The following is a 56,982-nucleotide window of genomic DNA, read 5'->3' as shown; positions in this document are numbered from 1 at the left end:
GGGAGCGGAGGGGACATCCACCGTGGTAGCTGGCGCCGGTCGACTATTCTCTTCCGCTGTCGGCGGACAACTGCAGTGGCTTGTTTTTAATCGCTGACCGACCAGCGCCACGGGTGCTTCCGACATGTTATTGAATTCCTTGAAGCGCTCGGTAGTGTAGCCGTAGCGTCTGGCAAGACTGGCGAATGTTTCCCCTGCTTTTACAACGTGATATTCGGAAGTGTTTTCGCTACCGTACACGGGCTGTGGTGTGGACGAAGACGGGTTTAAAGGTGGCTGCGCGTCGGCCGCGGGGGGGACGACCACCTGCACTTGGGAGGATTGGGCAGGAGTAGGCATCGGATCCGCGGACGGAGGAATATTTACTTGCGAAGTTGCCGGTGCCGGTGCCGTGGCTCTGCTGCCGGCTATCACCAGCTGCTGCCCGATATTAATCGTACTGCCGCTGAGCTGATTGGCTTGTTGAATTTCCATGACGGTAACCCCGTAGCGACGGGAAATGGCATAAAGGGTTTCACCGGCGGAGACGGTGTGTATCGTTGCCGGTTCGGCGGTAATGGATGGCGTGGTAGTGTACGCCGCTCCGCTCGAAGCGGTAGTCGGCGTAGGTTCGACGGTTTTGGTCTCCGCCTCGGCGATTTGTGGGCCGGCTGGATTTGCGGCGGTTACGGGGTCGGGCTCGATGTAGAGGGGAACGAAGGTGGTCGCCGGGGTGGACTTTTCGCAGTTGCCCTGTAAATACTCCGAAAGCCCTTGCTGATTTACATGGACCGCAACAATGGACTCACCCTTGCTAAAGCGGCCGTCGCCGGTCAGGTGACGTTCGACCACACCCAGATCGGGAGCGATGCGGTACGTCATATACGGATAGGCGGTTCCCGGCTTATGCTGCCGGAGGAGGTAGGTTCGTTCGCAGCCGCTACCCTGCTGTCCTTCGAATTGAACATCCGCGCCTTCTTCTCCCGTATCCAAATTGACACCAATGACGCTGTTTTCCCGGTCGAATGAATAGGAAGCCAGGGGCGACCGATAGCTGATGCGACCGTCCATCTCATGCAGGATGGCCGCCATAAGTACGGGTTCCTGGCGGTAACCACCGTCTGGTAAAGCTGTCAGCATAAATAGGTGATCCACCCCGTCGTTAATGCGTGCCGCCTGATCTTCCGTTATGGTAAAACTGGCACAGGAAAGCGCCTCCTCGGGGCGGCGGTTACGGACCGTTGCGCCGGCGGCGTCGGTTTCCAGTAGCATCCGCATACCGAAGCCGGCCGGCAAACTATAGGAAAAGTAGTCCATCTGGGCGACATCCTCCACCGTGCGTTCGTAGCGAATACGTTCCCCGCATTCTTGGCTGAAAAGAAGATAGACCTGTGCGGCGTAGCCTTGCCCCCACCACAGGCTGGCAAGTATTACGAAAAGTGATCTCATCTACTAAGTGGTTTGGCGTCGTAAGTTGTACAGTGACTCTAACAAAAACGGAATAGGAGGAAGCGAACGTGTCCGTCCGCTTTTCTTCCTTACCCGGTCAATAGCAAGCCTCCGGGTGGAAGCCACACAACAAGGTAGGCAGAATCCGGATTTTGGCTGGCCTATCCGGCATACAGGGTGGGAAGTCCCCATATTATATGGACAAATACGTAACGGGTAACGGTAGTTCGGCCGGGGATGGCGTTTAACATCTTTGCGGGGCAAACATTAAGCATGCTTCGCGTGATCTTATGACCATGACGCCTCCTATCCCTTACCTGCTCCTTTCCATTCTGCTGTGCCTATTTTCATGCGGGAACGAAGACCGGCAGAACATCGACCTAAGCGACCAGGTCGTGACCAAGCCGGTCGACGGAGTGGGCCACTACGTGTATGCCCTCACCATCCCTAAAACCGTTGCCCCCGGTGAAAAATTCGATGTGCAGATGGAGTGGCGCACGGTAGGCAGCGTAGATCCAAATGCGCGCTATACGATGGAGGCGATCCTGACCGGTCCGAAAGCCAAGGTTTATTCCCTGCCCTCGGGGGCGAATACCGTTGGTGAACTGCACCTGGCGAATTGGCTCAGTTACGATTTCCTGGTTCCCGAGGATTTTCCCGCGGGAGAATACGCATTCGGTGTGCGCCTGCTGGACGAGGTGGGCGACGGCGGAGACGTTCCGCTGGGCTTTGTGCCTGAAATGGAGATTACCGACGGCTACTACCGGCTGGCCAACATCGCGGTCGGGCCGGCTACCGACTAGCGTTCGGATAATAGTCGTCCAGCTGCCGCTCTCGGGGTTCCCCAAGCTTACCAACGGATTTGGCAACCAGCATAGCCACCGTGGCATCACCCGTGACGTTGGCCACGGTACGACACATATCCAGCGGACGGTCGACGGCGAAGATCAGGGCCAGCCCCACTTCGGGGATCCCCACCTGGCCGAGCACAATGACGAGCATAACCATGCCGGCCCCGGGCACAGCAGCCGAACCGATGCTGGCCGCCAGGGCGGTAACGACGATCGTGATCTGGTCGCCCAGGTCCAATCCCATGCCGTACGCCTGTGCGATGAACACCGCCGCGACAGCCTGGTAAAGACTGGTTCCGTCCATATTGATGGTAGCGCCGATGGGTAACACGAAGCTGGTCACCTCCTCGTCAACACCTAAATGCTCTTCCACCCGCTCCATGGTGACCGGTAAGGTGGCCGCGCTCGAACTCGTACTGAAGGCGAGTAGTTGCGCGGGACTCATGCCGGCAAAGAAATTGCGGTAGCTCCGACCGGTGAATACCTTGACGAGCATCGGGTATACCCCAAAGATCATAATACCCAGGCCGAGCAATACGCAAAGGCTGTACATGATGAGCGCCACGAATAAGTCTTTGCTAGGTGCTTCCACCACGAGGGACGCCAAGAGCGCGAAAACCCCAATGGGTGCGGCGAGCATAATGAGATCGATCAGCTTGAGCACTACCTCGTTGACGCCATCGAAAAAGTCCTTTACCGGCTGGGCCCGCTTTGGATCGATCAGGATAAGCCCCACGGCGAAGAAAATGACAAACACGATCACCTGAAGCATATTCCCGTTGCTGCTGGCGGCGGCGACGATGTTATCCGGTACGAGGTCCACCAGCGGTTGTAGCGGACCAGACTCGGCCTGCGCGCTGGCGGCGGTGATCTGGTTACCGGCGTCCTGCGCGAAATCGTTAAGCAGGTTATCGCGGGTGGTTTCGTTGATGCTGCGACCCGGAGCCACGATATTCACGATCAGCAGGCCTACGACGATCGCCACTACGGTCGTACCGATGTAGAGACCGATGGTACGAACGCCCATCGTACTGAGCTTGGAAATATCCTTTAAATCGGTGATCCCCTTGATGAGGGAAGCAACGATCAGGGGTATTGCGATCAGCTTCAGGCTGTTGATGAAGATCGTGCCGAAGGGTTTGACCCAATCGCTAACGAAGTCGCCCCAGCCCAAACTGGCCGCGAGGACGCCAAAGCCCACCCCCAGGGCCATGCCGATTAAGATTTGCCAATGGAGTGCCAGCTTGCTCATAGGTTTCATTTGGTTGGGTCAAAATAGCCCGGGCGGCGGCACATAACAAAACGCCTTCGGCTAGCCGAGCAGATTGGGGAACTCGTCCTCCGGTGGCTTGGGGACCGGGTGGAGCATGGGAAGTTCCATCACCTTAGCCTCTTTCGGCCCCACCGTAATGAAGCGAAGGAAGCCGCCGTGGCACTCCGCGATATGCCGCGCGAAAGTGCGGAAATTGTGGTAATACAGGTAGCCGTAGGGTTCGCGTAGCTTAGGCAGGATCGTATTGAGCTTGCTCAGTTGCTTGACAATGTACTTTTCCCGGGCTTCGACGCCATTCGTCATGCCGTTGTACAGCTCCTGGATGCGGTCAGTCAGGCCTTCATCGATCTGCTCGTAGTAGGCATTCAGACGACCACGATTATTGTAGCTGCGGATGTCGGCCAGTCGCTGCGCTTCGGTCAGCTCGACTTCGTCGAGCTGATTATCGGCGGCGCCCACCAGAATGGTGATCAGGGGGATGGCATCGAACATTACCTGCTGCTCTTCGGCGGTCAGGGTATTAAACTCTCTCAGCATTAGTTTCTACTTTGCGGCGACAAACATACGTAGTACCACCGAGGCCCATGCAGCAATTCCTCCTTTTTTTGATGGCCGTCGTAGCCGGAGCCATGCTGGCGGTACAGGCCGGCCTCAATAGCGGCATGGGGAAAGCCGTGGGCAGCGCCGTCTACGGAGCCCTGATTTCCTTTGTTACCGGAGGGATCGCGCTCCTCGCCTATTGCCTCCTCACGGGGGTCCAGTTGGGGAGTGTCCGCCGGGCTTTCGAAATCCCTTGGTATTACTGGATGGGGGGCGTCCTCGGCGGCTTCTATGTTTTCGCCATTATCGTGCTGGCCCCTCGATTGGGGGTGGCGGTAACCATCGGCCTGACGGTGGCCGGGCAGATGATCTTCAGCCTGGTAATCGATCACTACGGTTTACTCGGAATCCCGCAGAATCCGGTCAATTGGCTACGCATCCTGGGAATCGCGGCCGTAATCGGGGGCGTGGTCCTGCTCAGAACGAACTAAATCCGATTGGCCAGGTCCGGCGGTCAACGTACCTTTGCGCCCTATGGGATGGTTTAAACGACTCAAGGACGGTATCCAGACCGCAACGCGGAACAAAAAAGAAGCGCCGGAAGGACTATGGTATAAGTGCCCGCGGTGCAGTGAAACGGTCACCCGCAAGGAACTGCGGGAGAACGATTTCAAATGCCCGAGCTGCAACTACCACGAGCGCATCGGATCGGAAGAATACTTTAACCTCATTTTCGACGGTAATTTCGAGGAATACGAAGCGGATATGGAAGCCGTGGATGTCCTGCAGTTTAAGGACCTCAAATCCTACAAAGACCGCCTGAAGGCGGCCAAGAAAAAAACTGGCCTGGCTGATGCGATTCGTGTCGCCCGCGGGAAACTCAACCGCCGCCCCCTCCTGATTGCCTGCATGGACTTCAGCTTTATCGGCGGCAGCATGGGCAGCGTAGTGGGTGAAAAGATTGCTTTCGCCATCGACGAGGCCCTCAAAACCCGCACTCCCCTGCTGATCATCAGCAAGACGGGCGGAGCCCGCATGATGGAAGCGGCCTTCAGCCTGATGCAGATGGCCAAAACCAGTGCCAAGCTGAGTCAACTGGCCCGTGCGGGTGTCCCCTATTTCAGCCTGATGACTGATCCGACCACCGGGGGCGTCACCGCCAGCTACGCCATGCTCGGTGACATCAACCTGGCCGAGCCGGAAGCCCTGATCGCCTTCGCGGGCCCACGTGTCGTGAAGGAAACCATCAAGAAAGAATTGCCGGAAGGTTTCCAGACGTCAGAATTCCTGCTCGAGCACGGTTTCCTGGATTTCATCGTCGACCGCTCCGAACTTAAAGGTCGACTGGGCGATCTGCTCCATCTCTTCGAAGCAGCCCAGAAACCGGCCTAATCCGCTAAGTCAGGCAACCGCTCTCGCGGGCCGGGTATCGTCCCGTAGAAAACCATGTACGACCCGCGCCAGAAGAACGGCCAGCCGCAACCAGCCCAGGGGGGGTTGTAGCAGGGCTACCGTTTGCAAGCAGGTGGCCACGACATCGAGAAAGTACGTCGCGCCCGCTCTCGTTCTTTGCAAGTATGCCATATGCCGGGCTACGTCCTCCGTACCCGCCCCGCGATCGATGAAGGAAACCACATCGAAATCAATACGAAAGCGGGTAAATAGTACAGGGTGCTGCCCGGCCTCTCCTTCCGCCCCCAAGGATATGAACGGTCTACCCAGCAGGTAGTGAGCAAAAAACCGAAAGCCGGCCAGAAACATGCCGATGCCCTCTTGCAGTCGCTTCGCCAGAGATTTGACAAAGTCAAATACCGCGCCGAGTACTTCCTCCACTACCCCACCGACCCATTTGATGATGCGCCCGACCGCCCGGAAGGCTCCCCGGATCAGGCCCCGAATCCCGTAGTACACCCGCCGCGCGGGGTGCCGGGCAAGCTCCCCGTAGTAGGGCTTCACTTCGCGCTGCCGGCTGACGAAAGCTTCGTCAAGCTGCTCTTCCTGCCCCGACGCGCGGATTCGCTCCCATATTTCGTCTTCCTCCCGTTTAGCCTCCTCGAGCGGCGGCGGGATGTAGCGTTCGAGTAGGCGAGCCAGTAATTTGAAGTCGACTACCCAGTCGGTCCCTTCAGTCACCGGAAGGAGCACGCGATCCAGTCGGCGGTCCCGAATGTTGCCGTATTCCCGCTCCTGCTCGATGAGTCCAATTAAAGCCAGGTGGGTGAGCAGGCCAACATCGCCGTCCAGCCGGCCGGTGTAGAAACCTGCCCGCCACAGGCTCAACTGCATCAGCCGCACCCCAAAATGATTGCTGCCGGTATCTAGTCGGTCGTCGTTCCGCCGCACCCAGCGTTCCGCCCGACGGCGCAGGCGACCTTCCCGACGATCCGCTGCCTCGTCCACGGGCGGACTATCCGCCCGGAGCCGGTACTGAAGGTACATTCGACCGGATCCATCCGGACCGACCCGATTTTGCGCGCGATAGGCATCGAAGAGGTGGTCCCCGTCGAGTAGCAGTCGTTGCAATTCCGGGTCCACGCCCTCATCGCCGGCCGAAGGGGCCAGGGTCGATGCACCGGCAATGAATGACGTGAGTGCAACCAACTGAGGAAGTAAAGAAGCGTCGAAATAGATCTTTCGTCGGGTGGTATGGCGGGCGCTCCGGTAATCAAAGAACAGCGCCCGCATCCGAAAAGCCAGCGAGCGTCCGTAGGCCGTTGGCTCCCCAACGCGATAGTCCGTCCGGACCGGGAGCTCATTGTCGAAGCTTGTTAGCTGCGAGAGGCGAAATACGACCGTAGACAGATAGCGCTCCGTCCATTCTATTTGCTCCCTAAGCGACAAGGCAGGCGGTGGCGGAAGCATCCGAAGGGGGGCGTAATCGTCTTCTGTGACAAAATTTATCACACCTCCAACTACCGCCCGCAGTAATTCTTCCGTTGGCGGATTGCTCGCTTCCCGGTGTTCGTGCCAAGCCTGTAGTTCCGTAGGCCGCAGATACGCCAGGTCGGTCAGGTGCTGAACGAGTTCGTGCCACTGCCCGCGTCGGGTTCGCGTCGGCTGGCCCCGGCGATGGAATGTAGTCTCCACCTCCGGAGGCAGGGGCATCGCGTAGCGTAAGGGCATCTCCTCTTCGACGGCCGTACGTACCTGGGCCGCTCCCCTTTCGCGTTGTTTCCCGTCCTGCAGACGGCGGGCACCCTCGATGAGCTCGGTAACCCGCACTATCGGCTACTTTTTGTTTCCGACGAAGAGCTTGGCAATACCGTCGGCCATGGCCGCCCGCGCAATGCCCGCCGCCTTGACGGTCTCGTTGTGGAAGTCCAGATAAACGGCCTCCTCCGGGGAAAGATTTTCCTTGACGAAGGTCACGGTATCCTTGTCGATGGATACGTGGGTAGCAGCGAGGGCACTGATTTTGGCGTCCTTCTTCAGGATGTTTCCTTCCAGTTGCTGCATGATGCCGGCAAACTTGATCGGCTTGTCCGTTCCGTCGATGGATCCCTCCGTCTGCAGATCATTGACCTTTACGGTCAGGTTGCCGGTGAGGGTGACGACGTCCAGCGTTGCCATGTCCTCGATGAAGTCCCACAGTGATTTGTTCTCCGCCATGGTTGGGGATTATGATTTGTGTTTAGAAGAAGCCTTCGGAGCGTAGCCTTTGCACCGTATCGGAAAGCTCGGACCGACGAATGCCGTCCACCTCGTCAAAGGCCTCTTCCGGTATGAGTGTGTACAGAAAGGTAGGCTTTTCCGCTAAATTTTGCTGCCGGGTATAGCATAGCACCAGATCGCTTAGCACGGTATAGGCGCCCATCGTTAGTCGGGGTCCCTGCTCGCTGCGCCGCTCCCCGCGCTCCCGATCGGTCCGGGCTACGTAGTCCGCGCAACTGATCAGGTCACCGGAATCGTTGCGGTAATTCTTTCCGCTGATCACCTGACAGCCGGCACTCCAGTTGCTGATGCCCATACCGCTCCAGTGAATATTGAAGGTCGGGTTGGGCTGCACGTCAAATCCGTCACGACGGTTGGCATCCGTCAGGGCGTCGTGGCCGTGCACGTCGCGGATGACCATCACCCCCTCCCCTGCCGGGCGGGCCGCTTTGTAGATCTTTTCGCGCCGCTGTTGGCCGATGTTGTGCCAGTTGAGCCGGTAACGGTGTTGCCCCTCCACGAGGAAGCCTTCCCGACCCGGGCTGGGATTCGGATCGGTCGACCCCCAGAAATAGAAGGTCTGTCCGGCGAGAAGCAGGATGAAGAGATCATCCGGGGGGCGGCGGTCCGATGCCATCCGTTCCCCGGCATTGCGACGAACACCGATCAGGTGGGTATCATCGGGTGCGAACGTCCACGCCGCGGGGGGCAAGCTATCGCCGCGCCGCGTAGTCTGCCCCAACCGCTTCATCGAAGGGGTCGGATGGCTGCGGTAATGGGCGGTGGCAGCCTTAAGCCAGCCAATCCACCGTTTATGATCCGGCGACTGTTCTCCATTCGACCAACGGCATCGCAGTCCGCGTCGCTTCCAGTCGTCGATATAGGATCGCGTATCCTGTCCTACGACCCCATCGGGCCAGCACGGTGGGGAGCGACGAGCGTGTTGATCCGCGTGGCTGACGGTACGAACGTACTCCTGAAACAGCCGCACCGCCGCCTGGGTCACGTAGCCGAAGATGCCGTCGTGGCTTGCGTAGGGCATGAATCCCGCCTGCTGCAGAAATGAGGTCAGATCACGGATAGGTCCGCCGGCCAGGTTTTCCCAGTAATACCAGCAGTTGCGGCTATCGTCGCGAAAGCGGATCTCGCCGTTTGCAAAGCCGTGCCGGTGGTGGTATCGATCCAGGAAAGCGGCTTTTTCCGCTTCCAAAAACCGAACATCCTCATCTACCCTCCCCAGCCGCAGTACCTTTCTCACGGTGCTTTATTCCCCGTAATTGCCGTTGGTCACAAGCTCGGGCCAATCCATATCCAAATTTTCCAGCGCTTCCACCACGATCTGGCTCATCCGGTAGTTGCGATACCATCGCTGATCGGTCCCGACGATATGCCAGCGGATATCGCTGTGGGAGATCGCGTCCTGGTAAGCTTCCCGGTATTCGTCCCAGTTCTCGCGTTCCCGCCAGTCACCGTCCTTGTGCTTGTAGTATTTCTCTTCCTCCTCTACGCGTTCCATCAGTTCCTCCTTTTGCTGATCCTTGCTGATGTGGAGGTAAAATTTAAGGATGAGGGTGCTGTTATCGTACTGCAGCAACTTCTCGAAGGCGTTGATGCTTTCCATGCGGCGCTTGACCTGCTCCTCGTCAATCCACCCGTAGACGCGTTGAATGAGGACGTCTTCGTAGTGGCTGCGGTTAAAGATCACCATCTCGCCCTTCGCCGGGACGTGCTGGTGTATCCGCCACAGAAAATCGTGATCGAACTCCTCGTCGGTCGGTTTTCCAAAGGCTACCGTACGCAGTGCATAAGGCGGTACTTGCCCGAATACGTGCCGCATGGCCCCGTCCTTTCCGGCGGCGTCCATACCCTGTAGAACGATCAGGACGGCATGCTCCCCATTGGCCTTGACCTTTTCCATAAGTTCCCCGATCCGTTTCACCCGCTTTTCGGTTTCTTTTTCTGCCTCGTCGCGATCCAGGTCGTCCGGGGCACGGGTAGCATATTTAGATAGGTCGACGGGCTGGGGCATGGATACGGTGATTTAGTGAGTGGGTTCGGACACAGGATACGAAACCTGAAGCATTCGGGCGGCGGAGCGCAGGTAAAAAACGAATTACCGGACGGGAGCTACCGGTATACTGTGAGCCTGAAATAGGAGTAAACCGGGTATAAGGCGAAAAATCAGGGATCGCCTTTACTACAGACGGTTCCTGCCGACCGGCCAAAAGTCTTCTACCCCCTTAATCATAACCCAGAATCCTGGCCGTTCCGGCTGGCAATGATCGATGGTGAAAAAGTCATTTCGAAAACCACGGACGCTATACCTGCGCACGCCGCCCAAATTCCCTAGTTTTGCGGCATGCGTTACCTCCCCCTGGTCATAGCGTTGTTTTCCTTTCTCGGATGCCGATCCAAACCGCTGCCCGAACAACCTCCGGAAGGACCGGAGACCGGCCTACGCCTGGAGGTACACGACGAGGAGTTGGCCGGCCAGTTATTCGGCGATCGGCTTCATGCGGAGTTTCTCTTTGGAGGGATGGATTGGTCGGAAGGTCCGCTCGTGTTGCCGAGCGGGGTAGTTATCTGTTCCGACGTTCCGCGGAACCAAATTATGCGCTGGACCGGCAGCGGTAGCGAGGTTTGGCTTAGCAACAGCGGCGCGGCCGCGGATGACTACAGCAAGGAACCGGGAAGCAACGGACTGACCCTCAACGAAGCGGGGGAACTGCTGCTGGCCCAACACGGTAGTCGCCGCATTGCCCGTATGCTTACCTCCACCGAACGACCGGAGGCCCGCTACGAAGTGGTGGCGGACCATTTTGAGGGCAAGGCCTTCAATAGCCCGAACGATCTGGTCGTAGCGGATGACGGCAGCATCCTATTCACCGACCCACCCTACGGCTTGCCGGCCGGCGTAGAAAGCGAGATGGGCTTCTTTGGGGTTTACCGCGTCGATCCCCGTGGCCAGGTTAGCCTCCTGACAAAAGCGTACGAGCGGCCGAACGGGATCGGGCTGAGTCCGGACGAAAAGACGCTTTATATCAGCAACTCCTACGGCGAGCGTCCCATCGTGACCGCTACCCCCGTTAAGGCGGACTGGACGCTGGGGCAGCCCTCCATTCTCATCGACGGATCCGAACTGGTTAACAAGGAACCGGGTTACCCGGACGGAATGGCGGTCTCCCGCAGCGGAAACGTCTTCGCGACTGCTCCCGGCGGCGTGTGGGTAGTCCGGCCGGACGGCAGGTTGATTGCCAAATTAAAAAGTACGGGTCCCGTATCCAACGTGACCCTTTCGCCGGAAGAAGACTGGCTTTACCTCACGAATGACGACCGCCTTTTGCGCGTACAACTTATACCTTAATGATTCAGCTTAACGACAACGACATCAACGAAGCGGCCACCGCCATACGGCGAGGCATGGAAGTGTACGTGCACCGCGAACACGGACGCATGCTGGTCGCCGACGATCCCGAGCGGAACGTACGTGCCGATCCGGAAATTTTCGAGGCCATTATGCAGGATGTCAGCACGGACCCCGACGCGTACATACACATCGAACGCCTGCCCGCCGCGGACGCGATCAAAATCATGGCCGCCTTCACCGATCGGGTACGCAACCAGGAACTGTGGCAAGCCCTGACCTACGCCCTCAAGCGCCCCAACCCCTTCCAGAATTTTAAGTCTGAGCTGCGTCGCTTTCCTAAAAACTACGAGCGGTGGCGGCAATTTCGCCAGGAGCGGTACACGGAATACGTGCGGGAAAGTTTGGTGGAAGATCGCGAATAAAGTATGCGGATCAGCCGGTTACGAAGAAGAGATATTGATGAGGACCGGTGGAACGCCTTGGTTGGCGAGGATGCACGCCCCCTGCCCTACGGACTGACGTGGTGGTTGGACACGGTAACCGACGGACATTGGGATGCGCTGGTCGTTGATGATTACCGGCTGGTGTTGCCGCTGCCTGATTTGCGCCGGGCGCGAATCGTTCCCGCCATTATTTCTCCCGCCTACACCCAACAATTGGGACCATACGGCACAGTTACCGACGAAGCCATCACTTCCTTACTGCGGGCGGTTCCCCAACGGGTCCAAATCGCCCTGCCGATTCGTCCCGACGTCAACCCGGCGGCCATTCCGGCACGATACCGGTACCGCCGGCGGATTAACTACGTCGTTGATTTGTCCGTCCCCATGCCGCAGGTCGTCAAAGGCTTTCCTAAAACGCTACAGTCTCTTCTACGGAAAAGCGGTAGCGACAGCCTGGAGCGCTTTTCGCCCGAGCATCATGCGGACCTGAACCGGAAATTACTGGGCGGAAGAAAGGGCATCAACGTAAAGCATTTCTCCGTCCTGGAACGGCTGATGCTCGAGGTAGAACGACGGGGCTTCGGGGCTTGCTACCAATTACGCGAGGATGGAGAACTGCTGGCCGCCGGTTTCTTTCCCCGTTTCGGGGGCCGCACCATTAACCTGGCTCCCGTGTCCACCGAACTAGGCCGTAAGCGAAGAGGCATGAGCCGTCTACTGGCGTTGGTGATGGCGCGGGATGCCGGCTGTCCGGGATCGCGATTCGATTTCGAAGGGTCCGAATTACCCGGAGTGAAAGAATACTTTGCCAAATTCGGCGGAGAGGACGAAGGATACCTGCTCGTGGAGCAGAAGGCATTCGGACTGCTGTAAGGCCGCAACCCTCCCGGCCGATAATCGTTAGGCAAGAAAAAGGATCCATGCCGGAACTTCCCGAAGTTCACAATTTCAAGCTCTACTTCGATGCCGCCGCTACCGGACAGACCATCGCGTCGGTGACGGTTCACGATGATTTCATTATACGGAATATGCCCGGCGCGGTCTTCATCGACAGCCTGACCGGTCGGACCATCGTCGACACCCTCCGACGGGGAAAATATCTATTCGCGAATCTCGACAACGGTCACGCCCTCCTGCTGCACTTCGGCATGACGGGAGATCTCAATTTGTACCAGGAACCGGAAGACCGCCACAAGTTCGAGCGCTTTGCGCTGCACTTCGCCGACGGCAATACCCTGGGCTTCAACGACCCGCGGAAATTCGCGCGCATTCTTTACCTGGAAGACCGCGACGCGTACATCGACGAGATCAAGCTCGGTCCGGACGCCCTGGACCTGGATCTGGACACCTGGCTGGAGACCGTAAGCAATCGCAAATCCACCATCAAGGGGCTGCTACTCAACCAGTCCATTCTGGCCGGAGTAGGCAATCTGTACGCGGATGAAATTTGCTACCGTACCCGGATCCACCCGGCGGCCCGGGCCTGTGACCTGAGCCGCGAACAATTGACCGCGATCCACGCAGAGACCATGGCGGTCATGCAGTACGGGGTTGACAACGCACCCTATTATAAAGACTATCCGGAAGACTGGTTCTGGCACGTATGGCGCGAAGAAGGCAAGCCTGGCCCCGAAGGCATCGGCGAGGTGAAGATCACCAAAGTAGCCGGCCGGACCACCTACTACGTAGCGGGTTGGCAAAGCGGCCACGAGTAACCGCCTACATGCGCTCCGGCATGTCTATACCAAGTATGCCCATCCCCGAACGTAGGACATTTCCGACGGCCTGGCAAAGTTGCAGGCGGAAGGCGACCGCCGCTTCGGTCTCCGCATTGAGGATACTGACGTCGTGCCAGAATTTGTGCAGGTTCTTAGCCAGCTCGTAACAGAACATGGCTACGACCGAGGGATCGTAGTTAGCCGCCGCATCCTGCAGTAGCGTAGGATAGGCATAAAGCTGACTGATCAGTTCCCGCTCGGCGGGCTGCAATTCCCGGTACTGATCGGCGGCGGAGAGGTCGCGGTCACCCGCTTTGCGCCAGACCGCCCGGGTGCGTACGTAGGCGTTCTGCACGTAAGGCCCGGTTTGCCCCTGCAGGTCGACGCTCTCTTTGGGGTCGAAAGTCATGCGCTTCTGCGGACCGACTTTGATGATCTGGAACTTGAGGGCCGCCATACCGATCTTCCGGATGATTTCGCGACGTTCGGTGTCGTTGAGCTCACTCGTCGCGTCGCGCTCGAGGCTCGATTGGTAGGCTTCCTGGATGACTTCGTCCATCAAATCATCGGCGTCGACGACCGTGCCCTCCCGGCTCTTCATCTTTCCGGTAGGTAGGTCGACCATGCCGTAGCTGAGGTGGAAGAGGCCATTGGCGTAGGGCTCCTCGAGGCGCTTCAGTAATTCGAAGAGCACCTGAAAGTGGTAGTTCTGCTCGTCGCCCACGGTGTAGACCATACGCTTGGCCTGGAAGTCGTCGTAACGGAGTCGGGCCGTACCGAGGTCCTGGGTGATGTACAGGCTGGTCCCGTCGCCGCGCAGCAGTGCCTTTTGATCGAGTTTGGTGTCGGAAAGATCGGCGAAGACGGAGCCATCGTCCTTGCGGTAGAAAACCCCCTTGTCCAGGCCGGCTTCGACCATATCCTTACCCAGCAGATAGGTCTGGCTTTCGTAGTATACCTTATCGAAGGTGACGCCGAGACGCTCGTAAGTTTCGTCAAAGCCTTCGTAGACCCAGCCATTCATGCGGTTCCAGAGCGCGACCGTCTCCGGATCACCCTTTTCCCAGCGGAGCAGCATTTCCTTCGCGGCGCGGCCCAGATCGCTGTACTCGTTGAAGTAGGTATTCTTAAAGCTTTTCCAGAACGCCTCCGGGGAAAGGTCTTTCGTATTCTTTTCGGCCAGCACCGATGCGGCTTCATCGCTTTGTTGCCATTCCGCGTATTCCTGCTGGAAGCGCTGCTCGAACAGGACGTAATAGCCGCCCACGAAATGGTCGGCTTTCGTACCCTTTGACTTCGGGGTTGCTCCGTCGCCGAAACGCTCCCAGGCGAGCATGGACTTGCAGATCGCAATACCGCGATCGTTGATAATTTGTACGCGTACGACATCGTGACCGGCCGCCTGGAGCAATTGACTGGTAGCCCAACCGAGCAAGATATTGCGTACGTGGCCGAGGTGGAGGGGTTTGTTGGTGTTGGGACTGGCGAATTCAACGACTACGCGCTCCTTGCCCCCGTCTACATGACCGAAACCTTCGGCTACCGCGCTATCGAGGAGGAATTTCGTCCAGTAGCGGTCGGCAATGACCAGGTTCAAGAAGCCCTTGATCACGTTGTAACCGGTCACTTCGTCGACGTTCCCCTGCAGGTAAGCGCCGATCTCTTCGGCGATGACTTCCGGCTTTTTCCGGGCCAGCCGCGTAAGGGGGAAGGTGACTACGGTGAATTCTCCTTCGAATTCCTTGCGGGTGGATTGCAGGGTGATTTCCTGGTTGGCACCGTCAGCGTCGTATAGTACTCGCAGGGCATCGCGGACGCCGGACTCCAGTAGTTCGGGTAATGTCTTCATAAGGCCGGCAAAGATAGATCAAACTTCTACCGAACTCAAACTGACACGTAACTCTTCGAGCGCTTCCTGCGCGACCATTCGTACCTGGTTATTGTCCGTATCGGAAGCAATAAAGTAATCCAGTACGGGAATGAATTCCGGATCGTCGAGGGTAGAAATAACACGCAGTGCCGCTATTTTCAACCGATCGTCACGGCCCCGGAGAATCCGCTTCAGATATTTGAATTCCTGTCGCCGCAGATCGATCAAATCGACCTCGGTTTCCAGCAGTTCGCCATTTCCCTGTAGCTGCCGCTGACGACGGTCCAACAAGGGAATAATGAGCCGCTTGAGGCTTAGTTCGAGTAAGTTGTCCAGGAACTCGATTCCGCTGATTTGAATGGATACCAGGTCGTCATTAAGCGCCAGGTGAACGGGAATGATGTCGGCCGGCGGATAGCGAAGGCCCAGCAATCGGAATAACCGGTTGAAGGTTGCCCGCATCCGCTGCCGGATAAGGCTGGCGAAGGCTTCGCGGTAAACCAATTCCTCCTCGCTACGGCCGAACTGGAGGAGAATCAGCTGTCCGCTCAGCTGCTCCTGCATGCTCTCGTAGTTGCGGGCTTCCGTGACGATTTGCCGGTAGATGGTTTTCGTCGGCATGTTCCGCTTGGGAAAATCACGCTTAACGGCATTGAGCGCCCGGATCACCTCCATACGCAATGCCAGATCGTTGGGGTAAAAGCGCTCGGTCAGGGATAGCAAGATGTCAATTGATTGCTGACGGTCGATCTTCTCGATCACCGTGGGAAGCCGGCGGACCTCGGTGATGGACAATTCACCCGAGGCAATGAGCCCCGGAATTAGTGCGAGTAGTCCTCCCTGGTACTGGACGAGCGCATTTATAGCCAACGGGCGGACCTCGGGGTGGGTGATCAGGTGCAGGAGCGGGACGATGAGGTCCTCGTGCTGGCTTTCGCCGGCGGCCAGGATCGCGTACCGCAGGATCTCCTCATCCTCCAAAAGAAGGCAGCGCTGAATAAACGACCTGCCCGTAGCTAATTGGGAACGCCCGGAAGCCTTGAGCAGATAGACATACCACTGATGGCGCTTAGCGGAGTCTACCTCCCGTAATTCACGGATGCGACGGCGAAGCCGCTGGCTGACCTGCCATTGCTTCCGGCTAAAGGAGTTTCCCGCCGTTTCGGTAGCCAGGCTGACCAGTGCGGCACCGGCAATGTCGGGATCCGGATCGTCGAGCAGGGGTTCCAGTACGTCCTTCCCCACCGACTCCGTGCGGGAGAAGAGATAATCGAAGGCCGCGCTACGAACGGTCGCATCGGCATCGCTCAGCAGCGGGGTCACCTCGTCCACTAATTCGGTGCCCGGTTGGAGATAGAGGCTACGCAGGGCCCGCGCGCGGACATTGGGCGAGGGGTGGGTCAGCAGCCTTGCGATAGGCTCCCGGAAGGTCGAATTACTCAGGTCGTCGGCCCGCTCCAGCACGTATAAAAGTTGCTTCTCGTGGGTGCTCATCTGACCTTCCTCGAGCACCTGCAGGAATCCTGCCATCACTTTGCGGTGGTGGCTACGCAGGCGGTTGCGATGTTCTTTCGGCTTGAGGTGGGACAACTGCGCGCGGAAAGCCTCGATGTATTCCTCCCGAATCATGATCACGCTCAACATCCACACAGCGACCAGGATAAGTACAAACCAGCTGATGGAAGGGGCGGAAAGGCCCATAAACTGGGTCAGCCCGATGAGCAGCAGTCCACCCAGGCCGCCGGCCAGGCTATCGATGAATACATCGATGTAGGTCTTCACCTTCTTTTTGGTATCCTCATCGAGCGGCAGGAACAGCATTTCGATACTCGCCCGGCTCAGGGATTGCTTGAGGCTGCCGTCGATGGATCGGCTAAAGATGGCCGCGCTCAGCCCGGGCATGAACAGCATGGTCACCGCGCCGATGCCCAGTCCGATGGGCAAAAAAAGCAGCGCGCCGCTTACCCCGATCCCCTGAACGACACGCTGGGTAAGCAGCAGTTGAATAGCCAGCGCCACGATATTGAAGGTGGAATACCAGAAGCCGAAGAATCCGGCCAGGCGATCCTGATCGCCGTACCGCTCGGCGGCCAGTACGCTAAACTGATAATCGACCAGCTTGGCCACGATAACGCTGAGCGCAACGATACCGCATAAGAGCAGCAGGTGCTTACTAGCAAAGATGAGACGGTGGGGAGCCTCGTAACCCGCATTCGACTTCTTCTTGCGCGAGATCATGCTCTGCTTGCGCACCACGTAGCGGCGCCAGATGATGACCGTGAGGATCAGGCAGGGCACCAGCAAGGTAGCGGCAACCAGGATGAGGTTTCGCGCCCCGATCTCCTGCGCCAGCAGGGAGGTGATGTACCCCCCGGCGATGCCACCGGCAATGGCTCCCGCGCCAATCAGGCCGAAAAGCCGTTTTGCCTGCCGCACATCAAAGACGAAGCTGGCCATCATCCAGAATTGCGAGGCGGCCAGTACGCCGAAGATGGCCGTCCATAGATACAGGACGACGGCGATGGTCGGTCGGGCCAGCGGGATCCGCATGAAAATGGAGCAGGTCAGCAGTATCCCCAGGCAGACTACCAGGGAGATGAAGCTGACCCGGAGCAGGCTATAGCGCCGTAGCGCTGCGGAGTACCCGGTACTGACAACAGCGGCCAGGACCGCGGTGGCTAGAAAGATGTACGGGAGGCCGATGGCCCCGTATTCCGAGAGGAAGAGCGCACTGGCCGTCGGTTTGACGATGAGCAGCGTGCAGATGATGAGAAAAACCAGCAACTGCAGCATCAGCACGGCTCCCCACTCCCCCGGACGGGCGCGAAAAAGCTTGCTTAAAACTTGCTGCATACGGACACGTTAATTCCATGAGACCCGACAACGGGTATTATCCCAACAACAAAAGATAAGAATATGTCTACCACCCCCCGATTTGGTGAATCAATTTCAGAAATAAATAATACGGACCGTCAGGAAACCATCATTCTAGGTGGCGGCTGTTTCTGGTGTACGGAAGCCGTCTTCCTCGATATTAAAGGTGTCGAACGCGTCGTCAGTGGATACGCCGGTGGTTCGGCGGACACGGCCAATTACGAAGCCGTCTGTACCAAAGGTACCGATCACGTTGAAGTTATCCTCGTTGAATTTGATCCCCAAGTGATTACCCGCAGCGAAATATTAGAAATTTTCTTCGCCGCTCACGATCCCACCACCCCGAACCGTCAGGGCAACGACGTCGGACCCCAGTACCGCAGTGCGGTTTTTTACACGAATGACGAGCAAAAAGAGGCTACGGAAAAAGCCATGGCCGACTTGGTGCCCGACTTGTATGGTCAACAGGCAGTTACGGAGCTTATTCCCTTCACTTCCTTCTATCCCGCGGAGGATTACCACCAGAATTACTACAATAAGGTCGGCGACCGCAACAGCTATTGCACCTTCGTTATCAGTCCGAAGGTGGGCAAGATCCGTAAAAAGTACAGCCACCGCTTAAAGTCGCGCGCATGAAACGATTAGGCGGCCCGCTTGTATTACTACTTTTTACCGCCGGTCTGACGGCGCAAAACCAATCATCCTATATGGATACCACCAGTTACAGCCTCGGCATCGTGCTGAGCCAAAACCTCAAAAGCCAGGGCTTCGACTCGGTTGACGCCGAGAGCCTGGCCCGGGGATTTCAGGACGGGTTAAGCGGAAACGCATCCGTGACCCCCGAACAGGCCAACCAACATATTCAGGAATACCTGCAAAAGGCTGCCGCCAGCGCCGGCGCGGAGGCTCGTGAGGAGGGAGAAACTTTCCTAACGGAGAACGCCAAACGGTCGGAAGTCAAAACCACCGATTCCGGTTTGCAGTACGAAGTCCTCAAGGAAGGCACCGGTGCCAGTCCTTCGGCTACCGAGACCGTGAAGGTCCACTATCACGGTACCCTGACCAACGGCCAGGTTTTCGACAGCTCCGTCGACCGGGGACAGACCATCGAATTTCCCCTTAACCGCGTTATCGCGGGATGGACGGAAGGTCTGCAGCTTATGAAGGAAGGTGCCAAATATCGGTTCTACATTCCCTATCACCTGGCATATGGTGAACGGGGATCGCCCCCCGCTATCCCCCCCTACGCCGCGCTGATCTTCGACGTGGAGCTCTTCGAAGTTAAATAAGGGATGCTACGGCCCCGCCCGCGGGTTGGGTGCCCATGAACTGTTGGAACAATTCGACGAGTTCTTCGGTGGCACCCATTCCGTGGGCGGCGGCACCTAGTACCAGCGTAGTCACCACAAAAGTGATGATGCGGGCTTGGCGACGGTGCTTACGTTCGTTTTTGATAGTCAGGTAGCTCATTGTGGATTGGTATCGTGGAATTAGATAATAACTAGCCTACGCATAAGTTAATCAGCGTGTTGTATATATATCGTTTGATCCACCGCTTTTAATATATCCTTTAGCAAATCTTTACGGAACGGTCGTTTATGCTCGGGAAGCGGACGATGTTACCCGCGATTTAAATTTTTCTCCATGCAGAACCTCTCGGATACCTACAACGCCCTCAGCCGCCAGGTCGCCTCTTCGGATGCCCGGCTGATCGCGGTAACCAAGACCCATCCCGTTGAAAAGATCCGCGAGCTCTACGAACTCGGGCACCGGGACTTCGGAGAGAACCGGGTCAGCGAATTGGTGGAGAAGCACGAGCAACTACCCAAAGACATCAACTGGCACTTTATCGGCCACCTTCAGCGCAACAAAGTCAAGAACGTCGTACCGATCGTGTCGCTGATCCATTCCGGCGACAGCCTCCGATTACTCCGGGAACTCGATAAACGCAGCGATGACTCGCGGACGGATGTTCTTTTGCAGTATCACATCGCGGATGAGGAAAGCAAGTACGGTCTCACCCGGGAATCGGGTCAGCAACTGCTGGCGTCCATCCAGGAGGACCCCCTGCAACACGTTCGGATCGTCGGCGTGATGGGCATGGCCACCTACACCGACGATGCGGAGCAGGTAGCCGGGGAGTTTCGTACCCTGCACGAAATATTTTCCGACCTGAAGACGAATCATTTTCAATATGATCCGGCCTTTACGGAAATCAGCATGGGAATGTCCGGCGACTACGAAATCGCGCTCCAACAGGGCAGCACCCTGGTGCGCATCGGGAGTAAGCTGTTCGGCGAGCGCCCTACTAACTGACCGGGGCCGTCTAACCAAAACGCCAGGCTAGTACCCTACTCTTTTTGTTCCCTTGTTCCATTGGGATGATGCGCACTTCCCCCGCGCCTACCCTTTCCAGTTCCGATTGCGCTGCGTCGAGGTACCCTCGCTTGGACACCAGCGTGGTGAACCACTCGATTTGTGAACCGAAAGCCGGGCTTTCCCGGATCATGTCCCGTAAAAATCGCCGCTCACCTCCCGGGGTCCAGAGTTCACTGTCCGAGCCCCCGAAGGAAAGTCCGCTATTTTGGCGTCCGAGTTTCGTCCACTTTTTCCGCCCGGCCGCTTCGGCATCCCCCCGGCTCTCGTAGAAGGGCGGGTTGCACATCGTTGCCCCGTACCGCTCCCCTTCCCGTACTACCCCCCGGAAAATACTTCCCGGATCGGATTGGCGACGTACGACGATGTATTTCTTCAACGGCTCATTCATTCGGGCAATAGCACTGGCTACCTTCACCGCCCGCTCGCTGATATCCGTACCGACGAAGTGCCAACCGTATTCCATCACTCCCAGCACCGGATAGATCAGGCTCGCTCCCGTGCCGATATCGAGTACCGTTTCCGGATTGTCGGTCAGGTCGGCCAACGCGTGGATATAGTCGAGTCGCCCCGGCAGAGGTGGCACCAGGTGCCCCTCCGGTACATCCCAGTGGCGAAGCCGGTAGTCACGCCGTAGCAGCGTTCGGTTGAGCAATAAAAGGGCTTTGCGCTCGGTGAAGTCCAGGGAGGTCTTTCCCGCCGGCGTGGTGATGGTGAATTCCGCCAAACCGGGCTCCAAGTGAAGGAGTTCCTGAAAATTGTGTTTGTCGCGGTAGCGGTTTCTGGGATGCACCTAAATTTCTTGTAAGGGGGGTGAGGTGATCGGAACACGTGGCAGCCATAGCTGTTCTTGCACTACTTACAAGCGCTATGAAAATTTACCACTGTGGCCACTGCCACTACCCCGTTTACTTCGAAAACGTAGTCTGCAACAACTGCGGTAACTGGCTTGGCTACTCCAGTGAGGACGATCGGATGCTGGCCCTTACCCCGGGGCAGACCGAATGGAATCTTTCGACTGGCGGACAGTCGCCCATCAAGTACTGCAACAATCACCAGCACGAGGCCTGTAACTGGATGATACCCAGCTCGGACCCCACCGGATTGTGTGACGCTTGCGACCTCAACCGCACCGTCCCCAACCTGAGCGACCCGGAGAAGCTGCGCGAGTGGCAGGAGTTGGAACAGGCCAAGCATCGGCTGGTCTACGCCCTGTACCGACTCGGATTGCCGGTACGCGACAAGATGACTCACCCCAACCGCGGGCTGGCCTTCGACTTTCTGGCGACCGAAGATGCGGACGAACCCGTCATGACCGGACACGATGAGGGGCTTATTACCCTGAACGTGAACGAAGCCGACTCCGTGAATAGGGAAGCGACGCGCATCCAAATGCACGAAAAGTACCGCACCCTTATCGGCCATTTCCGCCACGAGGTAGGTCATTACTACTGGGACCACCTGGTAGCACCCAAGCCACAGGTACTTGAGGAATTTCGACGGCTGTTCGGGGACGAGCGTGCGGATTACGGGGAAGCCCTGGAACAACACTATAAGGACGGTGCGCCGAATGGTTGGGAGAGGAACTACATCAGTGAGTACGCTACGATGCACCCCTGGGAAGACTGGGCGGAAACCTGGGCGCACTACCTGCACCTGATGGATATGCTGGAAACCGCTTACGCCTTTGGCATGACCGTCAATCCACCCACTACTCCTGACGTGATTATGCGGGTAGAAGCCGATTTCAACCCCTACCAGCAACGGGATATGGAAAAGATTCTAAAGGCCTGCGTACCGCTGACCTTTGCCATCAACAGCCTGAACCGCGGCATGGGGCGACCGGACCTGTATCCATTCGTGATCAACGACTCCGTGCGGGCGAAGCTCGAATACGTGAATCGGGTGATCGCTGAGGCCAGAAACAACTAACTCGCTCAATCCACGTCAATACTCACGGGTAGCACCGCCCGGGTCGGGCAGAATTTGCCGTCATATTCGCCCGGTATCCAGGCAGGCATGGACCGGAACAAGCGCAGCACTTCTTCGCTTTCGCGTGGACTGCCCCGTAGGACCTCCAGCTCCCCCAAAGAGCCATCGCGTTGGATTACGAAGGTGACCAATACGCTGTTCTCCACGTTAAATTTTTGAAATTTCAGCGTATAGGGAGAATGATAGGCCAGGTACAGCGCCATACGGTTCATGGCACACTGTCGCATACTCAGATCGTCGAGCATGTACTGACAGCCGGGATACATGGGGGTTTGCCAGAGGCTGTCGGCATGTATCGCTTTTTCTTCTTCAGTGGGCGGGGAGCCTTCTAATTGATAGAGCTTAACGCTTTTCGCGGCGGACAACTCCGCGTAGGTGAGCATGTATGCCCTTGCCCGGGACGGATGAAAATCATCCTTACTGATATGCATACCGCTTGGGGCGTACCACTTCCACTTTCCCTTCAGTTTACCCTCGAAGAAGAAACCCGCCCCCATTTTTTGTCCGCTCGCGTAGTACATGATGTAGGGCCCCGAAAGCACGTTGTTCACGTAATTCGCCCTGGTATGCACCTTCCCATTGTTATAGAAAGTCACTGCCGGACCGGTTTTCCGGTGCCGCCGCTTATCGCGATAGCGGGTGTAGGCGATTATACGGCCGGTTTCAGGGTGATGGGTACGCTCCACGTAGTAACCGTCCGATGTGATGAAGACGGTGGTGGTGCCGGTCGTGTCGATCACCCGTTCGCTGGAATCGGATTCCGTTGCCCACTTCAGCGGTGCCGTCGTCTGCTGTTGACCGACTAAGACACAAAAGGGCAATAGCGAGGCCAGGCCAAAGCAATATAGCCGGATAAACGGGGTGCCAATAAGCTTGGGCAAGGTGGGTTATCTTTCCGATGTAACGTTATGTCCGTAAATCGAGCGCATCGACTCGGTGGATTAACTTGCGTGCCATGGAAACGATCACCCTTTCGGGACTCACGACCTTCATCCGCCGCGTATTCGCCCTTAATCTGCCGGAGCCGATATGGATATCCGCGGAACTGGCCCAGGTCAGCGAATCGCGGGGCCATACCTGGCTGACGTTGGTGGAGAAGTCGGAGGAGAACGATACGGTGGTCGCGCAAATGGACGCGGTGATCTGGTCCGGCACGCGGAAGAAAATCGAAAAGGTACACACCAGGAAATTGGTTCGCGGCGTATTGCAGGAGGGTATGTCGGTCCGACTCCGGGTAACCGCCAGCTTTCACGAACGCTACGGCCTGAAGCTGGTGGTAGAAGATCTGGATCCGGAACATACACTGGGGGCCCTGGAGCAACGTCGTCAAGCTACGCTGACGGCGTTAAGCGCGGATGGACTGCTGGACCGGAATGCCGCGCTTGCCTTACCCCCCGTGCTGCAGCGACTGGCCATCATCAGTTCGGAGACCGCCGCCGGTCTGGCCGATTTTCAACGGCAGGTATCGGAGAATCCTTACGGCTACGTCTTCCGGCAGGAGCTGTACCCGGCCGCGATGCAGGGCGCGGCAACCGCAGAAGAGGTCATTACCCGCCTTCGCCAAATTAAGCGAAGGCGGTCGGAGTACGATGCCATCATCATCGTGCGGGGAGGGGGTGGCAAGACGGACCTGGCCGCCTTCGACGACGAGCTACTCTGCCGGGCAGTAGCGGACGCCCCCTTACCGGTACTGGCGGGCATCGGGCACGAAATCGACGATACCGTTTTGGACCGGATCGTCCACCGCAGCCTAAAGACGCCGACCGCCGTGGCCGCTTATCTGATCGATCAGATGCTGCGCGCCGAAATGCAGGCCCTTCAGCTCGGTCGCGCCATACACAACCGTGCGGAGCGGATTATCCACTCCGAAGGGGAAAAGCTGACCCTGGCAATGAACGAGGTTGACCGAAAAGCCCGCTACAGCCTACAAACTGCCTACCTGCGCACCGCCGCCATGGAAGAAAAGCTACGTAGCCTGCGCGAAGCCGGACTGCGCACGGCGGCCGTGCAACTGGACCACGCAGAGAAGTTATTGACGGCCCTGCGCCCCGAAACGACGCTGGCGCGGGGGTACGCCATGGTGGTTCAGGACGGCAAACTTATTACCGATGCCGCGGCAATACACCCCGGCGAGGTGGAAATTCGCCTGCGTAAAGGCAAGGCGCGCCTGCAAAAAGGTTAACGGCCGAAGCCGATTGATTTTTTACCCTCCTTGCTGCTTCGGTACAGCTCGGCCATCCGGATGGCGGTGACCGCGGCTTCCACACCCTTGTTGCCGTGCTTGCCGCCGGCGCGGTCCAGCGCCTGCTCCTGGGAATTGGGCGTGAGCACCCCAAAGATGAAGGGCTGTCCCGTAGCGATGCTCAGGTTGACCAGCCCCTGGCTGACGGCATTGTTGATGTACTCGTCGTGCTTGGTCTCTCCCTTAATGACGCAGCCGAGGCAGATAACGGCATCGAGCTTTTCGCGCCCTGCCAGCATCCGGGCGGCGGCGGGCAGTTCGAAGGTACCGGGAACCTGTACGGTATGAATCTTGTCTTCGGTGGCCCCGTGCTTCTGCAGGGTTTCGAAACAACCCGCGTAGAGGGCGTGGGTGATGTCGGCGTTCCAGTCGGCCACCACGATGCCGAAGCGCATGGGGGCGGCGTCGGGCAGGCTGGATTCGTCGTACGAACTGAGATTTTTGTGTGCGGAGGCCATCGGAGATTTTTCAGGGTATACAATCCGGCCCGGCGGGCGGTTGCCTAATCGTCACCGAAGGGTAGCCGATCGACGTCGACGTTCCCGCCCGTGAGGATCACCCCGATCTTCTGCTTACGGAAGCGTTCGGGGTGTTTCAGGATCGCGGCCAGGGGTACGGCGCAACTGGGTTCCACGATGATCTTCATCCGCTCCCAGATCAGGCGCATGGCGGCAATGATCTCCGCCTCCTCGACCAGATAGATTTCCTTCACGTAGCGGTGAATGATGTCGAAGGTCCGTTCCCCCAGATTCGTTCGAAGTCCGTCGGCCACGGTCAGATTCACCTCGTTGCTTTCGATCCGACCGCTCAGGATACTGCGGGCGGCATCGTCCACCGCGGCGGGCTCGGCGGCCACCACCACGGCCCGGCGGCTGAAGTAGCGGCCGGCGAGCGCCGTCCCCGACAGCAAGCCGCCACCGCCCACCGGGGCAATGATGGTGTCGAGCACCACGTCGGTGTCCTCGATGAGTTCCATGGCACAGGTTGCCTGCCCCGCGATGACGCCATAATCGTCAAAGGGGTGAATAAAGGCCGCTCCGGTACGGGCCACGACCTTATCGAGGGCAGACTGCCGTTCAGCCGGCGTGTTATTACAGAAGGTAATCTCCGCACCGTAGCCCTTCACGGCAGCCACCTTTACACGTGGGGCATCGTGGGGCATCACGATATAGGCCGGCACGCCGAGCTGTTGGGCCACCCGGGCCACCGCCTGGGCGTGGTTACCGCTACTGTGGGTGGCCAGACCCCGCTCGCGCAGCTGCGGGCTCAGGCGGAGCGCCGCAGATGCCGCCCCCCGCATCTTGAAGGCCCCAATGCGCTGAAAATTTTCGCACTTGAAAAACAGGGATGCCCCGGCCTTCTCGTCAATGCTGGCATTGGTGAGGATGGGCGTACGGTGTACAAAAGGATGGATGGCCTCGTGGGTGACCAGCAGGTCGGCCTGGTTGGGTACCTGGTAAAGGGGGGGGAGTTCGATCATGCTACTGGTTGGCGAGCCAAGTGGTTACTTCCTCTAACCAACCGGATACCGGGCCGGGGCGTTCGCGGGCCGAGCCGAAACCGTGACCACCGGTAGCGTAAAAACGCATATCGGCGGCAACGCCGGCATCGATCAGGGCACGGTAGTAAGCAAGGGAGTTCTGCGGCGGGACGCCTGTATCATCCGAAGCGTGAATAAGCAGCGTCGGCGGCGTGAGACTATCCACGTTTTCCGGCAGATTGTAGTAGGCCAATGCCTCGTCGTCGGGTTCCGGTCCCAGCAGGTTGTACTGACTTCCCCCGTGCCCTTCCCGCTCGCGATTCATAAGCGTCACCGGGTAAACCAGTACCGCGAAATCCGGCCGGCTGGATACGCCGTCAACTTCCTCGCTATGTACCGAAGCCGAACCGCTGAGGTGACCACCGGCGGAAAAACCCATGATGCCGACTTTATCGGAGGCATACCCCAGCGAGTCGGCCAGGGTACGGACACGCCGCATACCTTCCTGGGCATCGGCCAGTGCGGCCTCGGACTTACAATCCCCCTCCAGATGCATCGGCAGCCGATGGCTTAGGACAAAAGCGTGGTAGCCGCGCGCACTGAGCGTTCGGGCGATATCCACTCCCTCGTGGTCCCATGCTTCGACGGCATAGCCACCGCCGGGAACGATCATGACCGCTTTGGCCGTGCTGGCCCGGGGCACCGGCGCGTAATAATGTAGCTGGGGAATGCCAACATTCGTCACTACCCGGCCGATCAGTGAATCCACCCTGTCGGTGGTCGGTCGGTCGGTCAGACACGGTACCGGGCCGGTGTATACGGGCAGGATGGTATCCTGCCCGGTGAGCGAACCACACAGCAGGAGAAGAAAGAAGATGGTACGCATGATCTATCGCTTGGTGTATCCCGAAGCGGTACGTTCCAGGATGTACGGCCCTACAAAGCCGAGGGCCGTCGCTTGTTCGCGTACGTATTCCGCCTGCTGGAGGGTGCTGATTTTGTCGATGTAAAATACGGTAAGCTGGCCGCGGCTCTCCGAACCGAGAATCCCCAGCTCCCAGGCTTTTTCCCGGTTAAAATTCTGCGGCCGGCTGAAGGCACCCAGCTGTACGCGGTACTCGCTCAGCCCTTCCTCCGGGGCCTTCGTGGCCGTGCGCTCGGCCGGCGCGGGTGCGGGTGTAGTTACCGCAACGGGCTGGCTTGCCGCGGTGGGTGTCGGCTCGGTACTGCCCGGAACGAATTCCACCACGAAACTGCCCGAGTACCCTTTCCGTCTGGCCTCCTGGGCTACCTGCTCCGCCTGCCGGCGAGACGCAAAGTAGCCTATGCGTACCCGGCGCCGATTGCCATCCCGTTCGACCTGTAGATTTCCAAGCATGGCGACGTTTTCAAACTCGGCGATAGTGGGCTCCACCAAAAGGCTGGCAATCTGTACCCCGAAATTGCCCCTTTCCTCGGGAGCTTCCGAAGCAACGACGGGCGAGTCAGCCGACTGGGGGGACAGGCCGGTCGTGCCAAAGATCTCCGTCTGCTCGCTGCCCTCGGTGACAACGTCAAACACCATGGTCTCATAACCCGGTGCCTCTACGGTGACCTCGTAATCGGTAAAGGGTTCCACCGAGGCATAGTAGGCGCCGTAGCTATCGCTCCAGGTCGAAGCCTCCTGTCCGGTGCTTTTTTTGATCACCATTACGTCGGCATCGATGACGGGTGCTTCGGTCGTCACATCGTTGAGGTAGCCCCGCATCGTGGACAGCGTCGGTGGCTTGACGGGCAGGACACCCGCCTGGGTGGGCGCGGCCGGTCCGGTAGACGACAGATCGGTTCCCTCCTCCGCCCGTGAGGTCAGGTCGGTGACCTGCTCCTCCGGCATGATGTAGTAGATATCTTCCAGGCCGCCGGTGAATCCGTTGCGGTTGGAGGTGACGTAGCCGGTGCGGGAATTCCGGTCGAATACGAAACCGAGGTCGTCCCGGCTACTGTTGATCGCCGATCCCAGGTGATACAGCGTGATGGGCTTGCCGGCCGCCAACTGCGCCCGAAAGGCATCGTAGCCACCCAGGCCGTGGTGCCAGTTACTGGAGAAGAACAAGCTGTGGCCATCCGCGTAGGGGGTAATTTCATGGCCCCGGCTGTTGACTACCGGCCCCAGGTTTTCGGGGATGGGCTGCCAATCATTCCCCTCCAGCCGGGCGCGATAGATGTCGTAGCCGCCGTAGCCGCCGGGCCGGTCGCTGGCGAAATAGATGGTCTGGCCATCGCGGCCGAACGTCCCGTAACCGGTGCTGTAATCACTGCCGTTGAAGGGAAGGGGACGTACGTTGCTCCACATACCGTCTTCGTTTACGTCGGCGATCAGGAGGCTCAGCGTGGGGCCGGCCTCCGGAATTTGCCGGGTTCCCGGCGTAAAGTTGTTACGGGTAAACACGACCCGCCGTCCGTTAGGACTGTAGTGTACCGGACCGATCTGGCTGCCGTCGGTCGGGACGTACCCGAAAGTGAGCATCGTGGGCTCGCCGAGTGCCCCGTCGGACATAACCTCCGCCACGTAGGGACGATTGATCACCACGCCGGCAAAGTCAGGGTGGGTGCGACCGCTATTAAAGAGCAGCTTTCCCTCCTGGGGGATGCTGGCACCAAATTCGGGGGTTTCGGTATTGATGGTGAGTTGCTTCGCTACAAAGCCGGCGTTCTCCTCCCGCTGACGCTGCGCGAAGGTGGCGCTGGTGATGAAGTGGTTGCCCACGGTGGGATCTTCTTCCCGCGCGTAGGCCTGATACAGCAGCTGGGCGCCCTCGTACATGCCCAGCCCCCGCAGGGTGTGGGCATACCCGAGCAGGGTTTCCGGTTGCACCTTACGGTCTTTCATGGCCTGGCTGTAGTAGATCCGGGCCGTGTCCAACTCATTGACCATCCGGTAGGCCTCGGCAATCTGCGCCAGGGCATCGTAGTCGTCAGGCCGCTGCGCAAGCGCCCGCTTGAAGCTTTTGATGGCGGTGTGGTAAGCGCGCAGCTCCATTTCTTTTTCCGCGGCCTGCATGTCGCTGCGGAACTGCGCACCAATTGGCCAGCTCAGAACAATCGCTGCTACGCAGAGCAGCGCATGAGTTAGTTTGTTCATAAGACTAAGGTAAGCGTCTATATCAAATCCGCGGGTTCCCACCAGAAAGTTTGGGCGGCGAGCGCAGGTATAATGCTGATCACTAAACCAAAAACATTTGGTACCAGTAACCCTAACATGCCAAACAAACTTCCACCACCGGCAAATCGACCAATGATCGTAACGGCTTGGATCAAACCCGAGGATCTTGATCTATTTAACCGGCTGCGGGCCGCGTTATTTCCCAAGGAGCGCAATTATTTAAGCGCGCACGTGACGCTCTTCCATCATATACCATCTGCTGTGCGTCAAGAGTTTATAGCTGATTGCCACGATCAATACTCCGGCCGGCCACCCCTGACCATGCACGTAAAGGCTCCGTTCCTACTTGGCGGCGGAGTAGCCTATTCCCTTGAATGCGAAGAACTTAGCCGTATTCGAGCGAAGTTGCGCGAGCAGTTTGCACCGGTTCTGACCGCCCAGGATGACCGCCCCTGGAACCGACCGCATATTACCGTCCAGAACAAAGTAGATCCCGGCGAGGCCAAACGAACGCTGGCCCACCTCCAACCGCGCTTCGAGCCGTGCACGATTGAAGCAAGGGGATTATCTTTTTACCGCTACGACGGGGGCCCTTGGCACCTCCTTGACCGGAGGCGGTTTGCCGGGTAGCTTGCTACCCGCCCCGGGATTAGCCGACGGCCGCCGAAGAATCGGCTACCTTTGTCGAAAAGAAACCCGATGACCGTAGACGATGCCCTAGTATTACGCCTGGCTGATCTGTCAAAGCTGGCGATCGCGCCCGATAAGGTTGATAAACTGCGGGTGGATCTGGAAAATATCTTGGCAATGGTGGAAAAGCTGAACGAACTCGATCTGGAAGCCGTGGAGCCTTTACGCTACGTAACCGACGTAGAACAAAGCCTGCGTGCCGACGTGATGGGTGAGCACCTGGACCGCGCTACCGCGCTGGCCAACGCGCCCGACAGTGACGAGTCGTTCTTTCGTGTACCCCGCGTTATTAATCACTAATCTACTACCCTATGTCTGCCGTCATCGATATCTCCAAGCTCACCAAAACCTATATCATGGGGCAGACCGAGGTCAGGGCCCTGCGTGGAATCGACCTGCAGATACAGACCAACGAGTACGTTGCCCTGATGGGACCGTCGGGGTCGGGCAAGTCCACCCTTATGAACCTGCTGGGTTGCCTGGATACCCCGACATCCGGTAACTACCAGCTGGACGGCCGTGACGTCAGCCGCATGGATGACGCGGAACTGGCCAACATCCGCAACGAAAAAATTGGCTTCGTCTTCCAGACCTTCAACCTCTTGCCGCGGCAGACTACGCTCGAAAACGTCGCGCTGCCCCTCGTTTACGCCGGCTACGGTAAAGGGGAACGCCAGAAGCGGGCCGCCGAGGTGCTGGCTTCGGTGGGACTGGGCGACCGCCTGGACCACCGGCCGAACGAACTCTCGGGCGGTCAGCGCCAACGCGTAGCCATCGCCCGGGCCCTGGTCAATAATCCGGCCATCATACTGGCCGACGAGCCGACGGGTAACCTCGACACGAAAACCTCCATTGAGATCATGGAGATCTTCGAGGAAATCCAGGCCCAGGGGAACACCGTTATCCTGGTTACCCACGAGCCGGATATCGCCGAGCACGCCCACCGGATCGTGCGCCTGCGCGACGGAGAAGTGGAAAGCGACGAGCTAAACGAGCACATCATTCGGGCCAGCGATCCCACGCACCGGTACAATCAGGCCTGACATACTATCTTTGCGCGCATATTGGGCGGCTGAAAGTTGTCGTCCACCGTATCGATAGTATATATGAACCAACGTACGATAGCCAATACCGTATCCCTCAGTGGAGTCGGATTGCATACCGGACAGGAAGTAAACCTGGTGTTCAAGCCCGCCCCGGAGGGCCACGGCGTCAAATTCAAACGGGTGGATCTCGAAGATCAGCCGCTGATGAACGTGGACGTAAATCGCGTGGTTAGCACCGAGCGGTCCACGACACTCGGCAGTGGGGAAGCCACCGTCTCGACGATAGAGCATCTACTAAGCGCCCTTTCCGGCCTGCAGGTAGATAATGTCCTGATCGAAATTGACGGCGGCGAGGTACCCATTCTGGATGGCAGTGCCAGTCTGTTCGTAGAACGCATCCTCGAAGCCGGTCTCACGGACCAGGACGCTCCCCGCGACTACTTTGTCGTCGAGGAGCCGATCACCTTCCGTGATGAGTCGACCGGCTCGGAAATCGTCGCCCTCCCCTACGACGGATTCGAGGTCGTGTCGATGATCGACTTCGACAGCCCGGTGCTGGGCCAGCAGTACGCTACCCTGCGCGGGTACGACGACTACGCCGAGGAAATTGCTCCCTGCCGCACCTTCGTCTTCCTGCACGAACTGGAAACCCTTTTCGAACACGAACTGATCCGGGGAGGCGACCTGACGAACGCCATCGTCATCGCCGACCGCCACGTTCCCCAACCCCGGCTCAACGCCCTGGCGCAGAAGATGGGTAAGGAGACTGTCGAGGTGACCGAGCAGGGCATCCTCAACACCCTGGACCTCAAGTTCCACAACGAGCCCGCCCGCCACAAGCTGCTGGACGTCATGGGCGACATCAGCCTGCTCGGCGTGCCCATTCGCGGCCGTATCCTGGCCACCAAGCCCGGTCACCGCGTAAACGTAGCCTTTACCAAGCTGCTGAAGAAAGCTTACCTCGAGCAACGACGCCTCAAGGGGCGCCCCCGTTACAATCCGAACGACGAGCCGGTATTCACCACGGAGCAGATCCTGGAGGTGATGCCGCACCGGTACCCCTTTCTCCTGATCGATAAGATCATCGAGATGGGCGATAACCACATCGTGGGACTCAAGAACCTGACCTTCAACGAAGCCTTTTTCCAGGGTCACTTTCCAAGTAACCACGTTATGCCGGGCGTACTGCAGATCGAGGCGATGGCCCAAACCGGGGGATTGCTGGTGCTTACCCAGCAGGAAGATCCCGGCAACTGGGATACCTACTTCCTCAAGATCGAGAATGCGAAATTCAAGAATTTCGTCGTCCCCGGCGACACCGTCTTATTCAAGATGGAACTGATCGCACCCGTGCGCCGGGGCATTTGCCAGATGCGCGGCACGGCCTACGTAGGCAACAAATTGGTGTCCGAAGCGGATCTAGTTGCGCAGATCGTTCGAAGAACCTGATCCCAACCCGCCTGCCCTAGCCCGTTTCTTTCAACTTATCAAACCGATTCATGTCCATCCATTCTCTAAGCGTCGTCCACCCAAACGCAAAAATTGGCGCCGGCGTGACCGTAGGACCATTCACTACCATCGAGGAGGACGTGGAAATTGGTGAGGGCAGCGATATCGGGCCGAACGTAACCGTCTACAGTGGTGCCCGTATCGGTAAGAACGTACGCATCTTCCCGGGGGCGGTGGTTGCGGCCATCCCGCAGGACCTCAAATTCCGCGGGGAGTTCTCAACCGCGGAGATCGGCGACGGGACGACCATACGGGAATTCGTGACCGTCAACCGGGGAACGGCCGCCGCCGGTACCACACGGATCGGAAAGAATTGCCTGCTAATGGCCTACGCCCACGTTGCCCACGATTGTATCCTGGGTGACAATATCGTCATCGCCAACAATGTCAACCTGGCGGGGCACGTCGAGCTGGAAGACTACGTCATCATTGAGGGACAGGTAGGCGTGCAGCAATTCGTGCGCATCGGTCGGCACAGCTTCATCGCCGGCGGCAGTCTGGTACGGAAGAGCGTCCCGCCCTACATCCGCGCGGCCCGTGAGCCGCTTAGCTACATCGGTGTCAACCGGATCGGGCTTCAGCGGCGGGGATTCACCATCACGCAGATCAATGCGATCCACGAAATCTACCGGATCCTGTTCGTAAAGGGGCTGAATATTACGAACGCCGTTACGGAGATCGAGGCTTCCGTTCCGGTGTCGGAAGAACGGGACGAGGTGATTGCCTTTATCAACGCGACGGAAAAGACCGGTATCATCCGCAGTTTCCAGGCGCTCGACGATGGCAACTAAAGAGGCATCGATGACCGTCCGCCTCGATGAAGTATCCAAGCGCTTCGGACGGCAATGGATCATTAAGCAACTGAGTACGGATTTCGTGTCGGGCCGGACCTACGGGATCAGCGGCCGCAATGGCTCAGGGAAATCTACCCTGCTGCGCATGCTTGCCGGCCAGCTCAGCCCCAGCCGCGGTCGGGTCAGTTACACCCTGAATGGCCGCACCGTAGCGCCGGACAAGATTTACCGCTACGTCAGCTGGACGGGACCTTACTTTGAAATCGTCGAGGAGCTGACATTACTGGAAATGCTCACTTTCCACTTCGAGCTGAAGTCGGCCCGTGCCGGGCTGGACGCCGCCTCCATTCTCGATCGCACGGGACTCACCGCCTACGCACAGCGCCCGCTGCTGGATTGCTCGAGCGGCATGCGGCAGCGTATCCTACTGGCTACGGCCCTCTACGCCGATACACCGCTGCTCCTGCTGGACGAGCCCACCGTGACGCTGGACGCCACCGCTGCAGGCTGGTTCGCGGAGGAGTTGCGACAGTTTTCCGAAAATCGGCTGGTAATTATAGCCAGCAATGACCCCCGCGACCTCGCCAGCTGCGAACAGGTGACCGATTTGTAGCTTTTTAATTCGGATATTGTGAACGCCCCCTGGCGACTTGCCCTATGCTGTTCAGTTACGCGGACAAAAATACCCCATTCACCCTAAGCCCCGAAAGCCTCGACTGGCACCTCGGAAAGGGGTGGTACCGCATGGGCTCAACCATTTTTACCACCCACTTCCTCTTCTTCAAGAACCGGCCGTATTCGGCCATCTGGATCCGGGTGGACCTGAAAGGGTTTGCATTCTCAAAGAGCCAAAGAAAGCTGATGCGTAAAAACGCACAGCTCTTCGACGTACGAGTAGCTCCCCGCACGATCGACGAAGAACGGGAAGATTTGTACCGCCGGTACGCCGATGACTTTGATGGCCGGCTCTCCCCGACGATCGCCGACAGCCTGGAAGATTACGATAACGAAGTGGTGTTCAATACCTGGGAAACCACGGTACGCGAAAAGGTGAGTGGTCAACTCGTAGCCTGCAGTTACTTTGACATAGGTAGCGAGGCGGCATCAAGCATTCTGGGCATCTACGATCCTAAACTGCGGAACTTCAGTCTGGGCTACTATACGATGCTACTGGAGATGGAATACTGCCTGGCCCGTGGGTTCCGCTATTATTATCCCGGCTACGTGGTTCCGGGCTATCACCGCTTCGACTATAAGCTCCGGCTCGGGGATGCCCAGTACTACGACGTACGAGAAGACGCCTGGCTCCCCTACCGCGAATTCGATCCTAAAACGGAAGCTCCGGTGGAAGCCCAGGTCAGGGCACTGACGGACTTCGTGGACGCCTACAATAGCTTCGGCAAGGATGTTAAGCTTAAGGTGTATCCCCTATTCGAGGCGGGGCTGTACGATATCTGGAACGATGACTACTTCCCCTACCCCTACCTGGTCCCACTCACGGGTAAGGCGGGTACCCCGTCGGTGGTGGTGGCCTTCGATCCGAAGACGCGGAACTATATCGTGATGGAATGCCGGCACATGGTGCAGACCCAGTTGCTATTCAACGCCGAATATTTGCAATCATTCGAGGCCGCAAATTTCGTTACCGACCTGCTGGCCGTACGGATGCTACTGAATCAGGGGCGGCAGCTGGATTCAGTCGTCAAATTCTGCCTAAACCTTCGGTAGCTCGGGCATCTTGCAGTCCTCCTCGGGGCGCTTCCCGCACACATCGCAGTTGCCTACTTTATTCTTGAGCATGGGGTTATTGCTGGCGCAGGTACCCCGGAACTCGTCGCCGGTGATCAGGTGCCGGATGTTGATGAGCACAAAGCTCAGGGCGAAAACGCCAAAGATGATCGCGAAAAGAACAAGAAAATTCATCGAGTTGATTTGGGGGATGCCCGTAAAACACGCTCAGCTGTCGATGGTTGGACGGGCAATGGCCTAACTAAAAAAGAGGGTTCGGGCCGAAGCCCAAACCCTCCAGAAAAACACCTAAAACCCATACTCTTTATGTGCATGGCCTACCGGCCATCACGTCAATAGCGCGCCCCTACGGATGGGACGATGCTCCTTTTCGACGCGGAACGGACGGTGCGGTCACACATTCTATTTTCTTTGGTACTTCAAGTTCGGCAACCTCACCAATTAGCGAGGTTAATAGTACATACGTCTAAAACTAAGGAAACTGTTTACAAGTCTCCTTATTTAAGACTATAAAAGTAAAAAAAATTTGGATACCACAAACCCCTCCTCTCCCCCCATGTTGTGGTCGCTTGCCTGGCAGTTACTTGGCAAGGCCGCGGAATCCGGTGACGGAGCTCTGGCTACACCAAGCATCAGTACGGTAGCCTCCCTACAGGTAGCCCGGCCCCGGGTCGTTGTTTTACGGAAAGCGGACGACCAAAATTGCGTGCTGACCTGCTACACCGACCGGCGATCCGTCAAGGTGGACCACCTGAACAAGGGCTCGGAATTTTCCTGGCTCGGTTGGGATCGGGAGGCCAGCGTGCAGTTCGTCGGGGGTGGACCGACCACGTGGGCATCCGAAGCGGAGCACCGGAAAATCTTTGCGCAGCTCCCTAAACACTCACGGAAGGCCTATGCAACCGTTTCCCCGCCGGGTAGCCCATTACCGGATGCCGGAACGGGCTTACCCAGCCGATGGGAGGATATGGATGAGGCTGAAACGGACTACGCTCTCGCCAATTTCGGGATCCTGAAGACCCGACTGCGGTGGGCGGAAGTGCTCAAACTAGACCGGGAGGGAAATACCCGCCTGGCCGCCAACCGTTCGGACGGTGACGAGTGGTCCTTCCAGTACATAGTTCCCTAGATGGAACGACAGCGGCCGAGCCAATCCTGACCGCGCAGGTCGTTGACGGGCGGCATCTTGCCGATGGCCATCAATTCATTCACCGCCGCGACGTCGCTGTCGCGTTTCACGCCCAGACAGGCTTGTACGTGGCTGTCTTTTACGTAAAAGGCCAGGAAGGGTCCTTCTCCCGGCGTGCCGTCGAATACGATATCGTCGTAGTCGGTTCCGTGGCCGACGTAGCGTAAGTTGGTTCCCTGCTGGTTCGTCCAGAAGTAAGGCACCATCAGGTAGGGTTCGGACTTCCCGGCCATATTACGACCGGCAACGCGCCCCTGCTGCCCGGCAACTTTCCAGTGCTCGATGCGCACCATTCCCTCGCGGTCCGGATAGGTGGCGATGTCTCCGGCGGCCCAGGTCCCATCACCGTGTACGGCGAGGTGACCGTCGACGGTCAAGCTGTGATCGTCGCGGAAGGCGATGCCCTCGACGTATTTCGTTGCCGGCTGGACGCCGATGCCTACGACGACGAGGTCCGCCGGTAGTTCCTTTCCGTTATCCAGGACCACACCGGTAACGTGACCGTCGCGACCCTTAATTTCCTCCACTTTACTTTCTAGTTCGAAGGTCACGCCGGCCTGGTCGTGCAGATCGCGGACGAAGAGACCCACCTGCTTACCGAAGACCTTCTCAAAGAGAACTTCCTCGGGAGTGACGACCGTGATCCTGGCGCCGCGCTTACCGAGGCTCATGGCGGTTTCCAGCCCGATGAAGCTGCCGCCGATGATGACCACCTCCGCCCCCTCACCGGCCTTTTCCCGGGCGGTCAGCGCATCCTGTGCCTCCCGTACCGAGCAGACACCTTCGAGGTCGGATCCAGACACCTTCAGTTGCCGGGGTTTGGCTCCGCTCGCGAGGAGCACGCGATCGTAGGTGATGGTTTGCCCATCGGACAAGGTGAGTTCGTTCCCCTGCACGTTGAGGCTCCTTACCTGCGCTCCGCCGCGAAAATCCACACCGATCTTTTGGTAGAATTCCGCATCGCGGAGGGGGAGGGTGTACACCGAGTCGTCACCCTGCATGAACGCCTTGCTGACCTTCGTACGGTCGTAGGGGGGCAGCTCTTCCTCACTCACCATCAGAATGGATCCTTCCGGGTCGTTGGCGCGAATGGCTTCTACGCCGTAAGCGGCCGCCGTTCCCCCGCCAACGACGGCGTAGGTATAGTGATCCGAGGATGATGCGTTACCGGTGTAGGCTTCCACCAGTTTTTCGGGGCCGTTCTGGTCGACCGGCTTATCGCTGACGTGAATCTGGTCATCCTTGATCGTTACCTCGAAGCGGGGCAGGCCGTCCATACCCGGGGCTTCCAGTTGTTCGCCGGTGCGGATATCGAAGCAGGCGTGGTGGAAGGGGCAGCGGAGGCGGTGCTCGCAGAGGGAACCACCGTCCAGGGGCAGCTGATAATGGCTACACTTGTTTTCGACCGCGTAAATCTCTCCCTTCAGATTGGCCAGCAGGACGTCATAATCACCGACTTTGGCTTTATGCAGGTGGCCTTCGGGCAGTTGGGATAGGGATAGTACGGGTGTCATAGCGGTAGTTTTGCCATATAAGCACTACCCCGACATTTGGTTCACACCACTTTCACGAGCGTTCCGTCCTGGCGAGCTTCCATCCGCCCGAGGGGTGAAACCTGAAGACCGTGTTCGCCGCAAATGGCCTCGAATGCATCGGCGCCGGCGGGATCTACCGCTGCCAGCAATCCGCCGCTGGTCTGCGGGTCGGCCAACAGATTACGTTGCCGGTCGGACTGCAGGCTGATCCGTGATCCGTAGCTGGCAAAGTTTCGCTTGGTGCCCCCGGGGATACATCCTTCCGCCAGATAGTGGTCCAGAACCGTGGCGTCGATGAGGGGTACGCGGTCCATTTCGACGTGACCCAGCGTTTCACTGGCTGCACACATTTCGCTCAGGTGGCCCAATAGGCCGAAACCCGTGACGTCCGTCATGGCGTGCACGGCTTCTAGGGCGGCAAGCGCGGGACCGACGCTATTCAGGCGGGTCATCTGCTCGGTCGCCAAAAGTGCATCCTGCTCCCGCAGCTTTTTCTGCTTCTGGGCGGTGCTCAGGATGCCGACGCCCAGCGGCTTGGTCAGGTAGAGCAGGTCCCCTACCCTGGCCCCTCCGTTCTTCTTCAATCGGTCGATGGCCACCCGGCCCGTAACGGCGAGACCGAAGATGGGCTCCGGACTATCGATGCTGTGTCCGCCGGCCAGGGGAATGCCGGCGTCCGCACAGGCTTGCCGACCGCCCTCCACCACCTGTCCGGCGACTTCCGGGGGGAGCTTATCGACGGGCCACCCTAAAATGGCAATGGCCATCAGGGGCGTGCCGCCCATGGCGTACACGTCACTGATGGCATTGGTAGCGGCGATCCGGCCGAAGGTCAGCGGATCGTCGACGATGGGCATGAAGAAGTCGGTCGTGCTGATGGCCGCGGTCCCGTCTCCGAGATCGTGTACCGCGGCATCGTCGCGTTCGGCGTTCCCGACCAGCAATCGCGGGAAGGGAGTACCCGGAGCCGTCTGGGCCAGGATCTGGTCCAGCACGGCGGGGGCGATCTTGCAGCCACAGCCTGCGCCGTGGGAAAACTCGGTTAGTTTGATCACGCTAGTACTGGATGAGGCTTTCGTCGCGCTCATCGCGCAGGCGGCGGTTCTTGCCTTTGGTGCGCTCGGCTAGCTTCACGGCGGTGTAAGCGTTGGCCAGGCCACCGGTGGCGGAGAGGTCGGCGAAATTTACCTTTTCGCCTTCGCTGCCGGGCTTAACGACCTGCAGCACGACGGGCACGGCACTTTCCTCGATGATCTCCTTCACCTGCTTGGCCTTCAGATCGGGGAAGTAACTCCGCACGAGGGCGGCGATACCGGCAACCATCGGCGCGGCCATGGAGGTACCATCGAAGGTGGCGTACTCGTTGTCGGGGGTGGTGCTGTAGATGCGGGCACCCGGGGCGAATACGTCGACGTATTCCTTATTGTAGTTGGAGAAGCTCGCGGCGAGGGACTCGTCGTAATTGCTACCCGCGGCTCCGACTTCGATCCAGGTCTTACCGGTGCGCCGGCGGCCCTGGTAGGTATCGTTGGGATAGTTGTTTTCCAGGGTGAGTTGCTTGCCGTCGTTACCGGCGGCGTGTACGAGCAGCACGTCGTTCTTCTGGGCGTAGTTCATGGCGTCATCGACGGCGTCTTTATGGGGGCTCTGGCCTTTGCCAAAGCTCATGTTGATCACTTTAGCTCCGTTGTCGACGGCGTAGCGGATGGCATTAGCCACGTCCTTGTCGCGCTCGTCGCCGTTGGGTACGGTACGGATGCTCATGATGCGGACGTTAGATCCACCTACTCCGTTTACACCGAGATCGTTGTCGCGCACGGCGGCGATGATACCGGCAACGTGGGTGCCGTGGGAGGCATCAGGGCCTTCTACGTCGTTGTTGCCGTAGTAACGATCCTTCATGTCGTTGGGATCGTCGCCGACGATGTCGCGGGCGTCGAAATCGGGGTTGTAGTTGTACTTGAGCTGGGAGTCGAAGTAGTCCGTAGCTCCTTCCAGCTGGCCGTAAACATCGGCGAAGGTGGCACCGCTGGCGGCGGCGTTGGCGACTACGCGCTTGACGATGGCGATATTTTCGTCCTCACTCTCCAGACCGGCAATGTCTTCGGCGGTCACGTCCTCGGGTTCCATGTCGAGCTCCTCAATGGCTGCATCGACGGCTTCCTTGATCATAGCGTACTGGGCGGCGGAGGGACCGAGCTCGGCGCGCTTGTTGTCGATCACTTCCTTGTATTCCTGGTAGCGATCGTATTCGCGGCGTTCCTTTTTGTTGAGGCCGTCGCGGTTGCGGTTGTTGTACTTGGCGTGCATTTGATTATAGAGGCGGACGATCTCGAGGTTTTCGTAGTTGACATTGCGTCCGTCCGCTCCGCCGATAAAGTTCCAGCCGTGTACGTCGTCGACATAGCCGTTCTTATCGTCGTCAATTCCGTTTCCGGGAATTTCATCTTCGTTGGTCCAGATGGCTCCCTGCAGGTCTTCGTGCTCGATATCGACTCCCGAGTCGATTACCGCAACGACTACAGGCTCCGCTTTTTTATCGGCGAGGTACTCATTGGCCTTGGCGGCGCTGACGCCGGGAAAGGAATTGTCAGTCCGGTCAAGTTCCCACCAGTTTTGGGGGGCGGCGTCCTGTGCGGACAGGCCGAGCGTAAACACCAGGCTGAGCGTTAATAATAGTTGTTTCATAATGGTTCTTTTGGCGGATAGTATTAAGGGCGGGGCGGGCCCCAAAGTTTACCTGGTCCGTAAAACGGGCTGGTGTATTGGAAACCGCCCGGCGGCCGGACGTATGGTTAGAAAAAGCTTAAAATGGTAAAAGCTTACCGGTGACCCCGTACCAAATCGGACGTCATAAGTCACCGTTCGTCACCGGCTGACCGCAAGTGCCGCCCGGTAACCGGCGACAAACATAGTGCTTCAGTAGTTGTTTTCCCATTAGTCCATCCCCGGAAATCCCCCACCCTGACATGCAGCAGTTTTTTATCCGACTCCGCCACTGGCGAAAGGAGCGTCCAAAGACCTTCTATTCCGTCACCGGTCTGCTCGGATTGGTTGCCCTTGTCGTCCTATCCGTTATCGTCCTGCTTTCGCTGGTCAGCATGGGCGCGTTCGGCCACATGCCCTCGCGCCAAGCGCTGCTGGACTACCGCAACGACATTGGTAGTGAGGTGTACGACATTAACGGCGAGAGCCTGGGGCGGTTTTTCGCCCAGGACCGGACCGTGACGGAATTCGAAGATCTGCCCGAGCATCTCGTGCAGGCCCTGGTGGCTACGGAAGACAGTCGTTTCTACACCCACGGAGGCATCGACTGGGAAGCCTACGGACGCGTAGCCTATAAAACCATGCTCCTTGGGGAAGACGACCAGGGGGGCGGCTCTACCCTTAGCCAGCAACTGATCAAGAATGCATACGGCAGGCCCGATCTAGGCTACGGCACCTCCGTCGATCTGCTGCTGCACAAATTGCGGGAGGGCATCCTGGCCAACCGGCTGGAAAGCGTCATGCCGAAGGAAGAGGTCATCAAGCGCTACGTGAATACGGTGAGCTTCCCCGGAAATACCTTCGGCATCGCCGCGGCTACGGAGCGATACTTCCAAAAGGAACCTGCCGACCTGACCGTGCGGCAGTCGGCGAGCCTGGTTGCCTCCCTCAAAGGGACGAGCAGCTACGACCCGCTGCGCGCCCCGGAACGCAATGCCGAGCGGACGGACCTGGTCATCCGGCTGATGGCCAACGCCGGCTACCTGAACGAGGAGGAAATGGAGGAGGCAATGACCGACTCATTGTGCCTGAATTACTTCCGCAAAACGCAGAGCGAACGCCCCGCCCCCCACTTCGCCCAGGCCGTACGCCGGCAAACGGAGAAGATTCTTGCCGGTATGACGCGTGCCGACGGCGAGCCGTACAACCTGTACAGTGATAATCTACGCATCCATACCACCCTCGATACGCGCCTGCAGCGGCACGCCGAGACCGCCGTCGTGGAACAGATGGACCGGCTACAAAGGGAATTCGTTCGTCACCTCGGCCGCCGGACGGCCTGGGAAACGGATGCCTCTCTGCGCGGGGCCGTACGCAACAGTACGCGGTGGCGCTCAGGCCTAGCCGCGGGGAAAGACAGTACTGCCCTCGCCGCCGAATTCGAGGAAACCCGACCGATGGAACTGGCCGTGCCGAACGCCGAGCCTCTGGTGGGGGAATTCAGTCCGCTCGACAGCGTAAAGCATTCGCTCGCGTTTCTCCGTTCCGGTTTTCTGGTTATCGATCACACGACGGGAGCCGTGCGCGCCTGGGTGGGGGGAAGCGATTTTGCGTTCAGCCACTACGATCACGTCCTGAGCCGCCGGCAAACTGGCTCGACCTTCAAGCCTTTCGTTTACGCTACGGCGCTGCGCGAGGGCTACGATCCCTGTCATCGCCTGAGCAACTCGCTGCGGACCTACGCGGATGAGGACGGCCCCTGGACACCGCATAACTCCGATTGGGTCCACGGGGGCACCTATTCGATGCACGGTGCGCTGGAGCAATCATCGAACGTGGCCGCCGTCCGCATGATCATGGAGACGGGCCCGGAACCGGTGGTCGAACTGGCCCGCGAAGTGGGCCTGACCGGTGAGATCCGTCCTATACCGAGTATCGCGCTCGGGACGGCCCAAGGCAGCCTCTACGAGATGACGGCCGCCTTCGGCACCTTCGCCAATGAGGGACGGTTCATGGAGCCCTACTACGTGAGCCGGATCGTTGACGGGGACGGAAAAGTAATCTATGAGCACCACAATCAGCCGAAGGAAATCCTGGAACACGATCGGGCGCTCGAGATGCAGACCATGCTGCGCTACGTCGTCGAGCGGGGAACGGCCAGTCGTTTGCGGTGGCAGTACGGCGTTACCCGCCCCAGCATCGGTAAGACCGGCACCACCCAGAATATGGCCGACGGCTGGTATCTGGGCAGCACACCCAAACTAACCGGCGGCGCCTGGGTAGGCGGCGAGAATACCGGAGTCCGCTTCCGCAGCGGACAGATGGGCAACGGATCGCATTCCGCCCTGCCGATCTGGGCTTATTTCCTGGAGAAAGTGGCGGCGGAAACCCTCGTAGCCGGCCAACTGGGCGATGAGTTTGCGGAGGTACCGCGGGAGATCCTCCAGTCTTTGTCCTGTTCCGCGTTCATTCCGCCGGTCGAGGTTGTCCAGGAGATTCAATTTGAAGAGGTACCCAGCCAGACGATGCCCGTGCGGGAGGTAGCTACCGAGCCGGAAGGCGGTGATCCAGGAGAGGGCGGCAACTAGTCCGTGACCTCCAGCTCCCGGCGTTTTTCCCGCAGTTCGCTTTGAAGTCGTTCCTTCTCCGCCGTTAGGTCCGGATCGTCGATTCGGTTTTCCATCTCATTGGGGTCTTCGTCAAGATCGTACAACTCGTAACCTTCGAAGCCCGGCTCCGTAAAGTGGATGAGCTTGTAGCGATCCCCGCGCACGCCTTCGTGGCGGGCGACCCGGTGAAAGCTGTTCATCTGCTGGTAGTAGCGGTAGTAGATGAAGTCGCGCCAATCGTCCGGGGCCTCCCCGTCGAAGAGGGGGACGAGACTGTAGCCTTGCAGTTCCTCCGGAATCAAGGTATCGGCCAGTTCAAGCAGCGTAGGCGCTATGTCGATGTTCAGTACGAGCTCATCAACGGTGGTACCGGCGTCGATGCGCGCCGGATAGCGGATCATCAGCGGCGTGCGATGGCTCTCCTCGTACATGAATCGCTTATCGTACCAGCCGTGCTCGCCGAGGTAGAAGCCCTGGTCGCTGGTGTAGATCACGATGGTGTTGTCAGCGAGCCCGCTTTCGTCGAGGTAGTCAAGTACCCGGCCGACATTATCGTCCACGCTCTTTACGCTGGCCAGGTAATCCTGCATGTAGCGCTGGTAGCGCCAGCTCAGTTCCTCCTCCGTTCCCTTGACTTGCTGCCATTCGCGGCCTACCCGGTCCAGGAAGGGTTGCCAGGCGGCGCGCTGGTCGGGGTGCAGGCGATCGATCTCGTTGTAGAAATAGCGGGCCATCTGGGCGGATCCTCCCTCCCAAAAGGTTGCCCCGCCCGTTCCGGGGTCGTTCGGTTCGTATTCCTCGATCACTTTCAGATCCTGGCTGACAAACATATCGGCGATGCGCATATCGGCATTGGCCGCGGCGGGCCGGCCGGCGTAGTCATCACGCAGGGTGGCCGGTTCGGGGTATTCGTTGTCGAGCAATCCGTCCAAGTCGCTGGTGTCCGGCATCCAGTTGCGGTGGGGCGCTTTATGCCAGTACAGCATCATGAAGGGCTGATCGCTGTCGGCGTTCCGCTGCAGTTCTTCCAGGGCGTAGTCGGTGATCAGGGTGGTCGTGTACCCCTTGGTGGGAGCCAGGGTGTCCCCGTTGTGGATGAAGGTCGGATTGTAGTAATCCCCCTGCCCGATCAGGGCGCGGTATTCATCCAGCCCGTGGGGTATCTCCTGCAGGTGGTGTTTACCGAACAGCGAGGTCCGGTAGCCAGCATCGTGCAGGGCTTCGGTAAAGGTCCACTGATTGGGATCGAAGGGCGACAGGTTGTCGATCTTGCCGTTGATGTGGCTGTACTTCCCGGTCAGGATAGCCGCGCGGCTGGGCGCGCAGATCGAATTGGTCACGAAGCTATTGTGGAACAGCATGCCTTCGTTGGCAATCCGGTCCAGGTTCGGGGTTTGGATCAACTCATCGCTGTAGGCCGAGATCGCGCGCTGGGCGTGGTCGTCCGACATAATGAAGATGATATTTGGCCGGCGGGCGGCCTGGTCGGCATCCGTTTCCGAGTCGGACGCGGTACCGCAGGCGGTCAGAATAAGGATGAATAGGTAAAGTGTGGCAGATCGAAGCATAGCCGGAAGATACGTGCTCTGGATAAAGTGAACGCAGCGGAATTCGTGAAGCCGGATACGGCTTGATGATCCCGGTCGCGGCCACCCGGTGATCGTAGCCGATCGCTAATCCCTATCCTTCAGCTGATCTTCCCCCTTCACCATTTTGGCCTCGTGCTCGGCGACGAGTTGCCCGATCAGGTCCAGTACTTCGGGGTGTTCGGCGCCGATGTCGAAGGCCTCGGAGGGGTCGACATTGACGTTGTAGAGGAGGGGTGGATCGTGCGTTTCCCGACCGGCCCCGGAGTATCCGCTCTCGGTGATGAAGTGCGCCTTGAAGTCCCCCATTCGAACGGCGTAGAGTTCGTCGCCGCGGTAGTAAAACATATCCTGGCGCGGGCTGGCTTCGCCCCGGAAGAAGACCGGACCGAGGTCAAGCCCGTCCACCACCCGGTCTTCCGGAACGGGTACGGCGGCCAGCTGGCTGAAGGTGGTAAATAAATCCATCGTTGCTCCCAGATCGGTTATAACGGCCGGTTCGATATTGCCGGGTGACCAGACGATGCAGGGCTCCCGCATGCCGCCTTCCCAGGTCGTTCCTTTGCCATCCCGCAGCAGGCCGGCACTCCCGCCCTCGACGCCGAAGGGCAGCCAGGGGCCGTTATCGGAGGTGAATACCACGATGGTATTTTCGGCCAGGCCTTCGGACTTCAGCGTCTCGATGACGCGGCCAATGTTGTGGTCGATTTCCGCTACAACGTCGCCGTATAATCCGCGCTTGCTGGTATGTAAGAAGCTGTCGGACGCAAACAGGGGGACGTGGGGCAGGTTGTGTGCCAGGTACACGAAAAAGGGCTTCTCGCGGTGATCCTTAATGAAATTAATGGCTTCGTCCGTATAGCGCCGGGTAATGGTCGTTTGATCGGCCGGACGCTCGATGACCTCCGTATTCCGCATCAGGGGGACGTTGTAGCTCTCGGTCTCCCGCCCCGCCGGCGTGGTGAAGAAATCGAAGTAACCCACCCCGTCCAGCAAACCGGCGCGAATATCCATATCGTTCGAATAAGGGATGCCGTAGTAATAGTCGAAGCCGTTGTTGGTGGGCAAGTACGGCTCCTTGTGCCCCAGATGCCATTTACCGATACAGGCGGTGGCGTAGCCGGCGGATTGAAGCTGCTCGGCCAGTGTCACCTCGGATTCCGGTAGTCCGTTCCTGGAATCGGGAAAGAGCACCCGGTTGGTTCGGCTGGCCATACCGCTGCGTACCGGCAGACGTCCCGTGAGCAGGGCGGCCCGGCTGGGGGTGCACACGCTCGCGCCGACGTAAAAGTTAGTCCATTTTTGCCCCTCCATGGCCATCCGATCCAGGTTGGGTGTACGGATGGTGGGATGACCGTAGACGCCCAGGTCCCCATAACCAAGGTCATCGGCGAAAATGATAATTACGTTGGGCTTGGCATTGAGCCCATCCTGGGCCCTAAGGTTGCACCAGGCGAAGAGGAGGATCGCTATCGTCAGTATCGTACGCATAGTACAATGTAGGCGAATCCGGGGGATAGCCCGGCCCGCACGAAACAGCGCTACTTAGCGGAAGGACAGCTGAAGCCGACCGGCACGAAGACCTCGCCCTCATCGTACATATTGACGTACAGAATGCGGGCGGAGTCCAGACCCATGTACGTCAGTTCGTAGACATCGAGCAGGCCGGTACCGGCAAAGCCATTGGGGGTATCGAATTGGCAGCAGCTTATGAGGCGACGGTAGAGGACCTCCTGCCCCTGCGGCCCGGTGAGGGCGTGGATGAAGAGGCGTTCGCGGGAGGGGCCGCTATCGGAGCCGCCCCCGACGAGTACGGGATTATCGCGCGTGTAGCCGTAAGTGGAATCCGCGCTGTAGGTCAGGATGACCATCCGGTCGCGGGTGGGTTGCCGGTAGGCGATCGGTGTTGGCGATGCGGTAGGCCGCACCGGCGTACAGGTCAGAAAAACTACGCAGCAGACCAGGCTAAGTAAGGAGATAAGAGACTTCGGCATACGAGCGGAATTGAACTCAGGCCCCTACCCCTTCCGGTTCGGCGTTGATGATGGACTGCAGCTCGTGCAGTGAGAGATCCAGATTGCGGCCCATTTCCCGGATCACCTCCACTTCCGACCGGTCGATCTTCCCGTCGGCGGAGGCGACGGCCATGGCGCAGCGGATCAGGCGCTCCTTACCGTGTTGGTTGAGCGAAGGGGATACCTGACGCAGATAGGTGCCCACCGGCTGGGGCAGGCGCCGGACCTGTTCGGCGTAAACCTCCAGGTCGATCCTGCTCATGGGATGATCGCCGTAGCGGTTTACGATATCCAGTACGGTGTCGAGTTCGTTGTCGTCGACCTCGCCGTCGGCCAGCATCATCAGGACCATGGTGTGCCGCACCGCTTTTTCGTATTCGGAAAGCGTATGCGGGCCGTCGGCGTCACCGGCACGCACGAGTACGTCGGGCAGGAACGTGCTCTGGCAGTGCGCGCACTCGATGTACTCACCGAGACGGGCCAGGGGGATAAGTGGGAAGTTAAAGGCGACCAGGTACTTAGCCACCTTCCGGTGCCGGTAAGTTCGCTCGGCGGCACATTGGGGGCAGGTGAAATTTCCGGAACGGTAGTCGGAGGTGACACGTCGGGTGCCAAATAAACGCATACGAGATAGAGTCGGCGCGGGAGCGCCGCGCGGGTTTAGCAAGTAAACACGCCAGTTTAAAAAAGGTGCAGGGTATTGGCTAACGCCCTGGCTGACCGAAACGCATTTTACCTGCGCTCCGCCGCCAAAAAATGGCTGGCGCGAATTAGACGGTCGAGCGGCCCGCTACGGACTTGTTGAAGCGACCGAAATCGATGCTCTTGTAGATGATCATGAAGGTCAGGAAGGGCAGCAGGAAGAGGACGATGAAGACGAGAAGCAGGGTACACAATACAATCATGTCACGAGATTTATGGGTGAGGGCGACGCAACATTGCGTTGATTGATTATGGAACGGCAGGCAGAAGACCCTCGTATGTGTTAAGGTAAATCCAGCCAAAAAAATAGGGGCGGCGGAGCGCAGGTAGAAGATAATTCGGAAACAGGTCGCTTACCGGTTACGAGATTCTGGGTACCTTCCCATCCTATCTTTGTTTAGTATACCCATCATGCAAAAAATCAGAAACCTCCACAACACAAAACCTTTTTCACCCTATCCAGCCAGATCGAAAGCACCCACGACCTCAGCTATCCTTCTCTTTCTCTCGCTGCTTGTGTTTTCCGCTCCCGGCGCGGCACAGGGGGAAACGAGGGGTATCGATCGCCAGCCGATCGTGGAGCGCCATAACGTCCGGTCCTCCGTTCTGGATACCCTCAATCCGCTGACCGTCGGGAACGGCCGCTTTGCCGCGACGGTGGACGTGACCGGGCTGCAGACCTTTCCCGTAACCTACGAGAACGGCATTCCCCTCGGCACCTTTTCGGAGTGGGGCTGGCACAGCTTCCCCTCGGACGCGGACTACCGCATCGAGCAAACCTTGCGCTACACCGAAAGCCACGGGCGGCGGGTACCCTACGCGGTGCAGTGGTCGGACAGTACCGAAGCCGGCGTGGCCGGGGAATACATCCGCAGCAATCCCCACCGGCTGCCACTGGGGTCGATCGGCTGGGAGATCCGGTTAGCGGATGGAAGCCTGGCCGGCCCGGAAGATATCCAGGGCGTCGAGCAGGAACTCGACCTGTGGCGCGGCCGGATAATAAGCCGGTTTACGGTTGAAGGCGTACCGGTGCAGGTCATCACGGCGGCCCGGCAGGATGCGGACGTACTGGTAGCGGAAGTGCGGAGTCCGCTGATCGAAGCCGGACGGCTGGCGCTGAAGGTCGACTTCCCCTACCCTACCGGTCTGTGGCTGGACGCCGCGGCCGAGTTTGCGGCCGACGAGGGGGATCGCCTGACGTTCCAGGAGCTGACCGAACGGTGGTGGCGTATCCGCAGAGCGATCGATTCGACTACCTATTACACCGAAGTGCAGAGTTCCCTGCCCGTCGATGAGGTGGAGACGGCGACGGCCGGTTACCGCTGGATACCGGAAGCGGAAGGCGATAACTGGTCGTTTTCCGTGGCCTTTGCCCCGGTGGCCCAGCACGGTCGCCCCACCTCCGTGGCGGAAAGCTTGGAGGACATTGCGGAGGACTACGCCAACTATTGGAATGACGGCGGCATCATCGATTTCGGGGCGGTGAACGACCCCCGCGCTGCCGAGCTGGAGCGCCGGATGGTCCTTTCGCGCTACCTGACGCACGTAAATACGTCGGGCAGCGCCCCGCCGCAGGAAACCGGGCTGACCTACAACTCCTGGTACGGCAAACCCCACCTGGAGATGGCGTGGTGGCATGGGGTCCACTTTGGGCAATGGGGAGAACCGGACGTATTGCGCCGCTACCTGGATTGGTACTTCACCGCCCTGCCCGGGGCGCGGGTCATTGCCGAGCGGCAGGGTTTCGAGGGCGTTCGCTGGCAGAAGATGACGGATATCTGGGGCGGAGAAACCGTCTCCTCCATCGGTTCATACTTACTATGGCAGCAGCCCCACCCGATCTACTTTGCCGAGCAACTGTACCAGCTAGATCCGGATACGGCCTTCCTGAAGGAATACACGCCGCTAGTGGAAGAGAGCGCCGCTTTCATGGCCGACTTCGCCCACTATGACTCGACCCGGGGGGAATACATCCTCGGTCCGGGCCTCATTGCCGCCCAGGAACGCTTCGGGGCCGATACCACCTACAATACGACCTTCGAACTGGCCTACTGGAAGTGGGGCCTGGAGACCGCCCAGCAGTGGCGGGAACGGCTCGGCCAGAAGCGGCGCCCAGACTGGGACCGGGTACTACAAGGCATCTCTCCCCTACCCGTGCAGGATGAGCTCTACCTGGCCGCCACCAGTGCGCCCGACAGCTACACCAACGAACCTTACATGACCGATCACCCAAGCGTCCTCGGCGCTTACGGCATTCTGCCCGCCACCGAGGGACTGGATCCGGCGATCATGGCGCGGACCCTGGATACCGTCTGGCAGATCTGGCACTGGGAGGAAACCTGGGGCTGGGATTTTCCGATGACCGCGATGACCGCTGCCCGCCTGGGGCAGCCGGAACGCGCCGTCGATGCCTTGCTCATGGACGTACCCAAAAATATCTTTCTACAGAACGGCCACAACTACCAGCGCAGCAACCTGCGCCTATACCTGCCCGGTAACGGCGGCTTCCTATCCGCCCTGGCCCTGATGGCCGCCGGCAGCCAGGATACCCCGGCGGGCAGCGGCTTCCCGGCGGACTGGAACGTGCGGTGGGAAGGATTGCGTAAGATGCTCTGATGGTGTCGCCCGATTGATCGCACCTGCCCGCCCATCTAATGAAAATGCCCTTACCCGTCGCGAAGGGTAAGGGCATGCTTTTTTACGATAAAACGGTAACGCTCCGACCGGATTATTTGCCGGTGGCGGTTTCCATAAAGTCGTTCACTTCGAGCCAGTGGACGAAGGCATCGAACCATTTATTGCTGGTGCGGTCGGGGTTACCGAGACCGAAGCCGTGTCCGCCGTTCTGGTAGAGGTGGAACTCGACGGGGATCTTGGCATCGTACCAGGACTTGATCACGCCGAACTGGCCTCCGAAAAGGAAGTCGTCCGAGGCGATGGCCGCGAACATGGGGGGAGCGTCGGCGGGCACTTCCACTTCACCCATGCCACCGTAAATAGGCCCGATGAAGGCGAGGTCCATCTTCTCGGAGTTGAGGGTGGAGTGCATGGTGAGGCCGGCACCGGCGGAGAAGCCGATCATGCCGATGCGATCGGTATCGATGCCCCATTCGTCGGCGCGGTTCACGATCATGGCGTAGGCGGCTTCGGCGTCTTCCAGCTGGTTGGACAGGTCACGCTGCGGGCGGCGGGGCGCGGGGGCGGCATCTTCTCCTTCCTCAGCGGGCGGCGGGGTGCGGGGACGTTCCATAAAGTCCTTGAAACCATCCAGGGTCTCGGCGGTCGGGAACAGGCGATACTTCAGTACGAAAGCGGCGATGCCCTGATCGGCGAGCGCCTGGGCTACTTCCCAGCCTTCGTTGCCCATGGAGAGCCACATAAAGCCACCGCCCGGGGCGACGATGACGGCGGCGCCGTTGGCCTTATCGGGGTCGGGCAGGAAGGGCGTGAGCGTAGCTTCGGTGATGTTGCGGGCCATCGGGTCACCCCACTGCCGGAACCAAGATTCGGAGGCCGGCTGGTCCTCTACCCCACCGGTATTGAGGGGGATGGCGTTGGACTCATCGGGCGCGTCCAGGGGATAGATGGTGCCGTCCTGGGCCGTTGCAAGGCCGGCGCCGCAGAAGAAGAGACCGGCGAGGAGCAGGCTCCGCACCGAATATTGTTTGATTTTCATGTCGACTCGTTCGTTGGTTTGTATCGTGAATGTACGCCGTTTCCTTTGAATTGTCGAAATGACTTTTTAGATGTGTCACGGAGATAGCTATGCCATGCTGGAGGGCGAGCTACCATTCCGCGCGACGCATACCAACGCCCGCTGGACGACCAACCGTCTACCGCAAAATCCGGGCGAGCCTACCCTGCGCATCTTTCCCAACAGCAGTGTCCGATTCGTACAAATCGACTCGCTACCCCTGCGCTTCGAACGGGTCCCTTCCACCGACAGCCTGCTGCTCGAGGCACGCCTGTACGAAGACCGTAAAGCGCTGCCTCGCCAGGCTTAAAAATTGTAGCCTGCTGCCATACCGAAGCCATAAGAGCTTTCGCTCGGTTCACCCGCTAAGTTCCTGTTCCCTACAAAAGTTTGTAGGGAGAAATCTACGCTGCCCATCCATAGATAGCAACCGTTTCTGCTTTCATTTGGTCGCAGGTCGATTGGAGCTGCCATCAAATCGATCATTCAAAAATCTAATTTGGCAGGGGAATTAAAACGTATCGGATTTTGAGATTTATCCCTTCCGCTTTGATGTTGTCGATCTCGGCATCAGTTGCGGAAGAGGAGGTCACCTCGATTTTATCATTCACCAAACTGCTTCCTACCAGGAGGGGAACCCTAATGTGCGGGTGCCCGGAGATCACTTCAATCGATGAATTGAATGCACACTGCTTGTCAAACAACACGTGCATCCTCTCGGTGTCTATTCGATAGGTGTCATTGATTAAGTAGCTGTCATTTATGGATAGCTGCATTAGGTTGTCAGCATAGTCGACCTTGAGCGATTCTAATTCGCTATCGTATACCCCTCCCCTCGCCCTGAAATCATTGTAATGGGTAGTGAAGCCCAAGCGGACCTTTCGTTCCAGGATGGGATGACTTAAGTCGGCGTAGGCTGAATCGATCTGCGCATCTGGTTTAGAAAGGGTTTGCGTTAAAAGATATTCCTCCTGCTCATAGCCGATACGGCTATGCGTATGTAGTAATCTGGCCGTCAACTTCTCTTCGGCTTCCGATTCCACGACGAAGTATTGGTAGGCGGATAAGGTCTCGTCCGGTACGGCTATGACCAGTCCGGATTTATCATAAATTCCATAATGGACTGCCCGCAGGTCGTTGCTTTGACTGCCCTGCTTGTTTCTTGCGAACTGGCTAATCTGCAGGCAATTCCCCGTGCCTGCTACGCCTGTTTCCTCCTGGTAATCATAGAAGGTGAGGTTCAGGCTGTCTTTCCCGCCAATCAAACTGAGCGTACGATCGCTACTTAGAATGGAACCCAGATGAGAATCGATTGGCTTAATCGCATCGATGTATATGATGATTTGATCCGCCGTGTCCGTGCGATGAGGAGGTACTGCTTTTACTGACTTGAATAAATATAGATTTCCATTTATGCGAATCGTTGAATCTTGCTGTGCAAACCTCCTAATGGAAAGAGGATCGAGAATGGAGTAAGAAAGGATGCTGTCCTGCTGAATGCTGACGATTTCTCCTACGGTATAATAGCTATCCGGTGATGAGCGGGAGGTGCCAATAACAATATAGTCGTTTCGCACGGGTAATCGCGGCATCTGGTTCGAGTTGTTGCAGCTCAGACTTGCCACGATGTAAGCGATGAACAAGACCGACAGGACGGAATGGACGATTACGGTCATCAGTTGCGTTCATCCGTTGGTCGGCTACAAAAAGGTTGGATGATGCGGCTATTCAAAATACACGAATTCTTTTTGACGAAGTGGGTACCTTGAGTGCTGCGTTTTTCAACTGCTGATTAAGATACACGTAAAAGTAGGCGCTACGAGTTAGCGCAGGGATAGCTTGCTGTCTGGCCACCGGTCGGAATGTAGGCATACAGCGTCAGTCTGAGCGTAGAATAAAAGATCGTGTCTTCTAATCTGCGGGAACGGGACAAAACGCATTTCACTGCTGCTTTTTCTATCAGGAATTAACGTTGCCCGTGATTTGCAAGTGCTTCCCTTAACTTCAGCTTTTTGTCTGAATACCGCAAACTCCGGAGGACGCACTCATATCGCTTTCCTACAATGAAAGCTCCGAATCTTTCCCTGTCCGTTGAGACGTTTTCGTAGTCGTGTTTGGCTTTGATGAATCTCGCTTTTGCGGTGATGGATTGCTCTCGATATACATCTACCAGGTAGGCATAATATGTAATCTGCTCATCTTTATTCAGTAGCGGGGCAATTTCAATGTACGCATCCGTTAGCACATCTAAGTCGATGGGGCGAAATGGCATGATTAATGCAAAAACATCCTTCAAGTGTTCCCTATTTCCCTGAGAAACTTGGGGTATCAAATACTTGCGGATGTAATTTAACGCGACTATCTGAATGATTTGGGATGCACCATCGCCCGGTGAAGCATTTTGGTTTAGCTCCTCCAACTGACACTTGGCATCGGGAAAGGAGGCGCTAAGTTCCTCGACGTCCCTAGACTGAGAAGATTGGAGCAATTCAAAATACTCTAGGTAGGGCACTTTCGCTTCGGATGACGAGGCCACGAGGAAATCATGTAGGTAATCCCGGTTGTTTGTCATTTTAGCCAGTTGGTAGCTAATCATCTCTTCTCCGGAATAGTTCTCTGGCAGCTTAGTAAATACTTCGGGGGCTCGACAACTTGCCATGATCAATATCGAAAGACAAAGCGTGATTCCTGATTTGGTCATGGTCGTGGGTTTTAAGAAGATATTGCCGACAGGAAACGAGTTGTTTACTCTGCCCAGCGCTATTGATGGTCGAACGATAAGGCGATCTACCGGTCGGTTTTGGTATGAAATTTTAAACTCTCGGTAAGCAGCTCTCGTCCTTTTTGATCGCACTGAGGTTACCCCCTTCTTTGGACAGATTTTAAGAGAACTTAAGGTGATGGATCCGATACTTTCCCGCCCCCGGGCTAGCCCGGGGGCGGGAAAGTATCGGAAAAATTACTATATGTTTCTTCCGGGGTTCGGTAACCCAGACTTTGGTGCGGTCGATCGAAGTTATAGAAATCAAAGTATTCCCGCAGGCCTTGGTACATCTATAGGCCGTCCTGATGCCCATGCAGGTAAATGTATTCGTACTTCACGCTCTTCCACAACCGCTCGATAAAGACATTATCCAGGGCGCGACCCCGGCCATCCATTGACACTGCGATCCCTTCTTTTTCCAGGCGGCCGGTAAAGTCACGGCTCGTGTACTGAGGTCCCTGGTCCGTGTTAAAAATCTCGGGCTTGCCGAAGTTGGCCAGGGCACTTTCCAGGCAGCTGATACAAAAACTGCGGTCCATGCTATTCGACAACTCCCAGCTCAGGACCCGCCGGCTATACCAATCAAGCACGGCCGTAAGATATAGAAAACCCTGCTCCATGGGCACGTAGGTGATATCCGTCGACCAGACCTGATTGGGACGCTCTACCGATAGATCGCGCAGCAGATAGGGATAGATGCGATGCTCACTTCCATCGGCCATACTGCGACCGTGCTTGCGTGCCTGGAGGCCCTGGATACCGATCTGCCGCATCAGGCGGGCTACGCGCTTATGATTGACCTGGTGACCCTGCCGCCGTAGGCTGGCGGTCATCCGCGGCACTCCATAGAAGGGTGTTTGGATGTATTGCTCATCGATCAATCGCATATAGCGCAGGTTGTCCACCGTCTCCGGTTGAGCGCGGTAGTAATAGCTGGAGCGGCTGATCCCCAGCAGTTCGCATTGTCGCTCAATGGTTAAGCGGGGATGATCCGGTTCGACCGCCAGCCGTTTCTGATCAAGCCCCATGTCCTGATTTTTTTTTGAGCCAGTTCAGTTCAAACTGAAGCTGACCGATCTGCTGGTAGAGCCGTTCAATGAGTTCGCTGTGGTCATCGTCGGTGGTCTTGTTTTTCCGCTGGAAAAGGCTTTATCCGTCCTGCTGGAGCACCTTCTTCCACTGGACAATTTGGTTGGGGTGCAGGTCGTAATCTTGGGCCAGTTCGGTGAGCGTTTTGCGTTCGCTGACGGCCTCCAGGGCTACCCGATGTTTAAACTCAGCAGAAAATTTGCGGCGTTTGCGTGCCATAAAACAACAGTTTACGTGATGAAATTAAGGTTGTTTCATCACCTTAAGCTGCTGTCCAGTTTTTGGGGGTAACTATACACCTCCCCACCCGGAAGCTACCGGCACAGCGGCCATGGGATAAGGAGGGCGAGCGAGGGGTTAGTTCCCGCCGAATCAACTGAAATAAGGCGGCTGGGTACGGCCGGAAAACGGGGTGCGTCTGGGGGTGAGGGAACCGGCGTGACACACTAACCTAAAGTTGTTGGCGCTATGTTGAGCAATTCATCTTGCAATTGTTATTTGCTTTAATTCGTTAGTCACAAGGTCAAACACAACGATCTCATTTTCATAGCGTTTGCCATCTTTCAGCCGATCGTAGCCCCACAAAGATTGGCGAATATAAACTTTGCCTTCTGCTGTAATCGTGCCACCAATCGATAATGGATTTTCCTTATGCTGATATTCAAACGATTTCACCGTTGTAAGATCATTTTCAATTATCATAGTCAAGTTCATTTTGTCTGGCCACTTATATTTCAGCAAAACAAACACGTTGTCCTTTATGATTTGACCGTCCACTATTTCAACGCCATTTGCCTCAAGGATTAATTGGTTCATTCCACCTTGAGTGATAGCCTGCATGCTGCTATCGACGTAACTCTTTGATACAGGGTCGTATGCAAACTTATAGCAGAGTTCCTTATCGGGAAGGTTCTCAACTGAAGTGATTTTGTAAATAGAACTTGACCCCATCATATGCCCTAGGTAATTTAGGATATAGTGATATTCTGGACCAGAGAGTATTTTTAGCATACATGTGCTCTCAATTGAATTTATGCTGGTCGTGTCACTTCTATCTATAAAACTTATTGTTCCGCCCCATTCACCGTCACAGCAATTGACAATGTTGTAGTTTTTAAATGAATTGCCAACTTTAGCGGTAAGGATCAATGAGTCTGAATCAACCGACCCTGTCACTGCTGAAAATCTTGTAGAATCACCTTCCTCCTTTAATGTAAATAATTTGTTCCGTGATTTAACATAGACGTCATTTGCCGAAATGAATTCCGCCGCTGGTATGCTGTCAATGAATGAAACCTGGTAAGTACTGTCATCAATTTGATATAGCAAACACCTATCAACTATAATATATATATCACTACTCGTTGCTGCTATATCAGTGATTTGCTTAAACGGCCTATATAAAGATATTTCGACAGTATTCAAATTATTATCGGTGAGACATCCGCCCAAAGCAAGAATCGAAGATATTATAAGCAACCTCCATCGTATGTATCCCCAGATGCCTAACATAATTGTGAGCTTTTGAACGCAAGCAATACAAGTTGCAAAAGTGGCGAGTCGTGTTTATAATGTACCCTAATTTCGGTGAATTGACAATATTCCCGGTCGCCCTAAATGGTGGTCTGTGGCCCATCGGGAGGCTAGGCAAAAAGTCCAACCCGAGTAACAGACACCGACAAATGTTTGGAAATTTATCTTTCTAAAATTTTTAAACAATATAATCATTTTATCCTATTCCAGGTGGGCGGAAGTCCTTCGGCGCGCACAGCCGCCCTTGGAGCTTTTGCACAGCCTGACGGTGTGGCAAAAAGCCCGAACTGGGTGGTATCTATCCCTTTCTTCTTGGGCATCTTTTTCGGGTATCGGTGGGGTACCCTTAAGCTACGGCAAGAAAATCGGAAACCATACTTTTTGCACACTCTGACGGGTGCGCCGGCGCAGGCCGGCTGCATCAACAAGCATGCGGATCCTGGTAAGCTTCAAATTAGCCATTTGAGCCTTGATCGACACCCAAAAGCACCATCGCCGGCTTGACGATGGCGCAATGTTCACGGC

Annotated in this window: 52 protein-coding genes and 1 pseudogene (1 of these 53 only partly in view); 23 read left to right on the top strand and 30 right to left on the bottom strand. The window is 57.7% G+C overall.

The features are described 5' to 3' along the window. Positions 1-1,428, bottom strand: partial view of a LysM peptidoglycan-binding domain-containing protein gene (locus DRW39_RS20770; RefSeq protein ID WP_116109016.1) — the 5' portion only. Its footprint begins 300 nt before the window's first position; only the first 1,428 of its 1,728 coding nucleotides appear in the window; its start codon is at positions 1,426-1,428; its stop codon lies off the left edge, out of view. A gap of 296 nt (positions 1,429-1,724) precedes the next feature. On the opposite strand from DRW39_RS20770, the gene DRW39_RS20765 reads away from it, so the two are divergent. Beyond that, positions 1,725-2,231, top strand: coding sequence for a hypothetical protein (locus DRW39_RS20765; RefSeq protein WP_157976278.1), 507 nt, complete (start codon positions 1,725-1,727; stop codon positions 2,229-2,231). Here the strand turns inward: DRW39_RS20765 and DRW39_RS20760 are convergent. Both DRW39_RS20760 and DRW39_RS20755 read right to left on the bottom strand, forming a co-directional pair. Next, on the bottom strand, positions 2,221-3,531 hold the full coding sequence (locus DRW39_RS20760; protein ID WP_116109014.1) for a dicarboxylate/amino acid:cation symporter: 1,311 nt from the start codon (positions 3,529-3,531) through the stop codon (positions 2,221-2,223). The two genes, DRW39_RS20765 and DRW39_RS20760, sit on opposite strands and share 11 nt — an antisense overlap. Positions 3,532-3,591: 60 nt before the next feature. Continuing rightward, the gene (locus DRW39_RS20755; protein ID WP_116109013.1) at positions 3,592-4,089 is read right to left on the bottom strand and encodes a hypothetical protein; all 498 of its coding nucleotides are present in this window, start codon (positions 4,087-4,089) and stop codon (positions 3,592-3,594) included. A gap of 47 nt (positions 4,090-4,136) precedes the next feature. Here DRW39_RS20755 and DRW39_RS20750 point away from each other — a divergent pair, with 47 nt between their 5' ends. Together DRW39_RS20750 and accD are read left to right on the top strand one after the other, a co-directional pair. Continuing rightward, positions 4,137-4,583, top strand: a complete 447-nt coding sequence (locus DRW39_RS20750) for a DMT family transporter (protein WP_116109012.1) — start codon at positions 4,137-4,139, stop codon at positions 4,581-4,583. A gap of 43 nt (positions 4,584-4,626) precedes the next feature. Next, the gene (gene accD / locus DRW39_RS20745; protein ID WP_116109011.1) at positions 4,627-5,484 is read left to right on the top strand and encodes an acetyl-CoA carboxylase, carboxyltransferase subunit beta; all 858 of its coding nucleotides are present in this window, start codon (positions 4,627-4,629) and stop codon (positions 5,482-5,484) included. 9 nt (positions 5,485-5,493) lie between these two features. Here accD and DRW39_RS20740 read toward each other — a convergent pair whose 3' ends face one another. The 4 genes from DRW39_RS20740 to DRW39_RS20725 are packed head-to-tail and all read right to left on the bottom strand — an operon-like array spanning position 5,494 to position 9,772. Beyond that, complete coding sequence (locus DRW39_RS20740) at positions 5,494-7,314, bottom strand: hypothetical protein (RefSeq protein WP_116109010.1); 1,821 nt, start codon at positions 7,312-7,314, stop codon at positions 5,494-5,496. Between the two features lie 6 nt (positions 7,315-7,320). Continuing rightward, positions 7,321-7,701 (bottom strand): hypothetical protein, encoded by a 381-nt coding sequence (locus DRW39_RS20735; protein WP_116109009.1) that lies wholly within the window; start codon positions 7,699-7,701, stop codon positions 7,321-7,323. A 22-nt stretch (positions 7,702-7,723) separates the two neighbouring features. Beyond that, complete coding sequence (locus DRW39_RS20730; protein WP_116109008.1) at positions 7,724-9,001, bottom strand: peptidoglycan-binding domain-containing protein; 1,278 nt, start codon at positions 8,999-9,001, stop codon at positions 7,724-7,726. Between the two features lie 6 nt (positions 9,002-9,007). Beyond that, positions 9,008-9,772 (bottom strand): PPK2 family polyphosphate kinase, encoded by a 765-nt coding sequence (locus tag DRW39_RS20725; protein ID WP_116109007.1) that lies wholly within the window; start codon positions 9,770-9,772, stop codon positions 9,008-9,010. Positions 9,773-10,102: 330 nt separating this feature from the next. On the opposite strand from DRW39_RS20725, the gene DRW39_RS20720 reads away from it, so the two are divergent. Genes DRW39_RS20720 through DRW39_RS20705 form a run of 4 tightly spaced genes read left to right on the top strand, consistent with a single transcriptional unit; the run spans position 10,103 to position 13,268 of the window. After that, positions 10,103-11,107: an SMP-30/gluconolactonase/LRE family protein gene (locus DRW39_RS20720; RefSeq protein WP_116109006.1), complete on the top strand. Its 1,005-nt coding sequence runs from the start codon at positions 10,103-10,105 to the stop codon at positions 11,105-11,107. Then, positions 11,107-11,532 carry a UPF0158 family protein gene (locus DRW39_RS20715; RefSeq protein ID WP_116109005.1) on the top strand — a complete coding sequence of 142 codons (426 nt, stop codon included), beginning with the start codon at positions 11,107-11,109 and terminating at the stop codon, positions 11,530-11,532. The genes DRW39_RS20720 and DRW39_RS20715 overlap by 1 nt, the downstream gene beginning before the upstream one ends. Positions 11,533-11,535: 3 nt before the next feature. After that, complete coding sequence (locus DRW39_RS20710) at positions 11,536-12,426, top strand: hypothetical protein (protein ID WP_116109004.1); 891 nt, start codon at positions 11,536-11,538, stop codon at positions 12,424-12,426. Between the two features lie 47 nt (positions 12,427-12,473). Beyond that, complete coding sequence (locus tag DRW39_RS20705; RefSeq protein ID WP_116109003.1) at positions 12,474-13,268, top strand: Fpg/Nei family DNA glycosylase; 795 nt, start codon at positions 12,474-12,476, stop codon at positions 13,266-13,268. Positions 13,269-13,272: 4 nt separating this feature from the next. Here DRW39_RS20705 and argS read toward each other — a convergent pair whose 3' ends face one another. Together argS and DRW39_RS20695 are read right to left on the bottom strand one after the other, a co-directional pair. After that, positions 13,273-15,120 carry an arginine--tRNA ligase gene (gene argS / locus DRW39_RS20700; RefSeq protein WP_116109002.1) on the bottom strand — a complete coding sequence of 616 codons (1,848 nt, stop codon included), beginning with the start codon at positions 15,118-15,120 and terminating at the stop codon, positions 13,273-13,275. A gap of 18 nt (positions 15,121-15,138) precedes the next feature. After that, positions 15,139-17,994 carry an Npt1/Npt2 family nucleotide transporter gene (locus DRW39_RS20695; protein ID WP_116109001.1) on the bottom strand — a complete coding sequence of 952 codons (2,856 nt, stop codon included), beginning with the start codon at positions 17,992-17,994 and terminating at the stop codon, positions 15,139-15,141. Between the two features lie 63 nt (positions 17,995-18,057). Between DRW39_RS20695 and msrA the strand changes: the two genes are divergently transcribed. Both msrA and DRW39_RS20685 read left to right on the top strand, forming a co-directional pair. Further along, a complete protein-coding gene (msrA, locus tag DRW39_RS20690) occupies positions 18,058-18,651 on the top strand; it encodes a peptide-methionine (S)-S-oxide reductase MsrA (RefSeq protein ID WP_116109000.1) in 594 nt (197 codons plus the stop codon). A 71-nt stretch (positions 18,652-18,722) separates the two neighbouring features. Then, positions 18,723-19,304: an FKBP-type peptidyl-prolyl cis-trans isomerase gene (locus DRW39_RS20685; RefSeq protein ID WP_116108999.1), complete on the top strand. Its 582-nt coding sequence runs from the start codon at positions 18,723-18,725 to the stop codon at positions 19,302-19,304. On the opposite strand, the gene DRW39_RS20680 is transcribed toward DRW39_RS20685, so the two are convergent. Further along, positions 19,297-19,485 carry a hypothetical protein gene (locus DRW39_RS20680; protein ID WP_116108998.1) on the bottom strand — a complete coding sequence of 63 codons (189 nt, stop codon included), beginning with the start codon at positions 19,483-19,485 and terminating at the stop codon, positions 19,297-19,299. The two genes, DRW39_RS20685 and DRW39_RS20680, sit on opposite strands and share 8 nt — an antisense overlap. A 174-nt stretch (positions 19,486-19,659) precedes the next feature. On the opposite strand from DRW39_RS20680, the gene DRW39_RS20675 reads away from it, so the two are divergent. Beyond that, positions 19,660-20,331, top strand: a complete 672-nt coding sequence (locus tag DRW39_RS20675) for a YggS family pyridoxal phosphate-dependent enzyme (RefSeq protein WP_116108997.1) — start codon at positions 19,660-19,662, stop codon at positions 20,329-20,331. 10 nt (positions 20,332-20,341) lie between these two features. On the opposite strand, the gene rlmF is transcribed toward DRW39_RS20675, so the two are convergent. Beyond that, positions 20,342-21,184, bottom strand: coding sequence for a 23S rRNA (adenine(1618)-N(6))-methyltransferase RlmF (gene rlmF / locus DRW39_RS20670; protein WP_116108996.1), 843 nt, complete (start codon positions 21,182-21,184; stop codon positions 20,342-20,344). A 77-nt stretch (positions 21,185-21,261) separates the two neighbouring features. Between rlmF and DRW39_RS20665 the strand changes: the two genes are divergently transcribed. Then, the gene (locus DRW39_RS20665; RefSeq protein ID WP_116108995.1) at positions 21,262-22,323 is read left to right on the top strand and encodes a putative zinc-binding metallopeptidase; all 1,062 of its coding nucleotides are present in this window, start codon (positions 21,262-21,264) and stop codon (positions 22,321-22,323) included. 5 nt (positions 22,324-22,328) lie between these two features. Here DRW39_RS20665 and DRW39_RS20660 read toward each other — a convergent pair whose 3' ends face one another. After that, positions 22,329-23,264, bottom strand: coding sequence for a hypothetical protein (locus tag DRW39_RS20660; RefSeq protein WP_116108994.1), 936 nt, complete (start codon positions 23,262-23,264; stop codon positions 22,329-22,331). 74 nt (positions 23,265-23,338) lie between these two features. Between DRW39_RS20660 and xseA the strand changes: the two genes are divergently transcribed. Continuing rightward, positions 23,339-24,565, top strand: coding sequence for an exodeoxyribonuclease VII large subunit (gene xseA / locus DRW39_RS20655; RefSeq protein ID WP_116108993.1), 1,227 nt, complete (start codon positions 23,339-23,341; stop codon positions 24,563-24,565). Here the strand turns inward: xseA and ribH are convergent. From ribH to DRW39_RS20635, 4 genes are read right to left on the bottom strand one after another with little or no spacing between them, the layout of a single operon-like run. After that, entirely contained in the window at positions 24,562-25,083 is a 522-nt protein-coding gene (gene ribH / locus DRW39_RS20650) for a 6,7-dimethyl-8-ribityllumazine synthase (RefSeq protein ID WP_116108992.1), read from the bottom strand. The genes xseA and ribH overlap by 4 nt on opposite strands. 44 nt (positions 25,084-25,127) lie before the next feature. Next, positions 25,128-26,105: a threonine/serine dehydratase gene (locus DRW39_RS20645; protein ID WP_116108991.1), complete on the bottom strand. Its 978-nt coding sequence runs from the start codon at positions 26,103-26,105 to the stop codon at positions 25,128-25,130. A 1-nt stretch (position 26,106) separates the two neighbouring features. Then, positions 26,107-26,991 carry an alpha/beta hydrolase gene (locus tag DRW39_RS20640; RefSeq protein ID WP_116108990.1) on the bottom strand — a complete coding sequence of 295 codons (885 nt, stop codon included), beginning with the start codon at positions 26,989-26,991 and terminating at the stop codon, positions 26,107-26,109. A gap of 3 nt (positions 26,992-26,994) precedes the next feature. Beyond that, positions 26,995-29,226: a carboxypeptidase regulatory-like domain-containing protein gene (locus DRW39_RS20635; RefSeq protein WP_116108989.1), complete on the bottom strand. Its 2,232-nt coding sequence runs from the start codon at positions 29,224-29,226 to the stop codon at positions 26,995-26,997. Between the two features lie 72 nt (positions 29,227-29,298). Here DRW39_RS20635 and DRW39_RS20630 point away from each other — a divergent pair, with 72 nt between their 5' ends. The 7 genes from DRW39_RS20630 (at position 29,299) to DRW39_RS20600 (ending at position 35,014) form a co-directional block, all read left to right on the top strand. After that, positions 29,299-29,877, top strand: a complete 579-nt coding sequence (locus DRW39_RS20630) for a 2'-5' RNA ligase family protein (RefSeq protein WP_116108988.1) — start codon at positions 29,299-29,301, stop codon at positions 29,875-29,877. A 69-nt stretch (positions 29,878-29,946) separates the two neighbouring features. After that, positions 29,947-30,237 (top strand): Asp-tRNA(Asn)/Glu-tRNA(Gln) amidotransferase subunit GatC, encoded by a 291-nt coding sequence (gene gatC, locus DRW39_RS20625; protein ID WP_116108987.1) that lies wholly within the window; start codon positions 29,947-29,949, stop codon positions 30,235-30,237. Positions 30,238-30,248: 11 nt separating this feature from the next. Next, positions 30,249-30,980: an ABC transporter ATP-binding protein gene (locus DRW39_RS20620; protein WP_116108986.1), complete on the top strand. Its 732-nt coding sequence runs from the start codon at positions 30,249-30,251 to the stop codon at positions 30,978-30,980. A gap of 63 nt (positions 30,981-31,043) precedes the next feature. Further along, the gene (locus DRW39_RS20615; protein ID WP_198664970.1) at positions 31,044-32,432 is read left to right on the top strand and encodes a bifunctional UDP-3-O-[3-hydroxymyristoyl] N-acetylglucosamine deacetylase/3-hydroxyacyl-ACP dehydratase; all 1,389 of its coding nucleotides are present in this window, start codon (positions 31,044-31,046) and stop codon (positions 32,430-32,432) included. A 50-nt stretch (positions 32,433-32,482) separates the two neighbouring features. After that, the gene (lpxA, locus tag DRW39_RS20610) at positions 32,483-33,283 is read left to right on the top strand and encodes an acyl-ACP--UDP-N-acetylglucosamine O-acyltransferase (RefSeq protein WP_116108985.1); all 801 of its coding nucleotides are present in this window, start codon (positions 32,483-32,485) and stop codon (positions 33,281-33,283) included. A gap of 10 nt (positions 33,284-33,293) precedes the next feature. Next, positions 33,294-33,899: an ATP-binding cassette domain-containing protein gene (locus DRW39_RS20605; RefSeq protein ID WP_157976277.1), complete on the top strand. Its 606-nt coding sequence runs from the start codon at positions 33,294-33,296 to the stop codon at positions 33,897-33,899. 44 nt (positions 33,900-33,943) lie between these two features. Next, entirely contained in the window at positions 33,944-35,014 is a 1,071-nt protein-coding gene (locus tag DRW39_RS20600; RefSeq protein WP_116108983.1) for a GNAT family N-acetyltransferase, read from the top strand. On the opposite strand, the gene DRW39_RS20595 is transcribed toward DRW39_RS20600, so the two are convergent. Beyond that, positions 35,000-35,209, bottom strand: coding sequence for a hypothetical protein (locus tag DRW39_RS20595; RefSeq protein ID WP_116108982.1), 210 nt, complete (start codon positions 35,207-35,209; stop codon positions 35,000-35,002). The genes DRW39_RS20600 and DRW39_RS20595 overlap by 15 nt on opposite strands. A gap of 352 nt (positions 35,210-35,561) precedes the next feature. On the opposite strand from DRW39_RS20595, the gene DRW39_RS20590 reads away from it, so the two are divergent. Then, complete coding sequence (locus DRW39_RS20590; RefSeq protein WP_157976276.1) at positions 35,562-36,164, top strand: hypothetical protein; 603 nt, start codon at positions 35,562-35,564, stop codon at positions 36,162-36,164. Here the strand turns inward: DRW39_RS20590 and DRW39_RS20585 are convergent. Genes DRW39_RS20585 through DRW39_RS20575 form a run of 3 tightly spaced genes read right to left on the bottom strand, consistent with a single transcriptional unit; the run spans position 36,161 to position 40,447 of the window. After that, positions 36,161-37,738, bottom strand: coding sequence for an FAD-dependent oxidoreductase (locus tag DRW39_RS20585; protein WP_116108980.1), 1,578 nt, complete (start codon positions 37,736-37,738; stop codon positions 36,161-36,163). The genes DRW39_RS20590 and DRW39_RS20585 overlap by 4 nt on opposite strands. Before the next feature lie 41 nt (positions 37,739-37,779). Further along, positions 37,780-38,847 carry a selenide, water dikinase SelD gene (selD, locus tag DRW39_RS20580; protein ID WP_116108979.1) on the bottom strand — a complete coding sequence of 356 codons (1,068 nt, stop codon included), beginning with the start codon at positions 38,845-38,847 and terminating at the stop codon, positions 37,780-37,782. Continuing rightward, on the bottom strand, positions 38,816-40,447 hold the full coding sequence (locus tag DRW39_RS20575; RefSeq protein ID WP_116108978.1) for a S8 family peptidase: 1,632 nt from the start codon (positions 40,445-40,447) through the stop codon (positions 38,816-38,818). The genes selD and DRW39_RS20575 overlap by 32 nt, the downstream gene beginning before the upstream one ends. Before the next feature lie 281 nt (positions 40,448-40,728). Between DRW39_RS20575 and DRW39_RS20570 the strand changes: the two genes are divergently transcribed. After that, the gene (locus DRW39_RS20570; RefSeq protein WP_116108977.1) at positions 40,729-43,053 is read left to right on the top strand and encodes a transglycosylase domain-containing protein; all 2,325 of its coding nucleotides are present in this window, start codon (positions 40,729-40,731) and stop codon (positions 43,051-43,053) included. Here the strand turns inward: DRW39_RS20570 and DRW39_RS20565 are convergent. The 5 genes from DRW39_RS20565 to DRW39_RS22800 all read right to left on the bottom strand — a co-directional run bounded on the left by DRW39_RS20565 (position 43,050) and on the right by DRW39_RS22800 (position 47,580). Beyond that, positions 43,050-44,642 carry a sulfatase gene (locus DRW39_RS20565; RefSeq protein WP_116108976.1) on the bottom strand — a complete coding sequence of 531 codons (1,593 nt, stop codon included), beginning with the start codon at positions 44,640-44,642 and terminating at the stop codon, positions 43,050-43,052. The genes DRW39_RS20570 and DRW39_RS20565 overlap by 4 nt on opposite strands. Positions 44,643-44,747: 105 nt before the next feature. Then, positions 44,748-46,151 (bottom strand): sulfatase, encoded by a 1,404-nt coding sequence (locus DRW39_RS20560; protein ID WP_116108975.1) that lies wholly within the window; start codon positions 46,149-46,151, stop codon positions 44,748-44,750. Between the two features lie 50 nt (positions 46,152-46,201). Next, on the bottom strand, positions 46,202-46,654 hold the full coding sequence (locus tag DRW39_RS20555) for a hypothetical protein (protein WP_157976275.1): 453 nt from the start codon (positions 46,652-46,654) through the stop codon (positions 46,202-46,204). A 16-nt stretch (positions 46,655-46,670) separates the two neighbouring features. Then, positions 46,671-47,300 (bottom strand): tellurite resistance TerB family protein, encoded by a 630-nt coding sequence (locus DRW39_RS20550; RefSeq protein ID WP_116108973.1) that lies wholly within the window; start codon positions 47,298-47,300, stop codon positions 46,671-46,673. Positions 47,301-47,445: 145 nt separating this feature from the next. Continuing rightward, complete coding sequence (locus DRW39_RS22800; RefSeq protein WP_255419269.1) at positions 47,446-47,580, bottom strand: hypothetical protein; 135 nt, start codon at positions 47,578-47,580, stop codon at positions 47,446-47,448. Positions 47,581-47,788: 208 nt separating this feature from the next. Here DRW39_RS22800 and DRW39_RS20545 point away from each other — a divergent pair, with 208 nt between their 5' ends. Next, a complete protein-coding gene (locus DRW39_RS20545; RefSeq protein WP_157976274.1) occupies positions 47,789-49,993 on the top strand; it encodes a hypothetical protein in 2,205 nt (734 codons plus the stop codon). Positions 49,994-50,105: 112 nt separating this feature from the next. On the opposite strand, the gene DRW39_RS20540 is transcribed toward DRW39_RS20545, so the two are convergent. Then, positions 50,106-51,053, bottom strand: coding sequence for an alpha/beta hydrolase (locus tag DRW39_RS20540; protein WP_116108971.1), 948 nt, complete (start codon positions 51,051-51,053; stop codon positions 50,106-50,108). Positions 51,054-51,123: 70 nt separating this feature from the next. On the opposite strand from DRW39_RS20540, the gene DRW39_RS20535 reads away from it, so the two are divergent. Then, entirely contained in the window at positions 51,124-51,381 is a 258-nt protein-coding gene (locus DRW39_RS20535; protein WP_116108970.1) for a hypothetical protein, read from the top strand. Between the two features lie 184 nt (positions 51,382-51,565). On the opposite strand, the gene DRW39_RS20530 is transcribed toward DRW39_RS20535, so the two are convergent. The 4 genes and pseudogenes from DRW39_RS20530 to DRW39_RS22400 all read right to left on the bottom strand — a co-directional run bounded on the left by DRW39_RS20530 (position 51,566) and on the right by DRW39_RS22400 (position 56,349). Continuing rightward, a complete protein-coding gene (locus DRW39_RS20530) occupies positions 51,566-52,747 on the bottom strand; it encodes a hypothetical protein (RefSeq protein WP_116108969.1) in 1,182 nt (393 codons plus the stop codon). Between the two features lie 290 nt (positions 52,748-53,037). Beyond that, entirely contained in the window at positions 53,038-53,772 is a 735-nt protein-coding gene (locus DRW39_RS20525) for a hypothetical protein (protein ID WP_116108968.1), read from the bottom strand. Positions 53,773-53,999: 227 nt separating this feature from the next. Continuing rightward, positions 54,000-55,143 (bottom strand): annotated as a pseudogene (locus DRW39_RS20520) (IS3 family transposase). Positions 55,144-55,404: 261 nt separating this feature from the next. Then, positions 55,405-56,349, bottom strand: a complete 945-nt coding sequence (locus DRW39_RS22400) for a hypothetical protein (RefSeq protein ID WP_157976273.1) — start codon at positions 56,347-56,349, stop codon at positions 55,405-55,407. Positions 56,350-56,982 lie beyond the last annotated feature (633 nt).

Origin of the sequence: Lewinella sp. IMCC34191, from assembly GCF_003390935.1 — a bacterium.
In the GTDB taxonomy this organism is placed as follows: domain Bacteria; phylum Bacteroidota; class Bacteroidia; order Chitinophagales; family Saprospiraceae; genus Neolewinella.
The sequence above is the reverse complement of the archived record's forward strand: the minus strand, read 5'-3'. Positions and strand labels throughout refer to the sequence as shown.

What these genes read in the sequence shown, in the direction of transcription:
- DRW39_RS20765 (WP_157976278.1), top strand. Translation starts at nt 1,725, where the DNA reads ATGACGCCTCCTATCCCTTACCTGCTCCTTTCCATTCTGCTGTGCCTA.
- DRW39_RS20760 (WP_116109014.1), bottom strand. Translation starts at nt 3,531, where the DNA reads ATGAGCAAGCTGGCACTCCATTGGCAAATCTTAATCGGCATGGCCCTG.
- DRW39_RS20755 (WP_116109013.1), bottom strand. Translation starts at nt 4,089, where the DNA reads ATGCTGAGAGAGTTTAATACCCTGACCGCCGAAGAGCAGCAGGTAATG.
- DRW39_RS20750 (WP_116109012.1), top strand. Translation starts at nt 4,137, where the DNA reads ATGCAGCAATTCCTCCTTTTTTTGATGGCCGTCGTAGCCGGAGCCATG.
- accD (WP_116109011.1), top strand. Translation starts at nt 4,627, where the DNA reads ATGGGATGGTTTAAACGACTCAAGGACGGTATCCAGACCGCAACGCGG.
- DRW39_RS20735 (WP_116109009.1), bottom strand. Translation starts at nt 7,701, where the DNA reads ATGGCGGAGAACAAATCACTGTGGGACTTCATCGAGGACATGGCAACG.
- DRW39_RS20725 (WP_116109007.1), bottom strand. Translation starts at nt 9,772, where the DNA reads ATGCCCCAGCCCGTCGACCTATCTAAATATGCTACCCGTGCCCCGGAC.
- DRW39_RS20720 (WP_116109006.1), top strand. Translation starts at nt 10,103, where the DNA reads ATGCGTTACCTCCCCCTGGTCATAGCGTTGTTTTCCTTTCTCGGATGC.
- DRW39_RS20715 (WP_116109005.1), top strand. Translation starts at nt 11,107, where the DNA reads ATGATTCAGCTTAACGACAACGACATCAACGAAGCGGCCACCGCCATA.
- DRW39_RS20710 (WP_116109004.1), top strand. Translation starts at nt 11,536, where the DNA reads ATGCGGATCAGCCGGTTACGAAGAAGAGATATTGATGAGGACCGGTGG.
- DRW39_RS20705 (WP_116109003.1), top strand. Translation starts at nt 12,474, where the DNA reads ATGCCGGAACTTCCCGAAGTTCACAATTTCAAGCTCTACTTCGATGCC.
- argS (WP_116109002.1), bottom strand. Translation starts at nt 15,120, where the DNA reads ATGAAGACATTACCCGAACTACTGGAGTCCGGCGTCCGCGATGCCCTG.
- DRW39_RS20695 (WP_116109001.1), bottom strand. Translation starts at nt 17,994, where the DNA reads ATGCAGCAAGTTTTAAGCAAGCTTTTTCGCGCCCGTCCGGGGGAGTGG.
- msrA (WP_116109000.1), top strand. Translation starts at nt 18,058, where the DNA reads ATGTCTACCACCCCCCGATTTGGTGAATCAATTTCAGAAATAAATAAT.
- DRW39_RS20685 (WP_116108999.1), top strand. Translation starts at nt 18,723, where the DNA reads ATGGATACCACCAGTTACAGCCTCGGCATCGTGCTGAGCCAAAACCTC.
- DRW39_RS20680 (WP_116108998.1), bottom strand. Translation starts at nt 19,485, where the DNA reads ATGAGCTACCTGACTATCAAAAACGAACGTAAGCACCGTCGCCAAGCC.
- DRW39_RS20675 (WP_116108997.1), top strand. Translation starts at nt 19,660, where the DNA reads ATGCAGAACCTCTCGGATACCTACAACGCCCTCAGCCGCCAGGTCGCC.
- DRW39_RS20665 (WP_116108995.1), top strand. Translation starts at nt 21,262, where the DNA reads ATGAAAATTTACCACTGTGGCCACTGCCACTACCCCGTTTACTTCGAA.
- xseA (WP_116108993.1), top strand. Translation starts at nt 23,339, where the DNA reads ATGGAAACGATCACCCTTTCGGGACTCACGACCTTCATCCGCCGCGTA.
- ribH (WP_116108992.1), bottom strand. Translation starts at nt 25,083, where the DNA reads ATGGCCTCCGCACACAAAAATCTCAGTTCGTACGACGAATCCAGCCTG.
- DRW39_RS20645 (WP_116108991.1), bottom strand. Translation starts at nt 26,105, where the DNA reads ATGATCGAACTCCCCCCCCTTTACCAGGTACCCAACCAGGCCGACCTG.
- DRW39_RS20640 (WP_116108990.1), bottom strand. Translation starts at nt 26,991, where the DNA reads ATGCGTACCATCTTCTTTCTTCTCCTGCTGTGTGGTTCGCTCACCGGG.
- DRW39_RS20635 (WP_116108989.1), bottom strand. Translation starts at nt 29,226, where the DNA reads ATGAACAAACTAACTCATGCGCTGCTCTGCGTAGCAGCGATTGTTCTG.
- DRW39_RS20630 (WP_116108988.1), top strand. Translation starts at nt 29,299, where the DNA reads ATGCTGATCACTAAACCAAAAACATTTGGTACCAGTAACCCTAACATG.
- gatC (WP_116108987.1), top strand. Translation starts at nt 29,947, where the DNA reads ATGACCGTAGACGATGCCCTAGTATTACGCCTGGCTGATCTGTCAAAG.
- DRW39_RS20620 (WP_116108986.1), top strand. Translation starts at nt 30,249, where the DNA reads ATGTCTGCCGTCATCGATATCTCCAAGCTCACCAAAACCTATATCATG.
- DRW39_RS20615 (WP_198664970.1), top strand. Translation starts at nt 31,044, where the DNA reads ATGAACCAACGTACGATAGCCAATACCGTATCCCTCAGTGGAGTCGGA.
- lpxA (WP_116108985.1), top strand. Translation starts at nt 32,483, where the DNA reads ATGTCCATCCATTCTCTAAGCGTCGTCCACCCAAACGCAAAAATTGGC.
- DRW39_RS20605 (WP_157976277.1), top strand. Translation starts at nt 33,294, where the DNA reads ATGACCGTCCGCCTCGATGAAGTATCCAAGCGCTTCGGACGGCAATGG.
- DRW39_RS20600 (WP_116108983.1), top strand. Translation starts at nt 33,944, where the DNA reads ATGCTGTTCAGTTACGCGGACAAAAATACCCCATTCACCCTAAGCCCC.
- DRW39_RS20595 (WP_116108982.1), bottom strand. Translation starts at nt 35,209, where the DNA reads ATGAATTTTCTTGTTCTTTTCGCGATCATCTTTGGCGTTTTCGCCCTG.
- DRW39_RS20585 (WP_116108980.1), bottom strand. Translation starts at nt 37,738, where the DNA reads ATGACACCCGTACTATCCCTATCCCAACTGCCCGAAGGCCACCTGCAT.
- selD (WP_116108979.1), bottom strand. Translation starts at nt 38,847, where the DNA reads ATGAGCGCGACGAAAGCCTCATCCAGTACTAGCGTGATCAAACTAACC.
- DRW39_RS20575 (WP_116108978.1), bottom strand. Translation starts at nt 40,447, where the DNA reads ATGAAACAACTATTATTAACGCTCAGCCTGGTGTTTACGCTCGGCCTG.
- DRW39_RS20570 (WP_116108977.1), top strand. Translation starts at nt 40,729, where the DNA reads ATGCAGCAGTTTTTTATCCGACTCCGCCACTGGCGAAAGGAGCGTCCA.
- DRW39_RS20565 (WP_116108976.1), bottom strand. Translation starts at nt 44,642, where the DNA reads ATGCTTCGATCTGCCACACTTTACCTATTCATCCTTATTCTGACCGCC.
- DRW39_RS20560 (WP_116108975.1), bottom strand. Translation starts at nt 46,151, where the DNA reads ATGCGTACGATACTGACGATAGCGATCCTCCTCTTCGCCTGGTGCAAC.
- DRW39_RS20555 (WP_157976275.1), bottom strand. Translation starts at nt 46,654, where the DNA reads ATGCCGAAGTCTCTTATCTCCTTACTTAGCCTGGTCTGCTGCGTAGTT.
- DRW39_RS20550 (WP_116108973.1), bottom strand. Translation starts at nt 47,300, where the DNA reads ATGCGTTTATTTGGCACCCGACGTGTCACCTCCGACTACCGTTCCGGA.
- DRW39_RS22800 (WP_255419269.1), bottom strand. Translation starts at nt 47,580, where the DNA reads ATGATTGTATTGTGTACCCTGCTTCTCGTCTTCATCGTCCTCTTCCTG.
- DRW39_RS20545 (WP_157976274.1), top strand. Translation starts at nt 47,789, where the DNA reads ATGCAAAAAATCAGAAACCTCCACAACACAAAACCTTTTTCACCCTAT.
- DRW39_RS20540 (WP_116108971.1), bottom strand. Translation starts at nt 51,053, where the DNA reads ATGAAAATCAAACAATATTCGGTGCGGAGCCTGCTCCTCGCCGGTCTC.
- DRW39_RS20535 (WP_116108970.1), top strand. Translation starts at nt 51,124, where the DNA reads ATGTGTCACGGAGATAGCTATGCCATGCTGGAGGGCGAGCTACCATTC.
- DRW39_RS20530 (WP_116108969.1), bottom strand. Translation starts at nt 52,747, where the DNA reads ATGACCGTAATCGTCCATTCCGTCCTGTCGGTCTTGTTCATCGCTTAC.
- DRW39_RS20525 (WP_116108968.1), bottom strand. Translation starts at nt 53,772, where the DNA reads ATGACCAAATCAGGAATCACGCTTTGTCTTTCGATATTGATCATGGCA.